Source organism: Streptococcus lishijunsis (assembly GCF_047290665.1).
Classification (GTDB): Bacteria; Bacillota; Bacilli; order Lactobacillales; family Streptococcaceae; genus Streptococcus.
This window is the reverse complement of the sequence record NZ_JBLBUC010000001.1, coordinates 173,015-230,685: the sequence shown is the minus strand read 5'-3', so window position 1 is coordinate 230,685 and position 57,671 is coordinate 173,015. Positions and strand designations below refer to the sequence as shown.

General features: G+C 41.1%; 56 protein-coding genes and 1 pseudogene (2 of these 57 running past the window's edge). 13 read left to right on the top strand and 44 right to left on the bottom strand.

Translation table 11 applies throughout. The annotated features are described in order from the left end of the window. The 7 genes from lgt to ACLN19_RS01170 form a co-directional block, all read right to left on the bottom strand. Positions 1-310: the beginning of a prolipoprotein diacylglyceryl transferase gene (gene lgt / locus ACLN19_RS01200; RefSeq protein WP_413382268.1), read on the bottom strand. The gene continues 485 nt to the left of window position 1, outside the view; only the first 310 of its 795 coding nucleotides appear in the window; the start codon lies at positions 308-310; its stop codon lies beyond the left edge, outside the window. Continuing rightward, positions 307-1,239, bottom strand: coding sequence for an HPr(Ser) kinase/phosphatase (gene hprK / locus ACLN19_RS01195; RefSeq protein ID WP_413382265.1), 933 nt, complete (start codon positions 1,237-1,239; stop codon positions 307-309). Before hprK ends, lgt begins: the two co-directional genes overlap by 4 nt. 177 nt (positions 1,240-1,416) lie before the next feature. Then, a complete protein-coding gene (locus tag ACLN19_RS01190; protein ID WP_413382262.1) occupies positions 1,417-1,686 on the bottom strand; it encodes a PspC domain-containing protein in 270 nt (89 codons plus the stop codon). Between the two features lie 67 nt (positions 1,687-1,753). Next, positions 1,754-2,191 carry a SprT family protein gene (locus ACLN19_RS01185; RefSeq protein ID WP_413382260.1) on the bottom strand — a complete coding sequence of 146 codons (438 nt, stop codon included), beginning with the start codon at positions 2,189-2,191 and terminating at the stop codon, positions 1,754-1,756. Beyond that, positions 2,178-4,316 (bottom strand): Tex family protein, encoded by a 2,139-nt coding sequence (locus ACLN19_RS01180; RefSeq protein ID WP_413382257.1) that lies wholly within the window; start codon positions 4,314-4,316, stop codon positions 2,178-2,180. Before ACLN19_RS01180 ends, ACLN19_RS01185 begins: the two co-directional genes overlap by 14 nt. Before the next feature lie 37 nt (positions 4,317-4,353). Then, the gene (locus ACLN19_RS01175; RefSeq protein ID WP_413382254.1) at positions 4,354-5,409 is read right to left on the bottom strand and encodes an LLM class flavin-dependent oxidoreductase; all 1,056 of its coding nucleotides are present in this window, start codon (positions 5,407-5,409) and stop codon (positions 4,354-4,356) included. A gap of 155 nt (positions 5,410-5,564) precedes the next feature. Further along, positions 5,565-6,323 carry a DUF4931 domain-containing protein gene (locus ACLN19_RS01170; RefSeq protein WP_413382251.1) on the bottom strand — a complete coding sequence of 253 codons (759 nt, stop codon included), beginning with the start codon at positions 6,321-6,323 and terminating at the stop codon, positions 5,565-5,567. Positions 6,324-6,453: 130 nt separating this feature from the next. Here ACLN19_RS01170 and ACLN19_RS01165 point away from each other — a divergent pair, with 130 nt between their 5' ends. The 3 genes from ACLN19_RS01165 to ACLN19_RS01155 are packed head-to-tail and all read left to right on the top strand — an operon-like array spanning position 6,454 to position 8,291. After that, entirely contained in the window at positions 6,454-6,570 is a 117-nt protein-coding gene (locus ACLN19_RS01165) for an SPJ_0845 family protein (protein WP_413382248.1), read from the top strand. Between the two features lie 2 nt (positions 6,571-6,572). Beyond that, positions 6,573-7,475 carry a permease gene (locus tag ACLN19_RS01160; RefSeq protein ID WP_413382245.1) on the top strand — a complete coding sequence of 301 codons (903 nt, stop codon included), beginning with the start codon at positions 6,573-6,575 and terminating at the stop codon, positions 7,473-7,475. After that, a complete protein-coding gene (locus ACLN19_RS01155; RefSeq protein ID WP_413382242.1) occupies positions 7,476-8,291 on the top strand; it encodes a TIGR03943 family putative permease subunit in 816 nt (271 codons plus the stop codon). 54 nt (positions 8,292-8,345) lie between these two features. Here the strand turns inward: ACLN19_RS01155 and ACLN19_RS01150 are convergent, their stop codons facing one another. The 9 genes and pseudogenes from ACLN19_RS01150 to yycF form a co-directional block, all read right to left on the bottom strand. Further along, positions 8,346-9,260 (bottom strand): hypothetical protein, encoded by a 915-nt coding sequence (locus ACLN19_RS01150; protein ID WP_413382239.1) that lies wholly within the window; start codon positions 9,258-9,260, stop codon positions 8,346-8,348. Positions 9,261-9,288: 28 nt separating this feature from the next. Then, positions 9,289-10,206, bottom strand: a pseudogene (ftsY, locus tag ACLN19_RS01145) (signal recognition particle-docking protein FtsY); the annotation flags it as partial. Between the two features lie 557 nt (positions 10,207-10,763). Then, positions 10,764-11,594: a Cof-type HAD-IIB family hydrolase gene (locus tag ACLN19_RS01140; protein ID WP_413382236.1), complete on the bottom strand. Its 831-nt coding sequence runs from the start codon at positions 11,592-11,594 to the stop codon at positions 10,764-10,766. After that, on the bottom strand, positions 11,587-12,387 hold the full coding sequence (locus ACLN19_RS01135; RefSeq protein ID WP_413382233.1) for a Cof-type HAD-IIB family hydrolase: 801 nt from the start codon (positions 12,385-12,387) through the stop codon (positions 11,587-11,589). Before ACLN19_RS01135 ends, ACLN19_RS01140 begins: the two co-directional genes overlap by 8 nt. 138 nt (positions 12,388-12,525) lie before the next feature. Next, the gene (gene smc / locus ACLN19_RS01130) at positions 12,526-16,068 is read right to left on the bottom strand and encodes a chromosome segregation protein SMC (protein ID WP_413382230.1); all 3,543 of its coding nucleotides are present in this window, start codon (positions 16,066-16,068) and stop codon (positions 12,526-12,528) included. Further along, positions 16,069-16,761 (bottom strand): ribonuclease III, encoded by a 693-nt coding sequence (rnc, locus tag ACLN19_RS01125; protein WP_413382226.1) that lies wholly within the window; start codon positions 16,759-16,761, stop codon positions 16,069-16,071. It abuts the gene before it with no gap. A 141-nt stretch (positions 16,762-16,902) separates the two neighbouring features. Next, entirely contained in the window at positions 16,903-17,715 is an 813-nt protein-coding gene (locus ACLN19_RS01120) for an MBL fold metallo-hydrolase (RefSeq protein ID WP_413382223.1), read from the bottom strand. A 1-nt stretch (position 17,716) separates the two neighbouring features. Next, the gene (vicK, locus tag ACLN19_RS01115) at positions 17,717-19,063 is read right to left on the bottom strand and encodes a cell wall metabolism sensor histidine kinase VicK (protein WP_413382220.1); all 1,347 of its coding nucleotides are present in this window, start codon (positions 19,061-19,063) and stop codon (positions 17,717-17,719) included. Beyond that, a complete protein-coding gene (gene yycF, locus ACLN19_RS01110) occupies positions 19,056-19,766 on the bottom strand; it encodes a response regulator YycF (RefSeq protein ID WP_413382217.1) in 711 nt (236 codons plus the stop codon). Before yycF ends, vicK begins: the two co-directional genes overlap by 8 nt. A 303-nt stretch (positions 19,767-20,069) precedes the next feature. Between yycF and ACLN19_RS01105 the strand changes: the two genes are divergently transcribed. Genes ACLN19_RS01105 through ACLN19_RS01090 form a run of 4 tightly spaced genes read left to right on the top strand, consistent with a single transcriptional unit; the run spans position 20,070 to position 23,021 of the window. Further along, positions 20,070-20,834: an amino acid ABC transporter ATP-binding protein gene (locus ACLN19_RS01105; protein ID WP_413382214.1), complete on the top strand. Its 765-nt coding sequence runs from the start codon at positions 20,070-20,072 to the stop codon at positions 20,832-20,834. A gap of 13 nt (positions 20,835-20,847) precedes the next feature. Then, entirely contained in the window at positions 20,848-21,651 is an 804-nt protein-coding gene (locus ACLN19_RS01100; protein ID WP_413382211.1) for a transporter substrate-binding domain-containing protein, read from the top strand. Between the two features lie 11 nt (positions 21,652-21,662). After that, entirely contained in the window at positions 21,663-22,361 is a 699-nt protein-coding gene (locus ACLN19_RS01095) for an amino acid ABC transporter permease (protein ID WP_413382208.1), read from the top strand. Positions 22,362-22,370: 9 nt separating this feature from the next. Beyond that, positions 22,371-23,021 carry an amino acid ABC transporter permease gene (locus ACLN19_RS01090; protein WP_413382204.1) on the top strand — a complete coding sequence of 217 codons (651 nt, stop codon included), beginning with the start codon at positions 22,371-22,373 and terminating at the stop codon, positions 23,019-23,021. 27 nt (positions 23,022-23,048) lie between these two features. On the opposite strand, the gene ACLN19_RS01085 is transcribed toward ACLN19_RS01090, so the two are convergent. The 7 genes from ACLN19_RS01085 to ACLN19_RS01055 form a co-directional block, all read right to left on the bottom strand. Beyond that, positions 23,049-24,053, bottom strand: coding sequence for a DUF3114 domain-containing protein (locus ACLN19_RS01085; protein ID WP_413382201.1), 1,005 nt, complete (start codon positions 24,051-24,053; stop codon positions 23,049-23,051). 69 nt (positions 24,054-24,122) lie between these two features. Next, positions 24,123-24,992: a hypothetical protein gene (locus tag ACLN19_RS01080; RefSeq protein ID WP_413382198.1), complete on the bottom strand. Its 870-nt coding sequence runs from the start codon at positions 24,990-24,992 to the stop codon at positions 24,123-24,125. A 103-nt stretch (positions 24,993-25,095) separates the two neighbouring features. Further along, a complete protein-coding gene (locus ACLN19_RS01075) occupies positions 25,096-26,610 on the bottom strand; it encodes a sensor histidine kinase (protein WP_413382195.1) in 1,515 nt (504 codons plus the stop codon). Further along, entirely contained in the window at positions 26,555-27,235 is a 681-nt protein-coding gene (locus ACLN19_RS01070; protein ID WP_413382192.1) for a response regulator transcription factor, read from the bottom strand. The genes ACLN19_RS01075 and ACLN19_RS01070 overlap by 56 nt, the downstream gene beginning before the upstream one ends. 179 nt (positions 27,236-27,414) lie before the next feature. Beyond that, entirely contained in the window at positions 27,415-28,341 is a 927-nt protein-coding gene (locus ACLN19_RS01065) for an SLAC1 family transporter (RefSeq protein WP_413382189.1), read from the bottom strand. Between the two features lie 113 nt (positions 28,342-28,454). Continuing rightward, complete coding sequence (thrS, locus tag ACLN19_RS01060; RefSeq protein ID WP_413382187.1) at positions 28,455-30,401, bottom strand: threonine--tRNA ligase; 1,947 nt, start codon at positions 30,399-30,401, stop codon at positions 28,455-28,457. A 10-nt stretch (positions 30,402-30,411) separates the two neighbouring features. After that, entirely contained in the window at positions 30,412-30,735 is a 324-nt protein-coding gene (locus tag ACLN19_RS01055) for a nucleoside triphosphate pyrophosphohydrolase family protein (RefSeq protein ID WP_413382184.1), read from the bottom strand. Between the two features lie 475 nt (positions 30,736-31,210). On the opposite strand from ACLN19_RS01055, the gene ACLN19_RS01050 reads away from it, so the two are divergent. Together ACLN19_RS01050 and ACLN19_RS01045 are read left to right on the top strand one after the other, a co-directional pair. After that, a complete protein-coding gene (locus tag ACLN19_RS01050; RefSeq protein WP_413382180.1) occupies positions 31,211-31,762 on the top strand; it encodes a DUF1307 domain-containing protein in 552 nt (183 codons plus the stop codon). A 42-nt stretch (positions 31,763-31,804) separates the two neighbouring features. Then, entirely contained in the window at positions 31,805-32,815 is a 1,011-nt protein-coding gene (locus ACLN19_RS01045) for a hypothetical protein (protein WP_413382176.1), read from the top strand. Between the two features lie 34 nt (positions 32,816-32,849). On the opposite strand, the gene ACLN19_RS01040 is transcribed toward ACLN19_RS01045, so the two are convergent. From ACLN19_RS01040 to ccpA, 3 genes are all read right to left on the bottom strand, one after another. Continuing rightward, positions 32,850-34,172: a glycosyltransferase family 4 protein gene (locus ACLN19_RS01040; RefSeq protein ID WP_413382173.1), complete on the bottom strand. Its 1,323-nt coding sequence runs from the start codon at positions 34,170-34,172 to the stop codon at positions 32,850-32,852. A 1-nt stretch (position 34,173) separates the two neighbouring features. Then, positions 34,174-35,223: a glycosyltransferase family 4 protein gene (locus tag ACLN19_RS01035; protein ID WP_413382170.1), complete on the bottom strand. Its 1,050-nt coding sequence runs from the start codon at positions 35,221-35,223 to the stop codon at positions 34,174-34,176. An 80-nt stretch (positions 35,224-35,303) separates the two neighbouring features. Next, on the bottom strand, positions 35,304-36,305 hold the full coding sequence (ccpA, locus tag ACLN19_RS01030) for a catabolite control protein A (RefSeq protein ID WP_413382167.1): 1,002 nt from the start codon (positions 36,303-36,305) through the stop codon (positions 35,304-35,306). 372 nt (positions 36,306-36,677) lie between these two features. On the opposite strand from ccpA, the gene ACLN19_RS01025 reads away from it, so the two are divergent. From ACLN19_RS01025 to gloA, 3 genes are read left to right on the top strand one after another with little or no spacing between them, the layout of a single operon-like run. Beyond that, positions 36,678-37,763 carry a M24 family metallopeptidase gene (locus ACLN19_RS01025; RefSeq protein WP_413382163.1) on the top strand — a complete coding sequence of 362 codons (1,086 nt, stop codon included), beginning with the start codon at positions 36,678-36,680 and terminating at the stop codon, positions 37,761-37,763. Positions 37,764-37,790: 27 nt separating this feature from the next. Next, positions 37,791-38,477, top strand: a complete 687-nt coding sequence (locus tag ACLN19_RS01020; protein ID WP_413382160.1) for an NAD(P)H-dependent oxidoreductase — start codon at positions 37,791-37,793, stop codon at positions 38,475-38,477. A gap of 12 nt (positions 38,478-38,489) precedes the next feature. Further along, positions 38,490-38,873 (top strand): lactoylglutathione lyase, encoded by a 384-nt coding sequence (gene gloA / locus ACLN19_RS01015; RefSeq protein ID WP_413382157.1) that lies wholly within the window; start codon positions 38,490-38,492, stop codon positions 38,871-38,873. Between the two features lie 31 nt (positions 38,874-38,904). Here the strand turns inward: gloA and ACLN19_RS01010 are convergent, their stop codons facing one another. Next, entirely contained in the window at positions 38,905-40,614 is a 1,710-nt protein-coding gene (locus ACLN19_RS01010) for a hypothetical protein (RefSeq protein ID WP_413382154.1), read from the bottom strand. Between the two features lie 129 nt (positions 40,615-40,743). Here ACLN19_RS01010 and ACLN19_RS01005 point away from each other — a divergent pair, with 129 nt between their 5' ends. Then, entirely contained in the window at positions 40,744-41,670 is a 927-nt protein-coding gene (locus tag ACLN19_RS01005; RefSeq protein WP_413382151.1) for a glycosyltransferase family 2 protein, read from the top strand. Between the two features lie 28 nt (positions 41,671-41,698). On the opposite strand, the gene smpB is transcribed toward ACLN19_RS01005, so the two are convergent. The 17 genes from smpB to ACLN19_RS00920 all read right to left on the bottom strand — a co-directional run. Then, complete coding sequence (gene smpB / locus ACLN19_RS01000; protein ID WP_413382148.1) at positions 41,699-42,166, bottom strand: SsrA-binding protein SmpB; 468 nt, start codon at positions 42,164-42,166, stop codon at positions 41,699-41,701. A 30-nt stretch (positions 42,167-42,196) separates the two neighbouring features. After that, positions 42,197-44,476, bottom strand: a complete 2,280-nt coding sequence (gene rnr / locus ACLN19_RS00995; RefSeq protein ID WP_413382145.1) for a ribonuclease R — start codon at positions 44,474-44,476, stop codon at positions 42,197-42,199. Positions 44,477-44,546: 70 nt separating this feature from the next. Beyond that, a complete protein-coding gene (gene secG, locus ACLN19_RS00990) occupies positions 44,547-44,783 on the bottom strand; it encodes a preprotein translocase subunit SecG (RefSeq protein WP_413382143.1) in 237 nt (78 codons plus the stop codon). 46 nt (positions 44,784-44,829) lie between these two features. Continuing rightward, on the bottom strand, positions 44,830-44,976 hold the full coding sequence (gene rpmG / locus ACLN19_RS00985) for a 50S ribosomal protein L33 (protein WP_413382140.1): 147 nt from the start codon (positions 44,974-44,976) through the stop codon (positions 44,830-44,832). Beyond that, the gene (locus tag ACLN19_RS00980) at positions 44,973-46,181 is read right to left on the bottom strand and encodes an MFS transporter (RefSeq protein WP_413382137.1); all 1,209 of its coding nucleotides are present in this window, start codon (positions 46,179-46,181) and stop codon (positions 44,973-44,975) included. Before ACLN19_RS00980 ends, rpmG begins: the two co-directional genes overlap by 4 nt. Before the next feature lie 6 nt (positions 46,182-46,187). Beyond that, a complete protein-coding gene (gene coaE, locus ACLN19_RS00975) occupies positions 46,188-46,802 on the bottom strand; it encodes a dephospho-CoA kinase (RefSeq protein WP_413382134.1) in 615 nt (204 codons plus the stop codon). Beyond that, positions 46,799-47,620, bottom strand: a complete 822-nt coding sequence (mutM, locus tag ACLN19_RS00970) for a DNA-formamidopyrimidine glycosylase (RefSeq protein ID WP_413382131.1) — start codon at positions 47,618-47,620, stop codon at positions 46,799-46,801. The genes coaE and mutM overlap by 4 nt, the downstream gene beginning before the upstream one ends. 167 nt (positions 47,621-47,787) lie before the next feature. Beyond that, a complete protein-coding gene (locus tag ACLN19_RS00965; RefSeq protein ID WP_413382128.1) occupies positions 47,788-49,218 on the bottom strand; it encodes a CHAP domain-containing protein in 1,431 nt (476 codons plus the stop codon). Beyond that, the gene (srtB, locus tag ACLN19_RS00960; protein WP_413382125.1) at positions 49,211-50,053 is read right to left on the bottom strand and encodes a class B sortase; all 843 of its coding nucleotides are present in this window, start codon (positions 50,051-50,053) and stop codon (positions 49,211-49,213) included. The genes ACLN19_RS00965 and srtB (ACLN19_RS00960) overlap by 8 nt, the downstream gene beginning before the upstream one ends. A 124-nt stretch (positions 50,054-50,177) precedes the next feature. Beyond that, complete coding sequence (gene srtB / locus ACLN19_RS00955; RefSeq protein ID WP_413382122.1) at positions 50,178-51,131, bottom strand: class B sortase; 954 nt, start codon at positions 51,129-51,131, stop codon at positions 50,178-50,180. Between the two features lie 31 nt (positions 51,132-51,162). Then, entirely contained in the window at positions 51,163-52,398 is a 1,236-nt protein-coding gene (locus tag ACLN19_RS00950; RefSeq protein WP_413382119.1) for a DUF7601 domain-containing protein, read from the bottom strand. Between the two features lie 50 nt (positions 52,399-52,448). After that, on the bottom strand, positions 52,449-52,976 hold the full coding sequence (gene lepB / locus ACLN19_RS00945) for a signal peptidase I (protein WP_413382116.1): 528 nt from the start codon (positions 52,974-52,976) through the stop codon (positions 52,449-52,451). Next, on the bottom strand, positions 52,976-55,270 hold the full coding sequence (locus tag ACLN19_RS00940; RefSeq protein ID WP_413382113.1) for a vWA domain-containing protein: 2,295 nt from the start codon (positions 55,268-55,270) through the stop codon (positions 52,976-52,978). The genes lepB and ACLN19_RS00940 overlap by 1 nt, the downstream gene beginning before the upstream one ends. A gap of 179 nt (positions 55,271-55,449) precedes the next feature. Continuing rightward, positions 55,450-56,346 (bottom strand): GTPase Era, encoded by an 897-nt coding sequence (gene era / locus ACLN19_RS00935; RefSeq protein ID WP_413382110.1) that lies wholly within the window; start codon positions 56,344-56,346, stop codon positions 55,450-55,452. A gap of 46 nt (positions 56,347-56,392) precedes the next feature. Further along, on the bottom strand, positions 56,393-56,794 hold the full coding sequence (locus ACLN19_RS00930; protein ID WP_413382107.1) for a diacylglycerol kinase family protein: 402 nt from the start codon (positions 56,792-56,794) through the stop codon (positions 56,393-56,395). Then, positions 56,775-57,272, bottom strand: coding sequence for an rRNA maturation RNase YbeY (ybeY, locus tag ACLN19_RS00925; RefSeq protein WP_413382104.1), 498 nt, complete (start codon positions 57,270-57,272; stop codon positions 56,775-56,777). The genes ACLN19_RS00930 and ybeY overlap by 20 nt, the downstream gene beginning before the upstream one ends. Before the next feature lie 97 nt (positions 57,273-57,369). Then, positions 57,370-57,671 carry the 3' end of a PhoH family protein gene (locus ACLN19_RS00920; protein ID WP_413382280.1) on the bottom strand. 748 nt of this gene lie beyond the right edge of the window, so only the last 302 of its 1,050 coding nucleotides appear in the window; its start codon lies off the right edge, out of view; it ends in the stop codon at positions 57,370-57,372.

Sequence of the window (57,671 nt, the reverse complement as noted above, 5' to 3'; positions counted from 1 at the left end):
AAATCATTAAAACCAAGGCACCGCTCAAAAGACCGCCATAGATAGCAATACCACCATTCCAAACAGCTATAATCTCGCTTAAATGCTTACTATAATAAGACCACTCAAAAGCCACATAGTAAAGCCTAGCACCCACAATAGCTAGGGGAAAGGCGATTAAGATAAAATCTAAGATGTCATCTTGACTAATACCGTGCTTTTTCCCTTCACGTATGCTCAAGTAAACCGCTAAAATAGCTCCTGTTACGATACAAACAGCATACCAATGAATAGCAAAGGGACCTAACTGGATAGCAATGGGATTTATCATTTGGCTTCCTCATTGCGACCAATCAGCTCTGTCAAGCGATTTTCAAAGGTTTTTGTCGCATCAAATCCCATTTGTTTGGCACGGTAATTCATCGCTGCCGCTTCAATGACCACAGATACATTTCTACCTGTCTTGACAGGGATACGTATCCGTGGAATCTTAACGCCAGATAATTCAATATCCTCATTGCCATTACCTAGACGGTCAAACTCTTTACCTCGCTCAAAATTTTCAAGATAAATAGACAACTGCACCTGAGACGAATCTTTAACTGCGCTAGCACCATAGAGGCTCATGACGTCGATAATACCAACCCCACGAATCTCTAGGAGATGTCGCAAAATCTCAGCTGGCTCTCCCCACAAGGTCTCCTCGTCCTTGGCAAAGACATCTACACGATCATCAGCCACTAGACGATGCCCTCTTTTGACCAACTCAAGACCCGTCTCACTCTTTCCAATACCAGAGTCCCCTTGGATAAGGACACCCATACCATAGATATCCATCAATACACCGTGAACACTGATACGCTCAGCTAGACAAGAATCAAGATACCAAGAAATCTCACCTGATAAACGGCTAGTAGGTACATGGCTCTGCAAAATAGCCACATGATGCTCACGCGCTGCACGCAACATCTCATCTGGAATAGCTAAGCTCCTTGCCACAATAAGAGCTGGCGTTTCTGGACGAAACATCTCTTTTAAGACTTGATAGCGATTATGAGCAGTCATCTTATTCATATAAGACCACTCTTTCATCCCTAAAAGCTGCAAACGCTCAGGTGAATAATAATCAAAATACCCAGTCATCTCAAGCCCTGGACGTGAAATATCAGCTGTCGTAATCTCAGTAGCTAAGCAGTCATCATCACCATAGATGACCTCTAACTTCAACTTATCGACCAGCATCTGGACTGTTACCGACATGTCTATCTCCTTATAGCAAACCCACACATATTGTGGTAAATGGTTATCGTTATCATTATACCACAATATGTGACAAATAGGATACTAAGAATGTTGACATTTGCTCTATATCTCATCAAACTTAAAAAAATGAGACTGTTTATCAGCCTCATCAACAGTCCTTTTTATTGAGAACGATTACCAAAACCAACCATCATCATCATTGACTACCTCGGCATCCTTACGCTTTCTAGGACCTTGTCCGTACTGCTCATACTCAATGTCCTCTTTGTAAGGTAGAAAAATAGCCAATAAAATATACAAAATCAAACCATATCGGGACACGAAAATCAAGAGAGCTGCAATAACACGTGCCAAGCCTAAATCCCAGCCAAACTTATCAGCCAAACCAGCAATAACACCTGCTAAACATTTGTTTTGACGTTGTTTATAAAATCGTGATTTCATAAGAAGCACCCTCTCTTTTTAGTCTATGAAACTAGTATAGCACAGCAAGCTCACAAAAAAATCAGCCTTACGACTGATTTTTAAAAACGAGCGGTCCATGGCACACACCACACACTCTGGTTTTGGTATTCACACGACGCTTTCTTCGATACATCATATGACAGCTCTGACATTGATAAGTATAAAGACGAGTCTTTGTATCGAGCTTTGGCGCATAGCGTAACCCATCCACTTGCTTAAGTAAGTCTTTAAAATCTTTATCGCCATGCTTGTAGCCTTTATGCGCATAATAAAGATGGTAATGGCAAAGCTCATGCTTGACAATCTTGCGAAACACAGCTAAGCCATAAGCTGCATAAAGTTTGGGATTAAAATCCAGATGACCGTCTGCTGGGAAAAAACGTCCCCCTGTACTTCTCAGGCGGTTATTCCACTGAGCCTGATGGCAAAAAGGACGTCCAAAATCCTCCAAGGAGACTTTTTTGACATAATTAGTGAGATTCATGAGGGTTTAATAAGGATAGGTTTATTTTTTGACGTTCACGATCAATCTTTGATACCCAGACCGTGACAATATCACCGACAGAGACGACTTGACTGGGATGACTAATAAAACTCTTACTCATCTGAGAGATATGGATAAGGCCATCATCATGCAAGCCAATATCCACAAAAGCACCAAAATCAACCACATTACGAACCGTCCCTTCGAGCTGCTGGTGCAACTCAAGGTCTGAAATATCCAAGACATCCTGACGTAGCTTAGGCGCTGCAAAATCATCTCGCAAATCACGACCAGGCTTCACTAAATCTGCCATAATATCTTTTAGCGTCTCTACTCCAATACCGTATTGAATAGCTAGGTCGTCTATGGCATTTGACAAGGCTAGTAGCTGATCTTTTGCCTTATCATCAAGACTTGTAATGCCATTGTCTGCTAACAATCGCTCTACAAATGGATAACGCTCAGGATGCACCCCTGTATTGTCCAAGATATTGCTTGATTCAGGAATACGTAAAAAGCCTGCTGCCTGCTCAAATGCTTTTGTCCCTAAGCGAGGGATCTTGTGGAGCTCATCTCGAGATAAGATATTACCATTTTCCTCACGATAAGCCACAATATTAGTAGCAATGGTCTTGCTCAAGCCAGATACATGCTCTAAAAGAGCGCTACTGGCAGTGTTGAGATTGACACCGACCTGATTGACCACTGTTTCAACGACAAAATCAAGATTCTCAGCCAATTTTTTCTGATTGACATCATGTTGATACTGCCCGACACCAATGGATTTGGGGTCAATTTTAACTAGCTCAGCTAAAGGGTCTTGAAGACGTCTAGCAATAGAGATTGCTGAGCGCTTTTCAACTGTCAAATCTGGAAATTCCTCGCGAGCTAGCTCACTTGCTGAGTACACAGAAGCACCACTTTCATTGACAATGACATAAGAAACTTGTGGAAAATCTTTTAACACCTCAGCCACAAAAGCCTCACTCTCACGACTAGCTGTACCATTTCCGATAGCGATAATGTCAATATCATATCGCGCCAATAACTGAGCTAAATCTTTTTTGGCCTGTTCAATCTGAAGTTTATCAGCTGGCGCCACAGGGTAGATGACCTGTGTTTCCACTAATTTTCCAGTTGGCTCAACAACGGCTAATTTAGCACCTGTACGAAAGGCTGGATCAAATCCTAGGACCATCTTATCCTTTAAGGGGGAGGTCAACAAGAGATGACGGAGGTTGTCTGTAAAGACTGAGATAGCCCCTTCTTCTGCTGTTTCGGTTAATTCTGTGCGTATGCGACGCTCCATAGCTGGAATAACCTTCTTTTTCAAGGCATCGATAATAGCCTTATCAATATAAGTATTTCGCTCCTTAAATCGTGCGCCAACAAAGCGAATCATAATGTCAATATCATAAGAAAAGGCGACTTTTAAAATACCTAGCTTCTCCCCACGATTTAGCGCCAGCACACGGTAGCCTTGAAGCTTTTCTACCTTTTCTTGAAAATCATAGTAAATACTAAATACCTTTTGCTCATCTAAACTATCGTCCTTGACTTGCGACGTCAACAAACCATACTGCTTGAGCTGACGATAGACAAAAGAGCGGATATTAGGGTCGTCTGCCATAGCCTCAATGAGAATATCAACAGCTCCAGAAAGAGCCTTAGCCACTGTATCAAAGTCTGCGCCACAAAAAGTAGCTGCCTTATCTTCTAGGTCTTTGTCATTTTGTAGGATGAGACGTGCTAAGCCCAAAAGCCCTGCTTCTTTGGCAATGGTTGCTTTAGTACGCCGTTTTTCCTTGTAGGGTAAATACAGGTCTTCTAATGTCGCTAGCGTGTTCGCTTCAAAAATCGCTGTCTTTAGCTCCTTTGTCAGCTTTCCTTGCTCTTCAATCTTGGCTAGTATCGTCTCTCGACGCTCACTTAAAGCTGTCAGCAGCTTGTCTTTATCAATGATTGTCTTAATCACTACCTCATCGAGATTACCAGTTGCTTCTTTTCGATACCTGGCAATGAAAGGAATGGTATTTCCTTCTTTGGTGAGGTTAAGAACTGCGCTTACTTGCTTGTCATTAAGCCCTAATTCTTGGGCAATTGCTGTTATAGTTGCATTTTCCATAAGACCTATTATAGCATGTTTTGGCTAAAATTTGAGCTTATTTGTTGGCTTTAGCTGCAAAATGAGCTCTAACTTTTGGAGCGACTTGCTCACCATAAAGACGAATAGCTTTTAAGACCTCTTGATGAGGCATAGAACCCACTGGTAGATGCAACATAAACCGATTAAGCTCTAGCGACTCGATAAGGGAGATGATTTTTTGAGCAACGTGATCGGGATCGCCCACTATCATAGCACCGTCTTTACCGACAGCAGCCAAATAATCAGCCTTTGTCATCTCTGACCAATGATCTCTGTCTTTTGCGATACGGTCAACTGTCTGCTTGGTCGGATGATAATAATGCTCAATAGCCGCTTGATTATCCTCTTCAATCCAGCCCCACGAATGTGCCGCTACCTGAAGTCTTTTAGGGTCATGTCCTGCTTGTTGACCAATTTTTTTATAAATGGCAACCAATTTAGCAAAAGCCTTTGGATTGCCTCCAATAGTAGCGTACACAATAGGTAAACCAAGCTCAGCTATACGAACAGTTGACTCTAAGCTACCACCTGTCGCTACCCAAACAGGTAAGCTCTCTTGATAAGCCCTTGGATAGACTGGCCGATTGGTGACTGTCTGCGTATGATGTCCTTGCCAATTCAGATTGACCCCTTTATTGATTTCTAAAAGCATGGCTAATTTTTCCTCAAAAAGAGCATCATAGTCTGCCAAATCATAACCAAAAAGGGGAAAACTCTCAATAAAAGACCCTCGACCAGCCATAATCTCAGCTCGCCCTTGTGATAAAGCATCGATGGTCGCATATTGTTGATAAACACGCACAGGATCGCTTGAGGATAGGATAGTAACCGCAGAACTTAAGCGAATATGCTTGGTCTTACTAGCGGCTGCTGCCAAGATAATCTCTGGCGCTGAGACGGCAAAGTCATCTCGATGATGTTCACCAATACCATAAATATCCAAGCCAACTTCATCAGCCAGATGGATTTCATCCACTAACTCACGGATACGCACATCATGAGCTATTAGCTTCCCTGATCCTTCTAGCAGCGTCGTTTCTCCAAATGTTGTAATACCTAGTTCAATAGCCATAAGCTCTACCTCCTAAATGATGTAAGATTATATTATCACTATGTAGTGATAAATGCAACCACTTAGCTCATACTAAAAAAAGACAACCCCGTCATTAGAGAATTGTCTTTTTCTAAAACTGAAATAGCAAAAACACATCATAAAGTCTTCTAAAGTCAATCAGGAACTTGCTCTAGCCAATCTTTCATATCCTTTTGAAGCTCATCTCTTGAGATAGGACTAGCTACCTGCGTCAAGCCATAGCCGATAAAATAAGGACTAGTCACAAAACGTGGCACCACTTTACAGACTAACTTATCTTCTTGAGTGATGAAAAAGAGATTGTAAGAGTTACAACGCCCTGAAAATAACCGTGTCAAAACATACCTAATCACATCTTGAAGTAGGTTAGAGAAAGTCCTATTGAGCGATTTAGCACAGATATTAAACTCCGTAATCCCCATAAAAGGATGTGAGGAGACATTAACATCTACCCCATCTTGACGATAAATAAGCGCTCCTATAAGATGTTCTTTGCGGATATTTTGATGGGCATCCCTATCTGTAAACGCTACTAATTGCATATGCGAATGCTCTAGGCTACCGCCTGATAAAGCCCCAAAATTTTTAAAAGCAATCACTGACTGAACACCATCTTTGGCCCTTAGTTTTTCCCAGCAAGATAAAAAATACGATAAGACCTCAAAAGCCTTTTGGCGTGAGTAATTGGCAAAATGTGCCTTATGATCCTTTGTCTCGATGACTAAAGTCTGATAAGCCTGCTTGATCGTTTGGTATTTATTATCAATCCAGAGCATGTCATCTTTTTCATCTAAGATACGTGCCAATTGCTTACGATCGCAAAAAGGACACGCGTCAGCATTACTAGGCTTTTGTCTTGCCACATCAGTATCAAAAATCAAAGGGTCAGCCATAAACACTCCTTTTACGTTTTGTTTTATTATAAGCAAAATAACACAACATTTCAAGACAAGGCTAAAGCCTGTTATTTTAAGGCAAGTATAGTATAATAAAAAGACTAATGCATAGAAAGTAGGTACCCTTATGGCTATTACTCATAAACGTCAAGATTCGCTAGAGAAGCTTTTTGCTGGTTTTGCAACCCTTACTGATCCTAAAGAAGAGGCTAAAGAAAACCAAAAAGAAAAGGCTAAAGACTAGCTATGACAATCTTTCATCAACTCCCTGATAATGTCTTACAATGGCTGGCGATTTTTTTGTCCATTATCATCGAAGCTCTTCCTTTTGTCCTTTTAGGAGCCATTTTTTCAGGTATTATTGAGGTCTTTGTCACACCTGACAAGGTTAATCGTTTTTTACCAAAACAAAAACTATTACGTGTTGTTTTTGGCAGTCTGATTGGTTTTGTCTTTCCGTCTTGTGAATGTGGTATTGTGCCTATTATCAACCGTTTTTTAGATAAAAAGGTACCTTCTTATACCGCTATTCCTTTTTTGACGACGGCTCCTATCATCAATCCTATCGTCTTATTGGCCACTTATTCCGCCTTTGGCAATTCCTGGTCTGTTGTGATCTTACGCTTAGTAGGGGCTTTTTTAGTCGCTCTTGTCCTTGGGCTACTCTTGGCTTATGTCCTAGATGATGACATCCTAAAGGAAAATAGAGCTACTCCTCACATCCACGACTATCACTCAGAGCCGTGGTTTAAAAAGATTTTTCTCGTGCTAACACATGCTATTGATGAATTCTTTGACACAGGGCGCTACTTGGTCTTTGGGACCTTGGTGGCTTCTGCCATGCAAATCTTTGTTCCAACACGTGTCCTTACAACTATCGGACATAGCCCTTTGACAGCTATTTTAGTCATGATGAGCTTAGCTTTTCTCTTATCGCTGTGTAGTGAAGCGGATGCTTTTATCGGTGCTTCCTTACTATCGACTTTTGGCTTAGCTCCTGTTATGGCCTTTTTACTGATTGGACCTATGGTAGATATTAAAAACCTTATGATGATGGCTAAAAGTTTTAAAAAACGCTTTATCATGCAGTTTGTGCTGATTTCTTGCCTTTTAGTCACCATTTACTGCTTAATTGTGGGGGTGCTTTAGATGATTCGATTTTTAATTCTAGCAGGTTATTTCGAGCTTTCCATGTATCTCCAATCCACAGGAAAGCTCAATCAATATATCAATACCCACTACGCCTACCTTGCTTATATCACCATGATTTTATCCTTTATCCTTGCTGTTGTGCAGTTATTTATCTGGATAAAGAATCTGCCGCTACACAGCCATATGACAAGCAGACTCGCTAAGATAACGAGTCCTATCATTCTCTTATTGCCTATCGTGGTGGGCTTATGTGTGCCTACGGTAACACTTGACTCGACTACCGTATCTGCCAAGGGCTACCATTTCCCACTAGCAGCTGGCTCAAGTCGCTCAGGAGTCAGTGAAGAAGGCATCAGTGTTCAGTATCTAAAGCCAGATACTAGCTCCTTTTTCACCTCAAATGCTTACGAAAAAGAGATGAGTAAAGAACTAGCCAAATACGCTGGACATGACGCTATCACGATCACTACTGAAAACTACATGGAAGTGATGGAGTTGATTTACCTCTATCCTGATGATTTTTCAGGTCGAGACATTACTTATACAGGCTTTGTTTACAATGAACCTGGGCATGAGCATTATCAGTTTCTCTTTCGCTTTGGTATCATTCACTGCATCGCAGACTCTGGTGTCTATGGCTTGTTGACGACTGGGCTAGAGAAAGACTATGATGACAATACCTGGCTAACAGTGACAGGTCAGATTCAGCTAGAGTACAATCAAATGCTCAAGCAAACCCTACCGACCCTTCACATCACACACAGCCAAGAAACCAAACAACCCAATAACCCTTATGTTTATCGTATCTTTTAAGCTCAAAAATCACCGCTTGTGCGGTGATTTTTTATCATTATGTTATAATCTAAGTCATTTTTCTTCAAAATGTATTACTAAAGCTTTTTCTTTTAAAACACGCTCACCTAGTAGTAAGACTTCTAATTCATGTTTAATATCGTTATTATCTTGTATATAGGCTAAAAAATAAAGAGCTTCAAAAAAAGTGCCAGGAATATGCCAATTGACATCTAAAAATTCAATAAAACCTAATCTAGCCATTGCCATTTGCATGCTACGGTTGGAGACAAAATAGGTATGTGTATAGTAATCCTCAAAATAATCCATCAAATTGACTTTTAATAAGGCATCTCCTTTTGTTGAGAGGCTGTAGAGTGGATAGGTCTCTAAAGTCTCTTTAGAGAGTGTCTTTAAGCCTAGCTTTGTCAAGTAATAGTTGATACTATCTCTAAGTAATATTTCTTCTTGCTCAACAGTGATAGAACCATTTTCACCTAGATTACCTCCTGTTAATATCTCTAAGGATTCTGAAGAGAAGGGACCATTGGTTTGAGGGAGCTTACTTAACAGAGAGTGATGAGGAGTTGCTACATCCTCATCACTAGCTTCTCCTTTACTTGGCTCTTCTTCTTTTGATTCAGCTCTCAAAAGGGCTTTATTGGAAGAGCATTCAATATCTTGAGGAAAGATTTCATATTCGTTTAAAAAGCTTTCTGCTTCCTCAAAATTATCGCTAATGCGGTTGACAAAGGCTCTGATAAAGCTTTTTTTATCATAATTATTAACTTTTTCTAGCTTAAAAGGAGCACTCTCATGGTTATTCGCCACTATAAACTGCATGTAATAGCTGATATCTGTCATCCTATCATAATGCTTGATGACATTTTGGCAATCACCTATGGCACGACTCAAGATATTATTTGGAAAATTGACAGGTACCAGAATATTGCCTAAATCACGGTTATGTAATATTCTAAAGGATGTCATCCTACATCTCCTCCTTACATCTTTTTATTTACATGATATCTTCTAGCAAACCACGCATAAAATCTTCTGAGTTAAAGGCACCGATGTCATCTATCTTCTCACCAAAACCAATGTATTTGACAGGAATATCCAATTCTTGACGAATGGCTAAAACAACACCACCCTTAGCTGTACCGTCGATTTTAGTTAGGATAAGGCCTGTCAGTGGTGTAATCTTTGAAAATTCCTTGGCTTGACTAAGCGCATTTTGCCCTGTCGATGCATCCAGTGCTAATAGGGTCTCATGTGGCGCATCTGGAATCACGCGCTTAATAATACGCCCTATCTTCTCTAGCTCTGCCATCAAATTATCTTTATTTTGCAAGCGTCCTGCCGTATCAATCAACAAGATATCAATGCCTTCTGCCACAGCTTGATTAACCCCATCAAAAACGACACTAGCGGGATCTGCTTTTTCAGGACCTGTCACTACTGGAACATCAACACGGCGCCCCCACTCGACAAGCTGGGCCACAGCACCTGCACGAAAGGTATCAGCTGCCACCAACATGACCTTTTTGCCTTCTTGCTTGTACTGGTGAGCAAGCTTTCCGATAGAAGTTGTCTTACCCACACCATTGACACCAACAAAAAGCATCACTGTCAAACCCTCTTGAAATTGGACTGTCTCATTATAGACATCGTCTTTTTCATAGATATCGACTAACTTCTCGATGATGAGATGGCGTAAATCTTCAGCACGTTTGGCATTTTCCAGCTTAGCTTCATAGCGAAGATCCTCTGTCAACTGAGTTGCAACGCTCACACCCACATCTGATAAGATAAGCACTTCTTCTAATTCTTCAAAGAAATCCTCATCCACACGACGAAAATTCGCTAAAAAGGCATTCAGACGCGCCCCAAAGCCTGTGCGTGTTTTTTTCAGTGTGCGGTTGTATTTCTCCTGCGTGGTTTCAACAGCATCCTCTAGCTCACTAGCCATCTCTAGACCATCTGATTCTGAGCTAGAAGCCTCGCTAGCTAGTGAGGCTTCAATAGCGGCACGTTTAGCATAATAATCCACCATAAAATCACGTTCTTTTTGAGACGGACCTTCTTTGTCAACATCAAGCTCTGAACTCAGGGAATTGGCTAACTCAGAAGTCTCACTTACAGTAGATACAGACTCCTCAGACGATTGACTGGAGTTAATATCCTCTTGCTCTTTTAGAGAAGAAATCTCCTCATGCTCTGAGCTAGGTAGGATTTCAAGTTCCTCGGAAGTGACAAGTGAGCTCCCTTCACGCTCATCTGCTTCACTCTCGTCAGAAAAAACCTTGTCGTCTTGCTGTTCTGGCTCAGTCTCATCAGAGATTAGGCTGTCTTTTTGTTTTTCTTCCTCGGTCGTGCTAGAGGCCTCACTTGAGATCAGCTCTACATCATCTGTTGCTACTTCTTTTTCGTTACTATCTAGCTCTAGATCATCTGTTGTTTGTCGTCCAAATAATCGGTCGAATAAGCCCATTAGTCTTCCTCACTTAATACATATTTTTCAATAGCTTCGGCTACACCAGAAGCTTCATTTGTCTTTGTTGTCACTTGATCTGCGATTTGTTTGACTTTGTCTGTGGCATTTGCCATGGCAACACCCAGACCAGCCCACTCAATCATACTGATATCATTTTCCTCATCTCCAATAGCCATCACCTGATTAGAGTCATAAGCTAAATGCTGACATAGCTGCGCCAAGCCACTTGCTTTGTGGACACCTTTTGGCATGATTTCAAAAATAATATCACGTGACTTAAACGCTTCATATTGTTCAAAAATCTCTGCTTCTAGCTTTGTCAACTGTTGGTCTAAAAAAGCTGCCTCCGTGACTGTGACTACCTTATTATAAGTCACATCGCGTGGAATATCCTCAAATCGCTCTAAAGCGACAAAAGTCAGCATGGGATTGGCTGTAGGATAAAGCGAGTGGTTGCCTTTTGAAGGAAGGCTATAGACAATACCATCACTCAAAACATCAAAAGGAAGCCCCAACGGCTCTAAATGAGCGTAAATAGTCTCTAAATCCTGATAACTAAGAGCTGATTTATCTAAAATATCACCAGTCGTCTTTTGCACCAAACCGCCATTAAATGTAATACAATAATCCTCATCAGACACTAGATTTAGCTCTTCTAATAAATTACCAATCGCTTTTAGCGGCCGACCTGTCGTAATAACAACTTTAACACCTTTTTGACGTGCTTTGGCTAAGGCATTTTGATTAGCAGTAGTGACTTTTTTGTGACTGTTAAATAAGGTCCCGTCTAAGTCAATGGCAATTAGTTTAATATCATGGTTATGCATTTAAAAACTCCTCTATATAGCTGATGACAGCATTGTCATTACAATGGCCAATAACGTCTTGACTAATAGCTTTAATCTCATCTTTAGCATTTGAAGTCGCAAGAGGCAAGCCTACAAAACGTAACATCTCATAGTCATTAAGATTATCTCCAAAAGCCATGACCTCTTCTTTTGAAATCCCTAGCTTTTGACACAAATGCTCAAGCCCTGTTTGCTTAGTCACTGTTTTTAAGATAATGTCAACAGACTGAAAGCCTGTCGTCACAGCAGTCGCATAAGCCAAACGATCACTTACCCACTGCTGCGCCTCAGATAAATTGTCAGCTTCAAAATTAGCGGTCAATTTATAAATCGAATCATTTACCTCTTCAAACGATGACACCAACATCAGATTATCATAATAGTGTGAGATAAAATCAATATAAGCTTTATCAGCGTCTTGTGAGACATAAGCACCTTTTTGTCCCGATAACAAATAGCTCTTTCCTGTCATATAAGGACTAGATTCTAATAAAGCAACTATTTCCAGATATTGCTCCTTAGCTAGTGTTTGTTCATAGCTTAAGCTATCATCGACTAGGACAGCAGCGCCATTTTCAGCGACAAAGGCCATGTCAGAAACGACGTCTGAAAACAGTCTCTCTAAGGCTAGTAGCGAGCGCCCTGACGCTCCCACAAAGACAATTCCTCTTTGCTTTAGCCGCTTCAATAATCTCCTAAAGCGCTCCTTGTCATACTGCCCTTTATCATCTAAAAAGGTACCATCCATATCCGTTGCAATTAGTTTTATCATACACTCTACCTTATTCTACGGCACCAACTGCCTTATTCCTTTTCATTGTCGTTGTTGATAACTACATCATGTTTATTATAACACAGACTAGACAAAAAAGCAGTGTCCGTTAGTGGACAACTGCCTTCTCTTTGCATGCTACTGTCTAGTCAGCTCTGTAGCTTCTTTTAATTTGACTGACACAATAGTGGACACTCCCGACTCTTGCATAGTCACACCATAGATACTATCAGCAGCTTCCATAGTCCCTTTTCGGTGTGTCACCACGATAAACTGGCTTGACTTGTCAAAACGATTGAGATAATCACCAAAACGCTTAACATTAGCTTCATCTAAGGCTGCCTCAACTTCATCAAGAATGACAAAAGGTACTGTCTTGACACGGATAATCGCAAATAAAAGCGCTAGCGCTGACAAGGCTTTCTCACCACCAGACATCAAGTTTAGGGATTGAATTTTTTTGCCTGGAGGTTGTACGGAAATCTCAATACCAGCCTCTAGCAAATCATCAGACGTCAACACCAAATCAGCACTACCACCACCAAACATGCTCTTAAAAGTCTCTTTGAAACTCTCACGAATCGCTTCAAAAGTCTCTTTAAAGCGCTGTTTGACCTCCTCATCCATATCAGAAATAGTCCCTAAAAGAAGGTCTTTAGCAGCTAATAAATCAGCTTTTTGCCCATTAAGAAAACCTAGGCGCTGATTGAGCTCTGCAAACTGACTAATCGCATCGACATTGACAGGACCTAAGCCCTTGATACCACGCTCTAGCTGCGCCAACTGCTCCCTAGCAAGCTCAGGATTATCTAAGACAGCTGCTTTTTGTTTGGCTTCGTCTAAGCTGAGTTGATAATCTTCACTGATACGACGCGCAAAATGACGCAAACGTTGGCTGATTTGGTCAAAGCTAGCCTGACAAGTAGCTTTTTGAGCAATCAATGTCTCATTTGTCTGCTGTTCATTGATCATAGCCTCTTCTAGCTCTTCTAGTTGAGCTTCATAATCCTCTAACTCAAAACCTAGCTGTATTTGCTGACGCTCTAAAGAGTCTTTTGTCTCCTTAGCATCGGCTAGCTGTTGGTTCAAGACAGGTAACTTATCTTTTAAGGACTGTGTTTTTTCCTGAGATAAGCGTGTCTTGAGGTGAGCTATTTCACTTTGTCTCTGCTCTAGTTGTTGGTCTAGGCGTTTCAGATTTTCACGCTCAAACTTCAACTCGCTGGCATCATCACGCTCACTTAACTGCAAGTCAGAGACTTGTCTTGTCAACTCAGTTTGTTTTTTAAGCACGCTATCTTTATCTGATTTGATACTATCAATCTGCTGACTAAGAGTCTCTTTTTGCTTTTCTATGGCTTGCAAGTCTTGCTCTAGGCTTTTAGTCTCATCAAGGAGCTGATCTAGCTCTTTATCAACAAGATGATGACGACGCGCGTCATAAGTCGCTCTCATATCTTCCAATCGACTAAGGGCTTGCTGGTGTGCTAACTGTGCAGCCTGCTCTTTTAAACGCGCTTTTTCGCCTTGTGATTTTAGCGCTAATAAGTCAGCTTCTTTCAAATCAAGCTCTTGTTTTAACCGCTCGACAGCTTTTTCACTCGTTAGCTGCTCTTTAGTCAATGCTTCTATCTCCAAAGCAAGCTGGTCTAACTCTGGTTTGATAAAAATGGTATTATTTTGACGGCTAGCACCACCAGAAAAAGAACCTCCAGGACGAATCTCTGTCCCGTCTAGTGTCACCATACGTACCTTGTAAGCTAAGCGCTTAGCCGCTTGATTAGCATGCTCAACGGTATCAAAAATAGCTGTCACACCTAAAAGATTGGCCATAATAACGTTTAGCTTATCGTCAACCTCAACCAATTGGCTAGCTAGACCTTGAAAACCTGCACACTCTGCTAAAAGGCTCATTTGTTGCTGGGATAAAAAGCGCTCTTTAATCGTTGTCAAAGGCAAAAAAGTCGCACGACCATGACGTCCTTTTTTCAAAAAAGCAATAGCAGACTTAGCAGCGGCTTCATCTGCTACGATGATATGTTGACTACTAGCTCCCAAAGCAATCTCTAGAGCTGTTTGATACTCACTTGAAAAAGAGAGATGCTCACTGACCGCACCGATAATGCCTTCTAAGCGATCTTGAGCTTGTAAGACCGCTTTGACACCTGCATAAAAATGACTATGATTGGCCATAATGGCCTCAAGGCTACCATACCTCGCTTTTTTACTAGTTAGCTTATCCATGATATCAAAAAGAGCTTGCTGGCTTTCTTGATAGTTCGCTCTTAGCTCCTGAAAGCTATCTTCTTGAGTGCGGTAAGTGCTCACTAAATCAGATACTGCTTTTTGAGACTGCTGATAGCCGTCAGCCAAAGCGCCACTATCACGCTCAAGTTCTGCTAAGTCAAGCGAGAGTTGCTTGACTTCATTTTGGTGCGTTTTCGTGATTTCTTCTTGCTGATTTTGCTGCGCTTTTAGAGAAGTCAAGCGGTTAGACAAGTCTGCCTCTTTTTGCATCAAGCCCACAAACTGCTCACGAAGCTCTTCTATAAGACGATCAGGGTCACTGCTATAGTGTTCAAGCTCTTTTTTCAGCAGACGAATGCGCTGCTGTTTTTCCTTAAGCTGACTCTCTAAGCGTATCAGATGTTTGCTTTTTTGCTCTTTATCACGTGTTTCGTCTGCTAGCATATCCTCATGCTTATCAAGCTGCTCTTGTAACTGCTCTTTTTGCTGACTTGACTGGCTTACTTCTAAGTGAGCCAAGTCTATTTGGCCTTGTAAATCACTGACCAAGCCCGTCACACTAACGAGCTGTGCCTGCTGCTCGCCACTAGTCTGTCTAAGAGCTTGACGTTTTGCTTTAAGCTTTTGATTTTTACTTTCTAAAGCTTGACGATTGACATAATACCTCTCTAGCTTTTGATTGAGCTCGCTTAGCTCTTCTTCTTTCTCAGCTAAAGCTGTCTTATCAGAGACAATGTCTGCGACTAAAAGAGACAAATCTAGCACTTGACGCTCACCATCCATCTCCAAAAAGCGCTCAGCTATTTCAGCTTGCTTTTGGAGAGGTTTTTGCTGGGCCTCTAGCTCGTAGATGATATCTTCTAAGCGATCTAGATTGTCTTTTGTTTGTCCTAACTTTGACTGCGTTTCCTTTTTACGTGTTTTATACTTCAAAACACCAGCTGCTTCTTCAAAAATAGCGCGACGATCTTGCGCTTTACTATTGAAAATCTCTTCAACACGACCTTGTGAGATGATAGAGAATGAATCTCTCCCAAGACCTGTATCCATAAATAAATCATGGACATCACGCAGGCGTACTTTTTGCGTATCAATGAGATAGTCGCTATCTCCATTTCGGAAAATACGACGCTCAACACGAACACTCTCGCCTTTATTATCTATAAAAGCATCACTATTATCAAAAGTCACTGCAACATAGGCATAATTAAGCGGTTTTCGGTTTTGCGTTCCAGCAAAAATCACATCTGGCATTTTAGCACCGCGTAAACTCTTTGCACTTGACTCCCCTAAAGCCCAACGTAAACTCTCTGTGATATTACTCTTACCTGAACCATTGGGCCCTACAACAGCAGTCACGCCCTTATCAAAGCTAATCACAGTCTTATCTGCAAAGGACTTAAAACCTTGCATTTCTATCTCTTTTAGAAACATCTACGCCTCACTCAATATATCAAGAGCTTTTTTAGCTGCCGCTTGCTCTGCTAGTTTTTTAGACTTACCGCTACCGCAGCTCACTGGCTCTTCATTGACAAAAACACTCACATCAAACACCTTGGCATGGGCAGGCCCTGACTCCTTTGTGACCCGATAGCTAATCGCCACATCACCATTGATTTGTAGGTATTCTTGTAGCGCTGTCTTATAATCTTTTACCTTTTGATAATTCCCTTTTTCAACTTGTGGGATAACCACTTGATTTAAAAAAGATTCTACAGCCTCCACACCCTTATCTAACAATAAAGCACCTAAAAAGGCTTCAAACAAATCTCCTAAAATCGTCGCTCGCTCACGTCCACCAGACTTCTCCTCGCCCTTTCCAAGACGAATATAAGCCTCAAAGCCACAATCTCTGGAAAAACCAGCTAGGCTTTCTTCTCTAACAATCATTGAGCGCAATTTTGACAGATCACCCTCTGGTTTTTTAGGGTATTTTTCAAATAAATAGCGTGAAATCAACAACTGGAGAACAGCGTCTCCTAAAAATTCCAAACGTTCATTATGTGAAATCTTTAGGAGACGGTGCTCATTGGCATAAGAAGTGTGTGTAAAAGCCGTCTCTAATAAAGACTTATCCTCAAAGACAATGCCGTAATCAGTTGACAATTTTTTCTCTAATGTTTCCATATGCGTCATTTCTCCTTCTATTGTCGGTCAAAGACCTATCTATTATACCAAAAATTTATCAAAATGAAAAAAGAGTTATCAGCTAAGACCAGCGTCTATCTGGTCTATCTGAAAAACTCCTAAGTAGCCTTTTTGCTACTTTTATATATTGGTCAGCGGACAAGCTTCATCAGGAGAGGTATCAAGGACTTTTAAGTCGCTCCCCACCCCAATATCAGCTGCCATGAGTTGATGCTCCATGGTCATATGTGCTAATTCCTTGATATTATTTTCCTTACTAAGATGCCCTAGGTAAATCTTTTTAGTGCGATTCCCTAAGGTTCTAATCATAGTCTCAGCGCCATCTTCATTTGAGAGATGTCCTTTATCAGACAAGATACGCTGCTTAAGGTGCCACGGATAAGCACCTGAGCGTAAAATATCAATGTCATGATTAGACTCTATCAGATAAGCATCTGCATTTTCAATCAATCCTGCCATCCGATCACTCACATAGCCTGTATCTGTCAGCATGACAAAGCTCTTATTATCTTTCATGATGCGGTAAAACTGAGGATCCTGTGCATCATGACTCACCCCATAGCTCTCGATATCCAAATCCCCAAAGGTCAACATCTCATCACGTGAAAAGATATGTTTGTGCTCGGTAGCTATCTTACCCAACATCTCTTTGTCATCTATGATTTCCCATGTTTTTTCATTGGCATAGATGTCCAAATGATACTTACGAGCAAGAACACCGACACCTTTGATATGATCAGAATGCTCATGCGTAATCAAAATAGCATCTAAATCCTCTGGTTTACGATTGATTTCAGCTAAAAGACTGGTAATTTTTTTACCAGTCAATCCTGCATCAATCAAAAGTCTTTGCTTTTTGGTTTCAACATAAAAGGCATTACCGCTAGAGCCTGAGGCTAGTATGCTGTAGCGAAAGCCACTGTCTTTTGTCATATTAACCTTCTCCTTCTTCCCATTCATCATAGACGACCGCTTCTTTATCATAAGGCAAGACAATAGTAAAGGTCGAGCCCTTACCATAATCACTTTTGGCCCAGATAAAGCCTTTGTGTAATTTGACAATTTCCTTAGCAATGGAAAGTCCCAGGCCTGTGCCACCTTGGGCACGGCTTCTGGCCTTATCAACACGGTAAAAACGGTCAAAAATCAAAGGCAAGTCTTTCTTTGGAATACCCAAACCTTTGTCTGAGATAGACAAAATAAGCTGATTTTCCGTTGTTTGCAAACTCACCGTAATACTGCCACCATCTGGCGAATATTTGATAGCATTATTTAAGATGTTGTCTAAGACCTGTGTCATCTTATCCGTATCAATTTCCATCCAAATGGGACTTAGCGGATAATCTCTGATGATTTCAATATGTTTTTGATTGGTTTGTTTGGCATTGATTTGATCAAAGCGATTCAAAATAGCCGTGATAAAAGCAATAAAATTAGTCATTTCGACTTCTAGCTGCGTGACGTGATTATCGATACGAGATAATGATAATAAGTCTGAAATCATACGCATCATCCGATTAGTCTCATCAAGAGAGACACGGATAAACTGCGGAGCTACTTCTTCCTTTAGAGCGCCTTCATCTAGTGCTTCAAGGTACGATTTGACCGAGGTCAAAGGCGTGCGCAACTCATGACTAACATTGGATACAAAAAGCCTACGCTCACGCTCTTCCTTTTCCTGCTCAGTCGCATCATGACTCACTGCCACAAGCCCCGTCACAAAACCACTGTCATGGCGATTACGTGCAAATCGTATACGTAAGGTCACAAACTCTCCTGTTTCATCTCGACGATAAAGCGTCAAATCAGGTGTCTTTTCAACTAAATCACGATAAGAATAGTCTAAGTCCTCTCCCAAGATAGCAATCAAAGGCTTGCCTAGAGCGTCTTCTTCGGTTAAATTAAATTGCTTTTGCGCCATTTCATTTATCATCGTGATACGACCAGAGCGATTGGTCGCAAGGACGCCATCGGTCATATAGGTAATGACATTTGAAAGGCGATTTTTTTCCTGTGCCAAGCTATCATGAGTCGCGCGATAAGCACGATTTAAAGCGTTGAGGCTACGCCCTAGCTCTACAATCTCAGGCTCCCCTTTTAGCTCCACATCAGCAGACTGCTGACCATCCATGAGGCTTCTGACTTTATCATTTAGGATACGTAGATTTTTGACAAGACGAATATCGCGATAAGTCAGAAACAGAAAATAAATTCCTACAAAAGCCAACAAAACCAAGAGAATAAACTCAAAGGTTCTAATGTTTCGTAATGTATTAACCATAATCTTTCATATAATAACCGACGCCTCGACGTGTCAAGATATACTCAGGTCGGCTAGGGGTGTCTTCGATTTTTTCACGCAGACGACGCACCGTCACATCAACCGTCCTCACATCGCCAAAGTAATCATAACCCCAGACAGTCTCTAAGAGATGCTCACGTGTCATGACCTGCCCTGCATGCGTCGCTAAATGATAGAGCAGCTCAAACTCACGGTGGGTCAACTCAATATCCTCACCATGCTTTCTAGCAATAAACGCATCTGGGACGATTTGAAGATTTGAGATGGTGATAATATTTGAGCCTGCTTCTTCATTTTCCTCAGCTACTGCCGACTCGATATTTTCAGTCCGTCTTAGATGAGCCTTGACACGAGCTAAAAGCTCACGGTTAGAAAACGGCTTGGTCACATAATCATCTGCTCCAATCTCAAGTCCAATAACCTTATCAATCTCGCTATCTTTAGCTGATAGCATGATGATAGGGACATGGCTTGTCTTTCTAATCTCACGCGCCACCTCAAGCCCGTCTTTTTCAGGCAACATCAAATCAAGAATCACCAAGTCAGGCGACTCGCTCTCAAATAAAACAAGGGCTTGATTGCCATCAAAAGCCGCTACCACATCATAGCCTTCCTTGCTTAAATTAAACTTGATAATATCAGAAATGGGTTTTTCATCATCAACAACGAGAATTTTTTTCATATCAATCCTCCTCTTTTCTTTATATTGCTCTCTCTATCAATCGAATCATTCAAAGCTAACATTGCCATTATATCAAATTTTATAAAATAAATACACCAAAGACTATGCTAGCCATCTTCTTTAGATCGCTATCGCTTATAAAAAGACTTTATTATGTTATCTGAAGGACATCGTTTAGCCTATATTTCACTAATTTTCTGAAAAAATTGACAAGATAAGTCCCTTTATGCTACAATATGATCGTAATGTTATAAAACCTAACAAAATTTTCAGTATTATGTTCAAAAGGAGGAGAAGTTTGTTATGGCTCTTATTGAATACAAAAATGTCGATAAATATTATGGTGATTATCATGCGCTACGCGATATCAATCTTGACATCGAAGAAGGTCAAGTAGTCGTATTACTAGGTCCTTCTGGCTCTGGTAAATCAACCTTGATTCGGACAATGAACGCTTTAGAATCTATTGATACAGGGAGTCTGATTGTCCATGGACACGAATTAGCCAATGCCAGTAACAAAGAATTGGCTGAACTCCGTAAAGAAGTTGGCATGGTTTTCCAACATTTCAACCTCTATCCTCACAAAACAGTGTTAGAAAATGTGACACTAGCTCCTATTAAAGTCCTTGACATGCCTAAAAAGGAAGCCGAAGCTATCGCTGAAAAATTTTTAACTTATGTTAACATGTGGGATCGTAAAGATTCTTACCCAGCTATGTTGTCTGGTGGTCAAAAGCAACGTGTCGCAATTGCACGTGGATTGGCTATGCGACCTAAGGTGCTTTTATTTGACGAGCCAACATCTGCTCTAGACCCAGAAACTATCGGTGACGTTCTTACAGTTATGCAAAATCTAGCTCGTGAGGGGATGAATATGATTGTGGTCACGCATGAGATGGGATTTGCGCGTGAAGTGGCTGATCGTATCATTTTCATGGCTGAGGGGCAAATCCTAGTCGATACGACAGATGTTCATGGCTTTTTTGATCACCCAACTGAAGCGCGTGCCCAACAATTTTTAAGCAACATCATCAATCACACAAGTGAGCGTGTAACCACAACCTAAAAAGGAGACTAATATGGTAAAAAAAACAATTGGTGTTTTGTTTTTAGCCCTTATCACTTCTATTCTCTTATCTCCCATGACACATGCCTTGGAGAGTACTTCTGCACAAGTCAAAAAAATCCAAGATAAAGGTGTCCTCACCGTAGGTGTCAAGCAAGATGTTCCCAACTTTGGCTATTATAGTGCTGAGTCTAAAAACTACGAAGGCATGGAGATTGATATTGCCAATAAAATCGCTAAAAGTATGGGGGTTAAGATAGAGTACGTCCCAGTCACTGCTCAGACGCGTGAGGCGGTTATGGATAATGGGCAAGTTGATATGGTCATTGCTACCTACACTATCACTGACGAACGCCAAAAATCCTACAACTTTTCAGAACCCTACTACACTGATGAAGTCGGATTTCTTGTCACTAAATCAAGTGGTATCAATACCATCAAAGACCTTAATAAACAAACAATAGGAGTAGCCCAAGGCTCAACAACAAAAGCTTTGATTGAAGAATATGGCAAAGCCCATCATCTCAACTTTAACTTTGTCCAGCTAGGGTCTTACCCAGAGCTAGCTATCTCGCTATATGCTCACCGCATTCAAGCTTTTTCGGTGGATAAGTCTATCTTATCCGGTTATCGCAGTCAAAAGACCAAGATACTCTCACAAGGCTTTAATACCCAAGAATACGGTATCGCCACCAAAAAATCCAATACCGAATTAACAGCTTATATCAACCAACTCCTAAAGCAGTGGAAGTCAGACGGTAGCCTAGAAAAAATCTACAAACGCTACGACTTAACCCCTGCCAAGTCAAACTCATAAAAGGAGGGCTTATGACTATCTTAACGACCAGTCCTTTTGCCTTATCACGTTGGGCTGATTTTTTTGCTCATTTTGGCGAATTTGCAAAAGGTTTTCTCTACACTCTTGGGATGTCTATTGGAGCGCTTATCTTAGCACTCTGTTTAGGCATCGTCTTTGGTGCCTTATCGTCTACCAAAAATAAATGGCTACGCCTTATCGCGCGTATCTATGTCGAAGTCTTTCAAAACACACCACTCTTAGTACAATTTGTCGTGGTGTATTATGGACTTGCTATCATTACAAACGGTGGTATCATGATCAATGCTTTTTTGACCTCAATTATCTGTGTCGGTATCTATCATGGCGCTTATATCTCTGAGGTTATTCGCTCAGGCATTGAGTCTATCCCTCGTGGACAGACTGAAGCGGCGCTATCTCAAGGTTTTACCTACAAGCAAACGATGAGTTTGATTATCCTACCGCAAGCCTTTCGTGTCATTCTACCACCTATGGCCAACCAAGTCGTCAACTTAATCAAAAATACCTCAACGGTTGCCATTATCTCAGGTGTTGATATCATGTTTGTCGCTAAAACATGGGCTTATGATACGACTAGCTATGTTCCAGCCTTTGTAGGAGCCGCTATTCTCTACTTTATCTTGTGCTTTCCACTTGCCACTTGGGCACGCCGTATGGAAAATGCCAATAAAGAATCATACTCACTTTAGGAGGAGCTTATGTCAGCAATACTCACTAAAACCAATCTCCTCTTTATCCTTGAGGGATTAGGACTGACCTTATATATTTCGTTTTTTGCGATTATCTTGTCTATGATTTTTGGGATTATCTTGGCTGTTATGCGCAATAGCCACAACCCCTTACTCAAATGGACAGCTAGTATCTATATCGAATTTGTCCGTAATGTTCCCAACCTCTTGTGGATTTTCATCATTTTTCTTGTCTTTCAAATGAAGTCAACCCCTGCAGGAATCACATCATTTACGGTCTTTACCTCCGCTGCTTTAGCGGAAATCATTCGTGGGGGGCTAAATGCTATCGACCCTGGTCAGACCGAGGCAGGCTTGTCTCAAGGTTTTAGACAATGGCAAATTTTTGTCTATATCATCTTTCCACAAGCTTTTCGAAAAATGCTTCCAGCCATTATCTCACAATTTGTCACCGTCATCAAAGACACCTCACTTCTTTATTCAGTCATTGCTATCCAGGAGCTTTTTGGCAAGAGTCAAATCCTGATGGGGCGCTATTTTGAAGTGGACCAAGTCTTTACCCTCTATGGTATCGTCGCTGGACTTTATTTTATCATTAACTTCGCTATCTCAAGCTTCTCGCGTCGCTTAGCAAAACGCTGGGAAGAAGCTGCTGAATAATAAAAACACCTTAGGGTGTTTTTTATTTTAGACGTTTTTTAACAGACGCTTAAAAGCTGTCTTGGCTTGTTTTAGCTTATAATACAGGCTCTTACCCTCTGTCGAAAAAGCACCTGTGTGGCTAAATTGACTATTGGGGTACTTCTTATGATAGTCTTTTGACAAAGGAAAATAGGTCGTATTAGGAGCACGGTAGGCTCTAGCGATACGATTTCGAAACATAGGGTCGTGCGGTCGAATCGTCGTCACATCTAAATCCCAATGACGTGCACCAACATTACCATAATTAAAACTCGCTCCATTGACAATACCTGCTTCTCTGAGCACACGAGCATCAACTTCATTTAAAAAATACCCACAACTAGAGAGAATAAACTCTGTATGAAAATCTATCAAAATCTTAATATTATAGCTCTCCTTGCCTTCAGGAAAAGACCAGCTACCCTTGTTGAACCTTTTTTTATTATGCAGACGTGACGAGTGCCTAAAAGCGTACCGCTTTCGTGGTAGGGTCTTTAGATACCTGGCTAGCGCCAAAGCATCAGACATCCCCTCTTTTTGATAATGACAACGAACAAATTCGGCTTGCTGGCTTGATAAAACATAACGCAACTGATGAATTCGTCTCTCTAGGCGCCCTTCAAGAGCCAGACTTCTTTTGGGAAAAGCCTTATCCACCAAATCAGCCAAGTCTAAAAAAAGACGATCATGCGGGGCTAGAGAAGGATCAAAACGAGCCACGAGCTCTCTATTTTCTTCTAAACGCCCTGATAGCTCGTCTGGCATCTCCAAGACATCCAAGAAAAACTGCAAGCGCTCTTTAGCTGTCCAAGTCTTAGTCTTGGACCAAAAATACCTAAAGGTCTTAGAGCCAATCTGATGTTCCCTAGGGTCAAGTCCTAAAAGCAATAAATCTTGGCAGGTCGTGAGGTCAAAGCCAAACCGACACCAAAACAAGGCGGCTTTGTAGTGCTGATAGTAGTGATAGAAATCCTCTTGTGAGCGAATCTTGAGATGATAAGTCTGTCGCATGTAATCTCCTTTTCTTTATTATAACAAAGAAAAAGCAAAAAGCTCACATCAAAAGATGTGAGCTTTTCTTTAGAACCAATCATTGTCATCATCTGAATCATGGTCATCATCATCAAAGTCTCGGTGTTTGTCATGACCACCACCAAAGACTTCTGAGAGCATCGTACTTGTGACCTTGTTGTCTTTTAGAGTCGTTTGAATCGCATTTTGTGCTGTTCTTAGCTCTTCTTCTAGAGACGCTGATTTTTCGACATAGGTCGCATAGGCCTTAGAATACTGTTCTTTTAGGGATTTTAAGCTATCCAAGTCAGCTAACAAGTCTGACTTCTCGCTATCAGATAGACTTGAGCGATTGATGGCTTGCTTGATATCGACAAAGTCATCTGTATCAAGCTCACCTAGGCTATCTACATGTTCGTCAATCTTAGCCCACAGATTCTTATGTTTTGACATAAGGCTTGAAAATTCAGATTCTAAGTTATAAAAGTTGTCTGTATAGAGTTTTTCCCACTCTGTATTAAGTGAGGCAACTTTATTGATATTGTCCTTGGTCTTCTCAAGAGCTGCTAAGAAGGTCTTCTTGTCTTCTGACGACAGGCTAGAGTTATTGACAGCCTTAGTCCATTCATCATAGGTCATAGTCGTCTCATAATGATAAGATGTGCTATTTTGCTCATCACGATCATCAAAGTATCCATCACCTTGACCACTCATGTTAGCCCCCATTTGCTCTTGTGGCATATTGCCCATAAAGGAGTCACTATCACCAGTTGCTTCTCTAAATTCTGTCGCAAACTCCGTCGTACGACTGCCAATCATCACACCTGCGCCACCAACGGCTAAGAAAGCTGCACTGAAAAGAAGGGTCTTTTTCCAATTTTTGGTCATACTTTTTTGAAGTTTTTGAGCACGCGTTTTCACATTATCTTTAAATGCCATTGTTCTTACCTCTGTTTTTCCTAATTGATACTCTTATTATAGCTTGAAGGCTACTGCAATTCTCGGTCATATCGTGGAAAAAGTGTGGCAGACTTGTGGCAAATTACCTTTTTTGAGGCAGATAAATGCTAAAGGTCGTCTGCTCTTTTGAAGATGTCACCTCTATCTGTCCTTGGTGACGCTCAATGATGTCCTTGGTTATGGATAACCCGATACCAAAATGGCCATCTTTACCCTTATAAAAACGCTCAAACAAATGCTCTAAGTCATCCTCAGCAATAGCAGGGCCGTCATTACTGATACCAATTAAAACAGCCTGCTGCTTTTGACAAGTGGTGATGCTAATATATGTTTTAGCATAGCGCACCGCATTAGAGAGGATATTTAACATTGCTCTCTCAAACAGACTCTCATCCACCAGTATCTCAACGCCCTCATCCTGAAAATCATGCCTAAAAGAAATACCTTTAGCATCCGCTTTTTGCTTGAGACGCCAGCTGACATCATAAAGCAAGTCATCCAGAACAAGGGACTCTAAATGAAGTTTTGTCTGCGTTGTTTCCATCTTAGAGAGGGTCAAGATGTCATCCACCAACTCGCCCATTTTTTGGCTTTCTTGATAAATGACATCAGCTGCTGCTTGGCTATCTTTGATAACGCCCTCACGCAAGCCCTCAGCATAACCTTGGATAGACATGAGGGGTGTTCTCAACTCATGAGAGGCATTTTGAAAGAAGATCTGCTGACTACGCCGATTCGCATCAATCATCTGACTCATACGATCTACCGTAGCCAAGACCTCATTGAACTCGTGATAAGGAAGCATTTTGACCTCTCTCATCTCACCATTGCCGACACGTGTTATATCAGCACTCAGGCTACTAAAGGCATTATCAAGCTTCTTAGATGTCACATAAACCAAAAGGCTAGCCAAAAGTCCTGTCACCCCCATCAAAACCAAAAGGACAATACTCACCCAGACACTCATGTAGCGAGCAGGCGTAATATCGACAAAAACAAATACATAATAGGGCTTAGCCAACTCACCTTGACTAGCCGAAATATAATAATCACTAAGCTTTCCGACATAAGTCGCCATCTCAAGCACATAGGTCTTATCATCGAGCGTTACCGTCCTTGCGACTTTTTGAGGGGCAACAAACTCCCTTTCATCTCTATCGTCAACGTCATCAAAATCCTCTTCAAAAGGAAACGCCTTATCATGCTGATAAAGATAGCCTGCAATCTCTTCAGAGACAGCATCATCTTCAACATCATCCATAGACGTCGAAATGTACTGCGTCTTAAAGTCACTATCGACAATCATATAGGTTGTCGCAAAAATAGTCATACGTGATTGGCTAGGGACACTTTTTCCTAAAAAGAGCGCATCTAACATTTGATATTGATTATCAATAGCACTATCTGCTTGTTCATTGATAAAATAAGACAGTGCTATATTAAAGACCACGACTATGGCTATAAACGCTAGTAAGATAATGGCTAAGGGTTGGACAAAAAGCGTTGTCCGAAGTGTCAGATGGTGTTTTTTATCCTTTTTCCTAAGCCTTGTAATGAAGTTTGAAACCATAGCCCCAAACTGTCTCAATAAGGACATGACTCTCTACTCCTCTCAATTTTTTACGCAAACGCTTAATCGTATCATCCGTCACTCTAGTCTCCACATCGCTCTCATAGCCCCAGACGGTGTTGAGTAATTCATCTCGTGACACAGCTTCTTCTGGCTTTATTAGTAAGCACTTTAAGAGCTCAAATTCTGTATTGGTCAGCTTGATAGCTCTATTATCATACGAGGCAGAGCGGTCTTTACTAGAGAGCACTAAACCATGATAAGATAGGTCTTGTGCGCTGTCTTTAGGCGTAGATGAGCGTGAGAGGATAGCCTTTATCCTAAGCGTAAGCTTGAGTGGCGAAAACGGCTTGTTAAAATAATCATCAGCACCCGAAGAGAACCCTTCGACAAAGTCACTATCACTGTCTCTAGCAGTCAATAAAATAATAGGCACATCAGAACGCTTACGAATATGTCTAGCTGTTTCAAAGCCACTGCTACCTGGCATCATAACGTCTAATATCACCACATCACAGGGACGCTCTAAAAAAGCCAACAAGAGCTGGTCACCTGTCTCAAAAATACTCACCTCAATCCCTTCATCCCTCAAAAAAGAGGCTAGCAACTCCCTAATATTTTTCTCATCATCTGCAATATACACTAAAGCCATAAAGCCCTCCTCTACTAGATAACATCTTCTAATAGTATAGCGAAAAGACGTCAAAATGTCGCTACCTATAAACGTCAAAACTGTGGCAAAAGTAAGGCAAAACCACAACTATCAAAAAAACCTAGAAAAACTTTCTAGGTCCTTGTTTAAAACGAATGACTTTCTCAAGTCTTATCTAACTATTTTTGACTTGCCAACTCTCCTAGCACGACATACCAGATATAAAGAACGGCAAGGCTTGTGACTAGCATCTCTACGGCATTTAGCCATGACACAAAAGGATACTGCCCAATCTTCGTACGCTCAAGAGCTAAACTAAGAGCTGTGTTAGTACTGACTAAAGGAAAGGAAAACACTGTATAATAAAGCGATCGCAGGCGTCTTGACAAGTGAATCAAAAGACCTAGCACATAAGCGTAGATAAGTTGGGAGAGGATTAAGAAGGGATAGAGCATATATGGATTTGGCGCTTCTGGAAGGGATAAATAACCTGTCAGTAAAATAGCCGTCGGCGCAGCAATCGCAGCAAGCAAGGGTTTTTTAGCTTCTTCTATACCATGCTTTCTTAATCGCCAAAAGACAAGACCTATCATGATAGGATACAAGCTACTCGCCAAAAGTAATACCCAGCGTCCAAGAAGATAATCTTCCCATTGACTACCTGAGATGGCAATCATAGACACACCAATATAGACGATAAACCAAGTCGGATAGACCGCTTGTAAATCCCACCGTTCAAAGACAAAGCGCTTGGTAAAAAAGGGTAAGTAAAGTAAGAATGCTAAGGCAACCAAATACCATAAGCCAAGCCCCAATGCCTTTGGCAAAGGCAAGTCTGCTATAAACAGCAACAAGCCCATGAAAAAAGGGGCAAAAGAGGAGGCTTGCACAGGATTTTCCAGCTGCTTCAAAGTCGCCTGTGGCGTTAGGAGCAATTTGACGATGAAAAAGAACAAGGCCAATCCACCTATGACCAATAAGCCAAGGTGTAAGACAGGCGAAACCCTATCTAGTAGGCGTCCTAAAGCCAGTGTTGCCAGCACCAAACCAGAAAAGCCAAGTGGCAGTCTTTCCAAATACACTTTTTGCCCTCTGACATCTCTCATCCCAATCTCTCCTCACATCACCTTGTTAGCTCTATTATAGCATAAATCACCTCAACCTCTAACATACTACCTACTCTCTAAAACACTAAAAAGAGGTGCCAAGCACCTCTTTTTTAATCTTCTTGTGGACGTGATTTTCTTGCAATATCAGCTAGGATAGTCTCAACAAAGTCAGCTACTGACTCTGTGTGAGTCTCCTTGCTACCATAACGACGGACATTAACAGTACCGTCTGCCATTTCCTTATCACCTACGATGAGCTGGTAAGGTACTTTTTGAGTCTGACTTTGACGAATCTTGTACTGCATTTTTTCGTTACGCTCATCCACTTGAACACGAATGCCCTTATCACGAAGAGTATTGGCTACTTGCCAAGCATAGTCTGTGTGTACTTCGTTTGAAATAGGGATGATAGTCACCTGTTGTGGTGCCAGCCATGTTGGGAAGGCACCTTTATAAGTCTCAATAAGAATGGCTGTAAAGCGCTCCATAGTCGAGATGACCCCACGGTGAATCATCACAGGACGGTGCTCTTCACCATCTGCTCCTGTGTATTTAAGGTCAAAACGCTCAGGCAAGAGAAAGTCTAGCTGAATAGTTGAGAGAGTCTCCTCATTACCAAGGGCTGTCTTGACTTGAATATCTAGCTTAGGCCCGTAAAAGGCAGCCTCACCCTCAGCTTCAAAATACTCAAGCTCCATCTCATCCATAGCCCCTTTGAGCATACTTTGAGCATGTTCCCACATCTCATCATTATCATAATATTTGTGAGTGTCTTTAGGATCACGATAAGATAAGCGGAAACGATAATCTGTCAGGTTGAAGTCTTCATAGACATCAATAATCAACTTGAGAGCACGCTTAAATTCTTCTTGAATCTGCTCTGGTGTGACAAAGATATGACCATCATTTAAGGTCATCTCACGTACACGTTGAAGTCCTGAAAGAGCTCCTGATTTTTCATAGCGGTGCATCATACCAAGCTCTGCAATACGCACTGGCAATTCACGATAAGAGCGAACGTGATTTTTATAGACTTGGATATGATGAGGACAGTTCATCGGACGAAGGACAAATTCCTCTCCGTCTCCCATATCCATAGTTGGAAACATATCTTCTTGATAATGCTCCCAGTGTCCCGACGTCTTATAAAGTTCAACAGAAGCAAGCGGTGGTGTATAGACATGCTCATAGCCTGATGCAAGCTCTTTATCAGTGATATAGCGCTCAAGTGTGCGACGAATGGTTGCACCATTTGGCAACCAAAACGGCAAGCCTTGTCCGACTTCTTGGCTAATCATAAACAAGTCAAGCTCTTTACCTAATTTACGATGATCACGCTCTTTAGCTTCTTCTCGCATTTTGAGATAGTGTTTAAGATCTTTTTTATCAAACCAAGCTGTCCCATAGACACGCTGCATCATCGCGTTGTCGCTATCGCCTCTCCAGTAAGCACCAGCGACATTAAGCAAGTGAAAGACTTGGATACGACCTGTTGATGGCACGTGTGGACCACGGCAAAGATCGACATACTCACCCTGACGGTAAATCGTCAAGCCTCCCTCATCTTCTGAATGCTCTTCGATAAGTTCTAACTTGTAAGGATCGTTTTTAAAAATCTCACGCGCTTCTTCTTTAGTGACTTCCTCACGGATGCTTGGGAAATTTTCTTTGACAATGACTTTCATCTCCTCTTCAATACGAGGAAGATCTTCATTTGAGATTTGCCCTGCTGCATTATCAGTATCATAGTAAAAACCATCTTGAATGGCAGGTCCCACACCTAAATGGATATCTGGGAAAAGTCTGCGCGCAGCTTGTGCAAAAAGGTGAGCAGCAGAGTGACGTAAAATAGCAAGAGCATCCTCATGCTCAGGCGTCACAATCTCAAGGCTACCATCTGTCTCAATGGGACGTGTCGTATCAATCAACTGACCATTTAACTTTCCTGCAAGAGCTTTTTTAGCTAGTGACTTGCTGATAGTCTCAGCAATCTCAACAGTTGTCACACCAGACTCAAAAGCACGAGTAGCACCGTCTGGAAAAGTAATGTTAATCATATGTATCTCCTTAATCTTCTTTTGGCACGCTTAGATGAGCTTCTCTATCAGCTAAAAAGGCTTCCATTTCCCCTTCTAAATCAATGGAGAGGCGCTCTGACAACTCGACTAACCACCAGATATTCTCAACCAGCTTTTGCTCCAAAGAATAGGGTGTCTCATCATAATAACGTCCTAGCTTTGTCATAGCTAGGCGATTAAGATTGCCGATGTCATTAGATAAGGCTAGTAAGTCCTCTTCGATAGTCCAAGCTTTTTGATGGTGCTTTAGCTCTAGCTCTCTATAAGCTTCTCTGATGGCTAAGCTACGCTTTTTTAACTCTTTTAAGTCCATGTCTCACCTCTGTTTTTGAAAACAATAAAAAAACGACACTCCTAAAAGGACGTCGCAACGTGGTTCCACCTTCATTTATCCTGCCATTAACAATCGCAAGACCTCTACTAGCTATAAGGTTGCTATCCTCTTATGTTTTCACAAGATCTAGGAAGGAGTATCAAGTAAAACTACCTTGCGCTCTTTTCACCAACCAGCGCTCGCTCATAAAGATAGACCATCACCTAACGTGTCTTCACCCAACATTATACCATAGATAGCTTCATTTTTCCAAGCATTTATTATTATTTTTTAAGGCAAGATCTTTCCTTAAAATGTCATCGTTTTTCATTGACATTATCTCCTAAAAAGTCTAGACTATAAATGTATGTTATCGCTTACTGAAAGCTTGAGCAGTAAGCATTTTGTTGACTTGATGGAGCTTTATTTATTAGCTCAATTGACTATCTTATGGTACACTAGAGAGGAGAGTGTTATGGCTAAATCCCGTAAACACACCAAAAAACTGATTACAACACTTGTCGCCCTGACAGCTGCAGCTGTCATTATTAGCCCACGCGTTATGGCTAATGCGACGCAAAAAAAACAATTCCAACTCTTTAATGAAGAAGATGGAACGGATATTCGCGTGACTTTTTACACCAAAAAAGACAGTGATAAAGTCATCAAGCAAACCACTGAAAACCGTATTGGCTATGCTGCCCTTAAAGAAAGCACTGGGACAGATGATTTAGAGGTTATCAAGGAACAACTTAGCCAAGTCCAAAAATCTTATCAGGACATCAAAGGAGTGACTGAAACCCTTACTTATAGGGATCATTATGTCCTTGAAAAAGTCGTCATCGACTATACTAAAGCTGATCCTAACAAAGTGGTTTCGCTTGCTGGTGCACAAAGTCAAGCCTCAAATCCTAACGCTAAAGTGGCCTATATCAGCTATAAGTCGAGCTCTAATGCTCTCAAAGAGCAAGGCTTTACAGAGGTGAAAAACGGAAAATTCCAGACACTCAAAAATGTTACGAAATAGTCAAGCCTAGCTACCTCTAGCGCTTGATGAGGAAAAGGACACATGAAAAAACTAAAATTACTAATCCTTTTGCCCTTGCTTCTTGTATTAGTTGCCTGTGGTAAAAGCGCTAAAGAGACCTTCATCTCTCGCTTGGATGAAAACAGCTCTCAGACTAATCAATCCTACACGCTGACAACGACTATCACTAAGATAACAGGTGATAACAGTGACCTACAAAACTGGGTCAATAAATCCTTTACAGCTAAAAGCAATGTCTCGTCTAAAGGCAAAAAAGCTGATTTTGCCCTAAATCTCTCAGAGCTAGATAGCACTCTTCCAGACTACAAAATGACCATCATCGGTAATGACACTTACGTCAACCTAGATGCCCTTGTCCATCTGCAAAATGCTATCGAAGCTAACCCTATCACTTTTGAGACTCAAGATTTTTCAGGCAAATATGTCAATGTCTCTGATATCTCAGACCACGATTATAATTGGAGTGAGGATTTTTCATCCGATCATTCTTGGCTAGACTCTCTCGATGACAATGATTTTAGCCTATCTGGTGACGATAGTATCCTTACCCTGACCACAACAACAGTGGCTAAGTTGCTAAATCAACTGCAAGAAGAGTTGGATTTAGAGGAAGGTCAAAAACTAGGTGATTACCTCTCTTCTCATCTCTCTGACAAATCTAGTCTGCGCATCACCGAAACAAAAGATGGTAAGCTCTCTGCGACAGCTTCTCTAGTCTTTAAAGATAGCTCGACTCTTGGTATCTCTACACTAGAAGCTAAGCTTACTCTGAATCAATCAGACTATGTCGAGCCACAAGCACCTGAAGCGAGCTCAGTCTTATCAGAGACCCAACTCAATAGTTCGCTTGAGCAAAACTACAAGATGAGTGATGAGGAATTTGAAAACCTCTACAATTCTATCCAAGAAACAGCCTCAGACTTTACAAAAGAGCAGCTCGACAGTCTCTTTGCAGAAGAAAAGACACATATGACAGATAAGCAATTACAACGCTTTAATGATATGATTGCACAAGCCACTTCAAATCAATAACAGACTAAAAAGACTTGGGTTACCAAGTCTTTTTTTAATCTAGAAAATCTTTTAGAGAACTGATCAAGCGCTTAGGCGCACGAACTACTTTTTTAGAAGTTGTGCCTGTCAACTTAATGACTTGCTTAGGCAACCTAACAGCTGTGCGTGTAAAGCCAGTTCCTTCTTTTTTAACCGTCAACGATAATTTTTTGTGCTTGCGATTTTCCTGAGAAATCAACACATCCAAATAAAAACTATAGACAGAGCGCGCAAAATGCTGGGCAGAAATAGCATAGAGCTTCTTTTGATACCTAGCATCTGTAATGGCTGGTGTATCAGCGATCGCGTCTAACACAGCATCAGCAAGATCTTCTTCATGCTCATAGAGTGTCCCAAACATTTTATGATCAATGACATCATCTAAATAAGGATTAGATTGCGCAATGATAGGTCTGCGACTCGCTAGACTCTCAATGTAAGTCAGCCCCTGTGTTTCGCTAGTGGACGCTGAGATAAAGAAATCACACGCTTTATAATAATAGGCTACTTTATCATGGGCAATCATTCCTGTAAAGACAATATGCTCATCTAAGTCAAGAGAATGCGATAAGTCCTTCAAGGTCTCAAGATAAGGACCATCACCTACGATGACAAGCTTAACCTTGTCATTTTTAGAGAGAATGCTAGGCAGACTCTTGACAATAGCCTGAATATTTTTTTCAGACGAGACACGAGATAGACTCATCAGCATAGTCTCATCTTCTGCAATCCCCAGCTCACTACGAAGACGATGTCTATCAGCTTGGCTAATGTCCTCACGAATATAGTTTTCCACAGCAATTCCTGTGGGAATGATACGCTTAGGGATACGGACATGATAGCCCTCTAAGAGATTTAAGACAATACGTGATGGACAAATCACACCATCTAAATCACTCATAAAGCCTCTAATGATGTATTTGACCATCCCTGGCTTTATCAAGCGACCTTTAGCAATATAGCCGACATAATCTTCGTATTGCGTATGATAAGTATGCACAACAGGGATATGAAGAGCACTTGCAATCCATTTGCCCAAAAGCCCCATACTAAATTCCGTCTGTGTATGGATGATATCTAGCTGATAGTCTTTGGCAATCTTATAAGAAGACATCAAGCCACGATAAACGACACGCCTATCGGTAAACGACACAAACGGAATACTTGGCAGACGAATAATAGTGGGGTCCTCATAACGCTTAACCTCAGGGTCAGTGCTAGTAAAAATATAGACATCATGTCCTTGTTTTTCCAACTCTTCCTTTAGCGTCCGAATACTTGTTGCAACACCTGAGACTTGGGGAAAATAAGTATCTGTAAATAAACCAATACGCATGCTAACTCTCCTGTGTGTGTAATTTAGCTTGTTGCTGATAAAAGTCTAACCAAATCTCAAGCAAACGCTCCTCAGAGTAAGTCTTTGAAATCAAAGCTGACTGTTCTTTTAAGTGCTCTAATTGCTGAGTGTTTTGCTTTAATTCTAGGAGACCTGCACCCATGGCTGCCTTATCCTTAGCTGGGAAATACATACCCTCTAAAATAATACGATAAAGCTCCAAATCACGGAGCATAACAGGAGCACCGCAAGCGGCTGCCTCTAAGATGGTCATAGGAAACAGTTCATTGAAACTTGGCAATAAAAAGACATCACACGCCCCATAGAGCTGTCTCATCTCATCGGCATCAACAATACCTGTGAAAGTCAGATTGTTAGGAGGGTGTTTCATCAGTTTTTTATATTTGTCATAACCATCTGTCATGCCACCAAATGAAAAACCACCAGCCCAGACAAATTCAATATCAGGATGTTCCTTAGCTAAAGCGACAAAATCATCTATGCCTTTTCGTTTTTGAATTTGCCCTGCACCAAGTACCACAAAGTCCTTATCTTGCCAGCCGTACTTATGACGGAGTTGACCTATCTCTTCTTGAGAAGGCCTAAACCATTTTTCTTTATTGACAAAATTTGGAATGTAGGAAATCTTATCGCGCCTGATACCAAATGCCACCAAATCATCAATAAAACTAGGATTCACCACTACGAGATGGTCCATACGGTTATAAAAACTAGTCACATATTTAGCCACTAAAGGGCTCAAAAAAGCAGGAATTTTTAAACTACCTTTTAGCGTATCTGGCAAAAAATGCACATAACCAATACGACGTCCCACGCGCGCTTTGGCAAAAGTCGATAGGTAAAAAGGAAAATCAATCGTATGATAATGCGTAATATCTGCAACGACACGCTGATTTTCTGTCAATAACAACTGGTCACTAGCGTCACGCTTTAATAAACGCATCAGCTCCCGATAAGCACCTGACACACCCTGTCCTGGTACTTTTTCGCTAGAGCTCAGCATATTGACTCTAAGTTTTGTATTTGTCATAATACTTATCATTATAGCGTATTTTTTCTTTTTTTTCAGCAAGAAAAAGACCAAAAGTAACTAACTTCTGGTCTTTTTTCTTAACGAGTTGAGCCACGCTTAACCAAACCGTGATTAAGGAAAATCTCTTTTTCCTCTAAATCTTCCTTGTGCATGATTTTGGTCAGCATGCGCATACTCACAGCCCCTAAATCATAGACAGGCTGACTAATTGAGCTGAGGTTGGGTCGTGCAAACTGCGTGACTGGTGAGTCATTGCTGGTGATGATTTCAAAGTCTTCTGGCACTGACTTCCCAGCTGCAAACAAACCATTTTGAAGTCCTGCTGCTAGCTCATCATCAGCCACATAAGCGGCTGTCGCTCCAGAATTTAGGACACGCTGAGCTAGGTTGTAGCCGTCTTGATAATGGTATTTTGCCTCAAAAACCAAACCTTCTTTAAAAGTAAGTTTGTTACGTTTAAGACCTTCCTTGTAACCATCAAGACGTACCTTACCATTGATATCATCAATCATTGGTCCAGATACAAAAGCGATCTGATCATTTGTCTTAGCGAGTAAGTCAATCACATCGCCGACTGCTTTTTTATAGTCAATGTTGACACTTGGAAGCTCCCCTGTCAAATCAACCGTACCTGCTAAGACAATAGGAGTACGTGAGCGTGAAAATTCCACACGTAACTTCTCTGTCAAATGGTAACCCATAAAGATAATGCCATCTACCTGTTTGGCTAGTAGGGAATTAACCACATTGATTTCTTTTTCGTCATCCTCATCGCTTGAGGCTAGGACGATATTGTACTTGTACATGGCAGCAATATCATCAATACCACGGGCTAAATTGGAAAAATAAGCATTAGCAATATTAGGAATAACAACGCCAACTGTGGTTGTTTTTTTGCTTGCTAAGCCGCGTGCAACAGCATTCGGACGGTAATCTAAACGCTCAATGACTTCTAAAACCTTCTGCCTTGTATTTTCCTTGACATTTTTGTTGCCATTAACAACACGGCTAACAGTCGCCATAGACACGCCAGCTTCTCTTGCGACGTCATAAATCGTAATCGTATCATCAGTATTCATAAGCAATTCTTATCCTTTCTTCTCATGTATGTGAAAATCTATTTATTATTTACAATAGACTTAGCTATTCTCCATTTGAAAACTCCGCTTTCACTAAAATTCTAACATGAATTATAAACGCTTTCAAGTGTTTGGCTTAATTTTTTTGGAAAATTTGTCACTTTTCTTGATGAAGCTGTCAAATCGCTTGTAGCAAGGGATTGACACTTTCTACCTAAAAGACACTCAGCTACCTTTTATATCTTTTTTAGACAAATATCTAAAAGCTGTCAATATGACTTGGCAAAATCATTTTTTTTAACGTTTCTCCCCTCTAAAGACTTGATTTTTCCTATTTTTTTTGAAAAAATAGTAGACAGAAAGAAGGTATTTATGTCTAAAATCGCTCAATTAAGATCTTATCTAGCCTCAAAAGAAGCTAGTCTTGCTGTCCTCTCTGATCCTGTGACAATCAATTACCTCACTGGCTTTTCGTGTGATCCGCATGAGCGCCAACTCTTCTTGTTTGTCTATCTTGATTATGAGCCAGTCATTTTCGTCCCTAGTCTGGAGCTTGAAAAAGCCAGTCGTCAGCTACCTTTTTCTGTCATTGGTTATTTTGATGCTCAAAATCCTTGGGAGGTCCTAACCAAACAACTCCCTTTTCTAGGTGCTAAGCGTATTTTCGCTGAATTTGATCATCTTAACGTCAGCAAATTCAAAGGTTTAGAATCTGTATTTGCGGGTCGCTTTGAGAATCTAACACCCTTTATTCAGCAGATGCGCTTGATCAAGTCAGCAGATGAGATTAAAACCATGACTATCGCTGGTGATTATGCCGACAAAGCTGTCAATATCGGCTTTGAGGCGATTTCACTCGCTAAGACAGAGACTGATATTTTAGCTGAAATCGAGTTTGGTATGAAAGCGCAAGGCATTCAAAAAATGAGCTTTGATACTATGGTCCTTACAGGCAACAACGCTGCTGACCCTCATGGTGAACCCTCTAAAAATAGGATTGAAAACAATGCACTCTTGCTCTTTGACTTAGGTGTCATGTATAAAGGCTACGCTTCAGATATGACACGTACCGTTGCCGTAGGTCAGCCTGACCAATTTAAAAAAGACATCTATGAGCTTTGCCTAGAGGCTCAGCTCACTGCCCAAGACTTTGTCAAACCTGGTGTTCGAGCTTGTGAGATTGATAAGGCAGCTAGAGATGTCATCCAAAAAGCGGGCTACGCAGAGTACTTCAATCATCGCCTTGGTCACGGTATTGGTATGGATGTCCATGAATATCCCTCTATCATGGAAGGTAACGACCTCATCATCGAAGAAGGTATGTGCTTCTCCATTGAGCCTGGCATCTATATTCCTGGTAAGGTTGGCGTGCGTATCGAAGATTGTGGCTATGTCGATAAAGACGGCTTCAAACCATTTACACAGACACCAAAGGAATTACGTTATTTTGAAGGCTAACAAGCTTCTAATAACCAAGGAGATACTATGACTAAATCATTATCCAAAGACCTCCTCAAAGAGATTTATCAAGACCGCGTCTCCATTCGCCGCTATAATGACAAAGCTATTCCTAAAAGCGATATGGACTTTATTTTAGACGCTGCTTGGCAAAGCCCTTCTTCCATAGGACTTGAACCTTGGCGCTTTATTGTACTTGATCGCCCTAGTATCAAAAAGCTTGCCAAAGAGCTAAAAGACGTTTCTTGGGGAGCTGTCCCTCAACTAGAGAGCGCCAGTCACTTTGTCCTCTTACTTGCTCAAAAAGAGGTAGCTTATGATAGCGAAAACGTCAAAGATAGCCTTGAGCGCCGTGGCTTAGATGAGAGTCAAATAGCAGAGCGCCTCAAGCGCTACAAGACCTTTCAGACTACCGATATGGGTATCTCGGCTGATAAAAGATACCTCTGGGATTGGGCCAGTAAACAAACCTATATCGCTCTTGCCAATATGATAAGCACTGCACGACTAATCGGGATTGATTCCTGTCCTATTGAAGGTTTCAACTATGCAAAAGTCAACACGATTTTAGCCAACCATCAGCTTATCAACCCTGACAAAGAAGCCATCTCATGTATGGTATCTTTTGGCTACCGCAAACATAACCCCAAACACCCACGCCATAAAAAAGAGAGAAACACCGTTATTAGCTGGGTGAATAGCAATCAACTCTAAAAAGGAGATATTATGCCATTTTTACATACTTGTATCCGTGTGAAAGACTTAGAAGCATCACTTGATTTTTACCAAAAAGCACTAGGTTTTAAGGAAGTACGTCGCAATGACTTTCCTGAGCACCAATTTACCTTGGTTTACTTAGCACTAGAAGACGACCCCAATTATGAATTAGAACTAACCTATAACTATAACCATGAAGCTTATGATTTAGGCAATGGCTATGGGCATATCGCTGTTGGGGTAGAAGATTTAGAAGACAGTCACCGCAAGCATCAAGCAGCAGGCTACCCTATCACTGACTTATCAGGACTTCCTGGCCGTCCTAAGATGTACTACTTTATTACAGACCCAGATGGCTATAAGATTGAGGTCATCAGTCTAAAACGTTTTTAAAAAAATCCTTCACTTTTGTGAAGGATTTTTCTTACGCTTTTTTTAATTTCTGATAGAGGCAATAAAACAAACATAGTAACCACATAAAGCCATTAGCGACTAACAAATATGGCAACCAGCTCACACGATAGGTCACTTCCAACGTGTTTTCGCCAGCTTTCTGCATCACACTGACTGTCCCTATACCCGTCTGGCTATAATCACTAGACGTCAGCTCCTTGCCATTTAAAACCAACCTTGTGTCTCTATATTTGACAATAGGTAAATCCACCTTGCCTGCTTTATCTGCTGTCCATGTCACACGTAAACTGTCTCCTACTTGCTCTTCTTGAAAAGCTGTACGATTGGCTAGGACATGTTTTTCATAGAGATTATATTTGTTTTCTGTATTGCCCTTTTGCATAGGGAGATAATCAGGTGTAGATTTGACGACTACATTCAATAAATCAGATAAATCTTGACTATGAAAACTCTCACGCACCTGAGCATTAGTGCCTAAGACAAACTGGTGTTTTCCATTTTTAACAGGACGACTAATATTGATTTTCGCCATAGATTGCTTATAGGTTTGACCATAAGCAAAACTAGTAGCTAAGAGCAACAAACATAATAAAAAGCGTGCGTGCTTACGCTCAAAATAACGCTCAATGATTAAAGCCATCAATAATAACAGTAAAATCGTCGTTGGAATGAACAATCGAAATGGAAACTGAATCAAATTGACCAAACCTAGCTGAAGCTTATTGACCTCATACCAAGGAAAGATGCTACTTGAGAGCACTAAGAACATAAAAAAGGTAGCCGTAGTCACTCTTAAAAGCCCATCATAATGTCGCCAATGCCTAAAGCTAAAAGATAAGGCATACAACAGTATAAACAGTAATGGTAGTGGGGTAATCAGCCACTCAATACTACGCTGATTAACTGTCATAATATAGAGTTTAGCGTTGATGAAGGGCTGAACTAAGGTATTGTGACCAGCCACTTGTATCATAGCAGCCCAGATATTGGCGCTAAGCAGCAGACATAAGACGACTGCCAAAAGCCCTTTTAGAATAACCTGCACTTTTTCTTGACTTTTGATAAACCCATAAAGATAAAACGGTAAGTACATGAGAATCAGCATAAAAGCGCTAAGCATATGGACTTGTGTCATTAGGGCTACTGCTATAGCTAAACGTAGTACCTTGACTTGACCTGTCTTTAAAAAATCAATGGCTGGAATCAAGCACCAAGGCATAAGAGCTGCTCCCCAACTACTAAATCCTTGACGGTAGCTCCAATATTGAATAGAGAAGGTCGTCATAAACAAAAGAGCTACTAATAAAGACGTACGTCGCCTGATCGCCACCCGTCTCAAGAGTGCATACATCGAAAAACCAGCTAAACTCGCCACTAAAAAACGTGATACGAGCTGATAACCATACCAAGTCTTACTTAACAGCAAAATAAAGCCTTGCACATAAGCAAAGTAAGGTCCATATAGCGCATTGACAATACGAGCTGAGCCACTAAAGCCATAAAGTGATATAAAATAGCTAAAATTTCCCGTTTTTAGCTGCTCAGCGGTTTCATAAAAACGATTGTAATGAAAGAGAAAATCACTTCCTGCAATCACAGAGCCTGTTTTTAGCTGCGGCAATAGCAAAGCTAGCGAAAACAAGCAAATAGCCAGACCTATAAGCCCAGCTTTTTGCCAGTTTGCCAACTGCTGATAGCGCTTAGACATGTTATCAAACATAATCATCTCCAGTAGTGTTATTATATCCTATTTATTATAACACATTTGAGAATGATTGCTGACATTTATTCTTTTGAGTCTTCCTTTTTTATGGTAAAATGGAGTAAAATGCCTTGAAAGGAAAAAGTGATGACCTTACTATCTATTGTTGTCCCTTGTTATAACGAAGAAGAAACGATACATCCCTTCTTAGATGCAACTAAAGCTGTTGAAGCGCAATTGGCTGACCAATTATCATTTGAGTATATCTTTGTCAATGATGGCTCTAAAGACAAAACCCTAGAGGTACTTCGCCAAGTAGCTGATACTTACGAAAACGTCCACTATCTCTCTTTTTCACGTAATTTCGGAAAAGAAGCTGGGCTATTAGCAGGCCTAGAGGCCGCTACTGGTGATTTGGTGACCGTGATGGACGCTGATCTGCAAGATCCTCCTGAGCTTTTGCCTGAGATGTATGCTAAAATCTTAGAAGGATATGATGTCGTTGGGACGCGTCGCTCCGATCGTAAAGGTGAGCCACCTATTCGCTCCTTTTTCTCCAAACTCTTTTACAAGCTCATCAATCGTGTCTCAGATACCGAGATGGTCGATGGTGCGCGTGATTTTCGACTGATGACACGTCAAGTCACAGATAGTATTCTCTCTTTAGAAGAAGTCAATCGTTTTTCAAAAGGTATCTTTTCTTGGGTTGGCTTTAACGTCTGCTACATTGAATTTGAGAATCGTGAGCGTGTAGCTGGTGAGACTAGCTGGAGCTTCTTTAGCCTTTTGAAATATTCCATGGATGGTTTTGTCAATTTCTCTGAAATGCCTCTAAGTATCGCAACATGGATTGGAACGCTTAGCTTTGTGGTCTCTTTTATTGCTATTTTATTTATCGTGATACGAAAACTTCTTTTCAATGATCCTGTCTCAGGTTGGGCAAGTACTGTCTCTATCATCCTCTTTATCGGTGGTATCCAACTCTTGTGTCTTGGTATCATCGGAAAATATCTCGCTAAGGTCTTTACCGAAACGAAAAAACGCCCTAGCTATATTATCAAAGAAAAACGCTAAAAAGCTTGAGATAATCTCAAGCTTTTTCTTAACGACTATTAAAGGCTTTCATCTGACGGGCTATATCACGATTTTGGTCACGGCGCTTAATTGACTCACGCTTATCATAGTCATGTTTCCCTTTAGCAAGCCCCAATAAGACTTTTGCAAATCCATTTTTAAGATAAACCTTGAGAGGCACTAAGGTCATCCCTGTTCCTTTAAGTTCTTTTTCCAGATGAGCAATCTCACGTTTTTTAAGCAAAAGCTTTCGCATACGCTCAGGATCTTGATTCCAGATATTGCCTTGCTCATAAGGAGTGATATGGACGTTAACAAGCCAAGCTTCTGCATTTTTTATTTGTGCATAGCCGTCTTTTAAAGTGATACGACTAGCTCGGACACTCTTGATTTCCGTTCCTGTCAATACTATCCCTGCCTCAATGGTCTCTACAATTGTGTAATCATGTCTTGCCTTTTTATTTTGGGCAAGAACATTATCTTTTTCCTTTGCCATGATTCACCTTGCCCAGCTTTGCTGGTCCTTCTACTTATTTCCTTTAGCTTTCTTCTTTTTTATCCCTTTGTAAAAAGCTTTCTTAGGCTTTTTGTGGCCCTCAGAAGTCGGTTTGCGACGCTTTTCTTGACGCGATTTCTTTCGGTTTTTTGATGGTTTAGCTACTTTTTCAATCACATCAAAATCACTAGCCACATAAGCAAAATCAATATCACCTGTCTCCTTGTCTGCTCGTGTCAGCGTCACCCGAATAGGCTGACCAACACGAAAGACCTTGCCAGACTTCTCACCTTGTAGCGACATGGTACGCTCATTGTACTGATAAAACTCAGGTAAGGTAGTGATATGGATAAGCCCCTCGATAGTATTTGGCAACTCCACAAAAAGACCAAATTTGACGACACTTGAGATGATCGCATCAAAGCTCTCTCCGATATGCTCTTCCATATACTCAGCCTTTTTCATCGCCTCAACCATACGCTCAGCATCAATTGCACGACGCTCTAAGCTAGAGCTTTCCTTGGCAATCTCTGGGATAATAGCACTAAAATGCTCGCTAAGGGCTTTATTGTGATGATACTCTCTGATCATGCGGTGTACCAGTAAATCAGGATATCTCCTAATAGGGCTAGTAAAATGCGTATAGTAATCAGCTGCTAGCCCATAATGCCCATGATTATGCTCTGAATACCTAGCTTGTTGCATCGAACGTAACAACATCATTGATAAAACGTCGCTACCTGGCTTACCTTCGACTTTTGTCATAAAGTCTTGCAGGGCTGACTGGCTAATCTTAGTCGCTGTCCCTCTGATACCAATCCCAAAAAGGCTCGCATAATCCATAAACTTTTGCAGTTTTTCAGCCTTAGGTTCTTCGTGGATACGGTAAATAAAGGGAAGGTGAGCCTTAGCAAAATGCTCAGCAACCGTTTCATTAGCTGCTAACATAAATGATTCAATCATCCGCTCCGCTATACCACGCTCACGCAATTGAATATCCACAGGTACGCCTCGTTTATCGACGATAATCTTAGCTTCCTGTGTATCAAAATTAAGAGCTCCTCTATGAGTGCGCATGTTCTCTAAGATCTTATGTAGAGCCACCATATAATGAATACTATCTACAATAGGCTCATACTCTGCCATTAACTCTTTATGACCTGCGATAATCGCATTGACATCACTATAAGTCATCCTAAAGGTCGTCTTAATCACTGATTGGCAAATCTGATAATCCACCACACGACCTTTTCTGTCTATCTCCATCAAGCAAGACTGTGTTAAGCGGTCCACCTGCGGGTTAAGAGAGCATATCCCATTTGACAAGCGCTCTGGAAGCATAGGAACAACTCTGTCAGTCACATACACTGAAGTCCCACGCTTCAGAGCCTCACGATTTAGTTTGGAGCCTTCTGTGACATAGTATGAGACATCAGCAATATGAACGCCCAACTCAAAATGCCCATTAGAAAGTAGCTTAATATGAACCGCATCATCCAAATCCTTAGCATCTGCTCCATCAATCGTAAACGTTGTCTCTTGACGTAGATCAACTCGCCCAATCAAATCCTTCTCACTAGGTCTTTCAGGAATCTGATTGGCTTCTTCTAGGACATCTTCTGGAAAGGCAGAGACAATATCCATTGATTCTAAGACTTCAAGAACATCAATACCCACATCATCCTTATGTCCGATAATATCACGGACACTACCGACAAAATAATCATAGTGTTTACTTGGATACTTATCAATATCAACCTTGATGATCTCTGTTCCATCAAGGACAACAGGCTCTTTTTTAATGTAGATTTTCTGAGTGATTTTTTGATTTTTCGATAAGATATAACCAGCATATTGTGGACGCTCATCGTCTAGGACAAATTTGCCGACAACGGTCTTTAGACTCCGCTCCACAATACCTACAACTTTAGCTTCGGCCGCTGTTCCTTTTAGGCGATTGGCTGGTTTTTTAATGATAACCTCAACGACGTCACCATCAACAGCATAGCCCACATCACTTCTGCCGATAAACATATCCTCTTCATCATCATCAACGGTTAAAAAACCAAAACCCGCCTTATTAGCACGAAAAATACCTTGAATAGTGACCTGCTCTTTTTTAGCTTTTTGAGGACGCAAAGATAGCTGTCCTTCCTTATCAAAACGAATCTGTCCCTTGCTCTCTAGATAAGACACCTCCTTAATCAATTTTGGAAAGGCTTTGCTTCCTGTCATCTCTAGGCTAGTAGCAAGGTCATTGACGCTACTTTTACCTTTTTCATTTAAATAATCAATAATCCTTTGTTTCATCTCGTCTCATTTCTATATCTCTTGTGGCGTATGGATAAAAAAGGAGCTAGACAAGGGTCAAGCTCACTTTTTACTTACTTGATAATAGGACAAGCGCCAGTGCAATCGCCAGCCAGAAGAAAACCAAAATGGCTGTCAAACGTTGCATAAAGGCTTCAAATCCTCGTGCCTTGCTACGCTCAAAAAGGGCTTCTGAACCACTGCTATCAAAGACATTGCTACTTGGATTTTTTTGGGGTTGCATAAATACAGCAATAATGATAATGGCTGATAAAACCAAGAGCAAGGTCAATAGTAAATTATACATGTTTTGTCCTCCACACTAATCACAACCAATTGTACCACAAAAGCCCCTAAGATTCAATATGTAGGGTGACTTTTCTCTCCTTAGGGCAGTACTTGGGTACTTGGATTTTTTCAGGATGATTGTGTTTATTTTTACTGGTTAAATAGTTGGTGCTACCACAAGAGGTGCACTTTAAATGTATCTTAACTCTCATGTGATCTCCCTAACGGTTAGATAATGTCTAAAATTGAGCAAACTCCATATCAAATTACAACACACAATGGCCGCAGTTACAAAGAAAACAGAGCGATAACCAAAGCCATTTGCCACACTTGAGCCTACCATAGGTCCCAACACTTGCCCTAGATAGCTAAACGTTTGATTATAGCTAAAAATACGCGAAATGCCCTCCTTCGGGCTCATCTTACTTAAGAGTGAATTGACACTTGGCATCAAAGCACCTGTCCCAAAGCCATAATAAAAGCGTAGTATAGCTAGCTGAAGTGGCGTCCTTGCTAAACCACAACATAGATACATTATAAAACTGTAAGCTAGCGCTAGCAAAAGTAGCCTATGATTGCCAATACGATCTCCTAATTTTCCCAAGCTAGAGCTGCTAAGCATGCTAGAAAAAACCATAGCAGACACGATAAGCCCTGAGGTAAAGATAAGATGATCTCTTTGCCCTAGATGCCTTACATAAAGGGGGAAAATCGGCGAGATGGATTGTGCTGATAGGTAGATAATCATACTGGTCACAAAAAGCCCAACTAGGATATGACGATTGCTCACTTCTCTAAAAACATCTCGTGTCGGCATGACATCTTTTGCTTCTGTGACGTTGACATCTTCTTTGATGGCAACTAAGGTCAATAAACTACACAGTAACAATAGAGCCCCCACCACTAAAAAGACATTCCTAATTCCTAGCCATTGAGCTAACAAACCACCTAGAAGAGGTCCAATGAGACTACCAGCTGTCACACCTGTTGCTAAGGTGCCTAAAGCGTAGCCTGAATGTTCTTTTGGTGCCTGCGAAGCGATTAAGGCAGTCGCATTAGGGACATAACCAGCAAATAAACCGTTTAAAATCCTCAGTAGCAAAAGCCAGTAAACATTTGGCACAAAGGCTAAACCTCCCATAGTCACGGTCATAGCAAAGCTAGCGCGCACCATCATGGGCTTTCGACCATAACGATCTGCCAAACGCCCCCATATAGGAGAGACAAGGGCTGAGGCTAGGGCAGATAAAGCGACCGCAAGTCCTGCATAGAGCGCTACCTTATCTGACGGGGCATCAAGCTCCTCGACATAAAGAGCCATAAAAGGCATGACCAAGGAAAAGCTGGCCCCTGTAAAAAAACTACCCAACCAAGCAATCACTAAATTAAACCGCCAATTGATATCTTGTCTTGCCATAGCCAATCACCTCGTGCTTTCTATCCATTTATCTAACCGAAGTAACTCTGCTTTGACAAGCGCTTCTAACTCACTTTTAGTCCCGTTATTGTCAATCATGTGGCTGGCATAAGGGCGCTTTTCAGACAGTATCATCTGACTTTTAAGACGTTGTTTGGCATCTGATAAGCTATAGTGATTACGCTTCATCAGGCGCTCTAGCTGCTTGTCTTCATCAAGACTAACCAGCCAAATCTCATCAAACCAGCTTACATAGCCTTTTTCAATCAGCAAGGGAATATCCATAAACACAACATCGCTAATCCTTGCCATAGCCTTATCACGTTCGTTTGCTAAAGCACTCTTAATCACATCATCTTGTACTTGGTTTGATAGCCTTCTTTTAGCCTCATCTGAAAAAATCAATTGAGCAAGCTTAGGGCGATCTAGCTCACCATTTTCTGCTAAAATCCCGCGACCAAACTGCTCTAGTAAGGCATTATACAGTCTGCCACCTTTTTGCTGCAAGTCATGCACCAGCTTATCTGCATCAATCACTGTATAACCTGCTTGCTTGATCAAGCTTGTAACCGTAGATTTTCCAGATGCTATCCCTCCTGTGATACCAATCAATCGTGTCATCGCTTTTGACAGGACGGGCAAAAATGCGTCCCTCTCCCTCCTACTTTGATTTTTTCGATAGGACTAGCACAACGAGGACAAGGCTCACCTGTTTTGCCATAGACCTGCAAATAATTCTGCATTGTCCCATCTTTTCCTAAAGCATTTTTATAAGTCCTAATGGTAGAGCCTCCCTTATCCACAGCAAGCTGTAAAATACGGATAATCTCTTCATGAAGATGATGCGCTTCTTCTCTAGAGAGGCTGTTGGCTGCTCGCTGGGGATGGAGCTGGCTTGCCCATAGCACCTCATCCACATAGATATTGCCTAGACCAACAACCAAGGTCTGATCTAACAGCAAGGACTTGAGCGGTTTTCGATAACGGCTCAAAGCGTCTCTAAATGCCTCTTCATCAAAATCGTGATTAGTCGGTTCTGGACCTAGCTTTTTCTTGGTAAAATAAGCATCTAGCTCTGCTTTTTTCAGATATTCAAAGGTCCCAAACTTCCGAACATCTTGATACACTAAGGTCGAGCCATCATCCAAATGAAAAAAGAGATGAAAATGCTTATTTTGAGGCACATCATCCTTAAATAAATGGTATTTGCCCTCCATACGAAGATGCGATACCACCACACCTTCGTCAAGCTCAAAGAGAAGGTATTTTCCCCGTCGTAAAATAGCTCGAAACGCTTGACCTATCAAGCTTTCACAAAACAATTGACTATCATACTTAACCATCTTTGGTACTTTGATTATAACATCTGTGATACGGCGCCCTACAATAAGATGCTCAAGCCCTCGTCGGACAGTTTCAACTTCTGGTAATTCTGGCATAACTCTCCTTTGAATCGTATGACCTTATCAAGAAACAAGAGAGCGCATCTGCACTCTCGCCTCTAGACATTCTATGATTTCATTTTACCATAAAATCATCTCTTTCACACGGCTAAGACCATGAAAACACGAAAAATCATGGTAAGAGCTCTTACCATGATAAAGAACTATGTCAGGCTATGTCCAATAACATAGCTTAATGTTTTAGCTTCTTGAGCACTAAAAATGCGATAAGATACCCTACCAAGCCCCATGACATTTGACTCTGAGATAAGGATAGAGCCATCAGGATTCACCGCCTCAACAATGGCAACATGACCATACTGAGCATCTGCACCTGCTTGACCTGGTAAAAAAGAAACGACATAACCTACTGCTGGCTCACGTGTCGTCTCATAGCCTGACTTATACTGCCAATCAGCACCATTTCCCATATAAGCATCAAAGCTATAGCCTAACTCACGCGCACGATGGTAAGCATACCAAGTACATTGACCATAAGGATAAGACGAGACCGTATAGCAAGACGCATCAATAGCTTTAGATAAGTGATACCCTTCTGGTAAGTCGCTTAGTGAGATACCAGCATTTATCAGATCAGTCGGCTGTATCTCAGGTGTCCCTCCATGACTGTCAATCCAGTCATCTAAAGATTCCATAATCTCTGAGCGACGCTTACCTGTTCCAGACGTATCAGAAAAATAAATACCCCCTTCACTAGCGACATCCAATTGCCCTAAGGCTAATAACCTTGCCTTGTCGTCTTGACGCTTAAAGCTGGTATTCTTTTCGTTGATAATCGTGGTCTCCACCAAGGCACAGATAGCCTCCTCATCAGTTAACATCGCTTCTTGACTACTTGATTTCTCAAAAATACCATAGCCAAACATATTGGCACCTTCTACGGCTGCTCCTTGCGTTCCCAAGGCACTCTCTGCGATCGCAATAGCGACAATCGCTCTCACATCCATACCACTTGCCTCCTCAAAGGCTAATAGCTTCTCGCCATTGATACGTGCCTTGTCATAAGCAATTCCTGTCGTCTCCAAAAAACCATCTAGCTGCTCAGCCGTGATACCGTAGCGGTGTGTCAAAAGATTGTGCGTATAAGCATCTCCTGTTGACCATTTATTGACATACAGTTGAGAAGAAACCGAGCTCGGTAAAAAAGCCTGCTCCAAGCTGTCCTCGTCACTATCAGTAACCTTTTCTTCTAAGATAGGGGAGTTGACAGTAGGGTAGGACAAGCTAGGGCGTAAAAGACTACCTTCTTGGCTAGCAGCTTCCTCTTTTGTCTCACTAGACTCTTGGTTAGCCTCATCAACAGAAGGTTGTGACTCACCAATAGAAGGCTCTGTGACATCTGAGTCTAGTGAAGGCTCTTTGGAGCTTTCATCGAGACTGTCACCACCAATAGCAGGGCTCTCCTCTCTACTGCCATCATCCATGGGCATGTCCACTTCTACATTATCATCTTTAGAAATGCTCACCACACTATCTTCACTCGTCAGCTCGTTGGCAGAGACTACTCCTGTCAACGAAGGCAAAACCAAGCTAGACAGCATCAACACTGTCATCCATTGTCGTTTATTATACATCTATTCTCCTTAATTGTCGTCGTAAATAAAGCACCAAACCTATCAAAACAATGAGCATCAAGCCTAAAACAAGACTTATCACCCACAAAAGCCACAATGGTACTTGCTCAAGCTTTTGTATCCATCTATCAATGCTTTTGATATGCCTTAGTCTTTGGTAAAAATTACTCAAAGCTGAGCTGGAGTCCTTGGTCTTTGAGGGATTACGGGCTTTCTCAAAGGTATCTTTTTGAGGTGTATCTGTTATCTTAGCCAGTAAAATATGACGCCCATTAGTAACTTCTGTATAGCAAGTACTCATCAAAACGATGTGATCCTCTGCTGATAAGCTGATAGGACGTTTTTGGACAGCTTTAGAGAGAAGGTAGCTATAATAACTACTGCGCTTACTTTTATCAACATTTATCTGATAAATAGCTTCATCATAAGCATCAACCTCTAAAATCGCAAAAATCTCCAATCCTTTTTCAACACCGTTGTAATAAAGGCTACCGTAAGCATGCTCCTTGAAAAAAGTCTCATCACAAAAAGACTTAATCTGCCCAAACACCTCACCTGTCGGGACATGATGCCCGTAGATAATAGTATTGAAATCCTCAAAATTAGCTTGACTACGGTAATCTAAAAAAACAGCACCAGTGCTACTAGCCCTACCTGTAGCATCCATCGATAGGTATTTTTGATTGTCTGTTGTCTGCACCAAAGGATAGTCAATCTGAGTCCCATAGATACTCAACCACCCCACAAGCTCAGAATTGATACGTTTTAGCTCCGAAAAGCCTGAGCGATCACTAACACTTAGCAGATCAGCCTTCTGTAGAGCACTAGCTGACACATCAGACCTACCAAGCAAGAAACATAAGCTTATCACACTTATGATTTTCCAAAGAGCACTCACCTCAAACCTCCTTTATCAGATACTAAACCACTAAAACAACTAAGAGAAGCCCTTAGTTGTTTTACGGTTTTTGCTGCCTTTTAGCTCTTTTGAGATAGCGACCAAGTACAAACAGCAAAAGGATAATCATCATCAACAAGCCTACAATAATGAGATACCAGATAACCAAAGGAATACTTCGTAATAGCTGTCCTAGCGTTGACTTCCCAAATAAGTAATAAGGGAAAACGTCGTCATCACTCTTAGCAAAAGGATTGGAGACGACAGTATCGCTCACCTTGGCCAGTAAAAGCGTCCTGCCATTAGCTTTTTCTAAAAAGCAAGTACTCATCAAAATAAGTTGGTCATTGGCTGATAGAGTAACATCACGCTTATGGAGACTTTTAGAGAGTAGATGATGGTAATAAGTTAGACGATTGTCTGCTCCGTAAATCCCTGGCTGATAAACCGTCGTATCATAAGCGTCAACATCTATAGCTGCAATGATATCAAGACCTTTTTCAGCACCATTATAATAAATGCTACCATAACGATGTGCCTCAAAAAAAGCCTGCTCCCTAAACTTATCCAGATCCCCAAACATGACCCCATCCTCAACATGATGCCCATGAATAATCGTATTAAAATCATCAAAGTAAGGACTACTACGATAATCGAGAAAAAGTGCTCCTGTTACGCTAAACTCTCCCTTAGCATCTTTGTTGAGATAAGTGTCATTATCACTTGCCTGTAATAAAGGATAGTCAATTTGGGTGCCATAAAGATTAAGCCAACCTAAGACATCTTTATTCAGTTGCCTTAGGCGCTCAAACGCTGAAAAGGAATCCAGATTGTCCTCTTGTTGAATACTGGTAGGCTTATAAGTTTGGTAATAAGAAGACGATGCCCTACGCCCGACTTCTCTAGAATCCCAAAGGGCATAACAACCAAAGGCAAAGACCAGAGCAGCTAGGCACAACATCAACTGACTAAATAAGCTATCTAGCAGAGCTACTAAGCGCCTGTTCCAGCTCATCTTTTGGTTTCTCATGGCCATAAGCTATTGATTAACGATTACGCTTCTTTTTAGCAAAGACGATAAAGGCTGTCGCACCTAGTACAATCATCACAGCAAATGGTAAGTTTTTAACCAAAAAGCCAGTTGCCGTCACGTTATTATCCTCATAAGCATTGGTCACGGCCACAGAATTATCGTGTTGTCCAATCAAGAAGCCACCTTTATTATTGGTCAACTCTAGCGTTTGTGATAAGGTTCCTTTATATTCATTAGCACTATTTGTCTCGCTATTTTCAACCACAAGTGCTGATGGGAGATAATTGATAGTACCATCTTCGACCAAGGTATAGCGAAGCCCTGATGGAAGGCTAGCAAAGTCTAAGAATTCACCTGCTTTAAGAGTAAAATCCAAAGTCACTGTTTTAGTATCCTTATCAAGTGTTAACTGATACACTTTATCAGCAACATCGATGGTATTGCCAGCTGCATCTTTGGTCTTGACTTGAGCGGTGTAGGTACCAGCTATCGCTTCACGGACACTTTCATTACTTGGTGTTGTAAAAGTCAGTGAAAATGAGAAATCTTTTGACTTATCCGCAAACTCACCTGTCACAACTTTTGAAATATCAAAAGAAGACAGTTCGTTGTTAGCTCCTGGGTTTTTACCAGCTTCTTTGATGTAAGTATTGCTAAAGGAGAGCGAATCCACTTTTTCTGTCTCACCTTCTTTAGTGAAATAGACTGAAGAGATATACTTACCGTCTCCATCATCTTTGACGATGACGTGCATCTCATAAGTCGTCTCATCCCAAATCATCTTATCGGTATAAGTCCCTGTGCTACTATCTGATGGATCATTCGGAGTAAATCCTGAATTTAGCTGACTATCAGTAGTCTTATCAGTCACCTCTTTAACCTTATAGACATACTCACCTGTCCTTGTAAAATCAACATCTTTAAAGATGTCCTCTGTTATCTTGCTGACAGCACCAGTCTGATAATCAGTCTCTGTATCTGCTCCTGTAAAAGAAACGCTAACAGGCGATAAATCTGGATAATCCGTTAGAGGGACGCTAGCAGTTCCCACCCCTGTAAAGTAAAAACTAAACGTAGCACTAGGAAGGGTCACCCCTTCAGCAGCGTTGAGTGTTTTGGTAATCTCAACGGCATCATGCTTAACCTCAGCCAAAACAGCTGGACTGGCAGTTGCCATAGCTAAGACAGCTGCAGCTGTCATCAGACCAGCACTGGTACGTTTGATTAACTGTGATGTTGACATATTCATAACTAAACTACTCCTTATCATATTATGTTGTTTTCAGAATTCAATACATGTTAAAAGCCACGTCGTCTCAAAAACATCACCACCTTTCCATCTGTATCCTCCAAAGCTATCGTCCCAAAGATGCGACTATCTGTCGCTTGGTTACGATTGTCACCTAAAACAAAGATATGATTTTTAGGAACCGTCAAGGGAAAGGTGATGCCTTTCTCATACGGCAGTGTCTCTCCGATAAGCTCATCTTCTTGCTGCAATGCACCATTGATAACTAAGCCCTTATCAGTAATATCTACCTTATCTCCGCCTGTTGCTACCACGCGCCCAATGACAAGCCTATCCTGATAAGTATAAGCTGCTAATTCACCGACTTGATACTGCTTATCCAAGCGATAATAAAGCACTAAATCACCATTTTTGATAGCTGGTGTCATGCTATTGTCACCATAGCGTACCAATCCAAATAAAAAGTAATAAATAAGTGCTAGCAAAAGACCGACAAGAGCCATTTTGCCAAAGAGATGAGCTAGATCTGACCAAACCGTAGCTTTTTTAGTCCTAAGCCTAGTCTTGTTATCTCTCATCATCGTCTCATGCCTATCTTTCTAATGATAATACAAACAAGAACAAGAAGTCCTACCACACTTGATACCGCTATCAATAATCCAGAAGATTTGGAGTGATGCTTAGTACCTGTGCTGACGATATCTGGCATAGTGTTAGTAATCTGAACAGCTTGATTGCTATCTAAGGTCCCTGTGGCATTATCATAGCTGACTTGATAACCATAGCTACTCTCACTATCTTCTACAACCGCATACTGAGTCCCAAACGCTAAGTGTTTAATCGTCACTGTCTCATTATGCTTGAGGGAGATTTGAGCGCTACCATCTTTCAACGACACTTTTTCACACTTATCATCTCGAAAGAGCTCAATATCTCCTGTAAGAGCTTGTCCATCTTTGTCCTTTAGCGACAAGGTCATGGTAAATGGCTTAGACTTATCACCATTCTCTCCGACAACTGTTTTCGTCAGACTTAACTGTGGCAATAACCGATTGGTAATAGTGACTGTTTTTTGTTGAGATACTAGGACACCATCGGCTTGATCATAACTCACCTCATAGCCAGCTGCTGACTCATCTGCTTCTTTGACATGATAGCTTGTCTCTAAGGGTAAATGTTCTATTTTTTGGGTCTCACCTGCTTTTAGGCTAAGACTAGCTTTGCCATCCACAAAAGAAATGCCCCCATACTCCCCATTTAGCCCCTGTCCTTGGTGACTAGCCTCAATCAAAATCGTAAACGCCTTATCACTACTTTCTCCTTCTAGGTGTTTTGTGATTAGTAGGCTAGGCAGTTGGCGATAAGTCACTCGGTAAGACGGTTGTGCGCTACTTCCGAGATTTTCGACCGTTTTGGTGAAACCCTCAATATCTGAAATCACTAACTCATACTCATGTCCCTTAGCCAGATGATTAAAGCTAGATTGCCAGTTTTCTTTAGTCACGCTGACATCACGATAGATAGCCTCTGTCCCATCTTTTGTCAATGCCGCATCAACACTATCTGGAATCTGGCTCTCGTCATAAGTCTCCCAAATAATCTCAATAGGAGCACTTAAACGTGTCGGCTCTACCACAGGCTCATCAGGATAGGTCTGCTCATAGCTAGTATTATCATACGTATAGGTCACCTTAGCACTGTCATTTGAAGGTAGATTAGTCAGCTCAGGATGATCAGCAAAGTAGTCCTGTCCATACTGACTAATCGTCACATTAAAGCGTAATTCGTACATGGATTGGCTGTCCATTTGATAATTATCCGCAAACGTCGCATGAACTTCTACCTTACCTTGGCTATTACTTTGGGTGCTAATGCTTACCTGGCTACTATCTAAAACAGTTTCTACGCCATCTTTTATCCTAACCACATGGCTATTTTCAGCTCCATCTGGCATTAACATCACATAATCGCTTAAGACATCGGTAATGGTCACATCCTTATAGTTGAGCTCAAGGATGTTATTCGTAATACTACCTAGTGCCTCTAAAAGTTGGGCTTGATTGATCGGACGGTAAATCGCTTGAGCTTCTAAATTGGATAGGTAACTATGAATGGTTTCTAAGTTTGATGAGCCATTTGAAAAGTTAATCGAATAAAAGCCATTTAAAGACGAACTTAAGTGATTGATTTCCTGTTTAATCCCTGCTTGGATGTTAGCTTTATCATCATCATCGTAATGAGCGTTACCCTGATCATCACAGTACATATTTGCTGCACCGTCTGTGAGAAGAATGACAACTAACTTGGCATCTTCTCGCTTTTTGGCAGCCAGTTGATTAGCTCTATACAGACCAGCTTGAAGGTTGGTTTGCCGACCTGACCAGGTTTGTAGTGTGTTAACACCACTCTTAGCTTGTGTGACATCACTTGTCCAATCAGTAACAACACTAGCACTACTATAAGCCGTATCATTCTTTTGCCCTGCAAAGCTGACTAGAGAAAAGCGATTGTCACCATTACCTAAAAGGCTATCAATCAAACCATCCTCTGTCTGCAAGGTTTCCTTTAAAACATCTAAACGACTCAGCTTAGTACCTAGCAAGGCATTTCGCATACTTCCTGAGGTATCCGCTATAAAGATGACATCTAATGGATGACTGGTCGTTATCGTCGTACTACTTGGAATCAAACTCAGGCGTAATTGATAATCATCATCACCCTCTAGCTTATGAATCGTTTTTTTGATAGTCGGTGCAGCGTTGCTATTATCAGCCCTAGCACTGACACTAAACATGCCTAAGGCCCCTGCTAAAAAAAGCATCGTCATCGCACAGACGTATAACATGCGTTTGACCTTTTGCGTTGAGAACATCTTTCCTCCTTCTCTTATCTAAGCAAGCGTTTTCTCACAAATCATTATCTAATATTCTATACTAAATCCTCCTTTTTGTCTAATAATTATATAATTTATTTTTCATAATCTAGTCATTTATTTCTCATTTTAATCTAGCACATTTTGAAAGCATACAAAAAAAGGCTTTACAGCCTTTTTTAATAATCTTTTTGACGATAGCCAAAATCAGCTAAATCTAATTTTTTATCACGCCAGTTCTTTTTGACTTTCACCCAAGTCTCTAAAAAGACTTTATCTCCAAGCATCAACTCGATATCACGGCGAGCAAGACTTCCAATTTTCTTAAGCATAGCTCCTTTTTTACCGATGACGATACCCTTTTGACTATCTCTCTCCACCATAATAGTCGCTCGGATATGGACTTTATCTGTCTCTTCGTCACGCTTCATTTCATCGACCACGACTGCTACAGAATGCGGAATTTCCTCACGTGTCAATAAAAGTACCTTCTCACGAATCATCTCTGAAACCAAAAAGCGCTCTGGATGGTCAGTGATTTGCTCAGCTGGAAAATATTGAAAACCTTCTTCTAATCCATCACTTAAGATAGCTAATAAGGTCTCGATGTTATTGCCTTGGAGAGCAGAGATAGGCACGACTTCTTTGAAGTCCATCTGTGCTCTGAAATCATCGATTTTCTCTAATAGTTGATCTGGATGAACCTTATCAATCTTATTGATAACCAAAATAACAGGCACTTTAGCAGCCTTTAGGCGCTCAATAATCATATCATCGCCCTTACCACGTGCCTCGTCAGCTGGCACCATAAAGAGAACCGTATCAACCTCTCGAAGCGTACTGTAAGCTGACTCCACCATAAAATCCCCTAAAGCCGTTTTGGGCTTATGGATACCTGGCGTATCAATAAAAACAATTTGTTCACTATCTGTCGTGTAAATTCCCATGATTTTATTGCGAGTTGTCTGTGCTTTATCAGACATAATCGCAATTTTTTGCCCCATGACGTGATTTAAAAACGTTGATTTTCCTACATTTGGACGACCTAAAATCGCCACAAAACCTGATTTAAACATATATTTTAAGGGGATAACAAATCCCTTATCCTTTCCACTTTAAAATCTAATTAAAGATAAGCTGCCAAATTTTGGGTACAAAAATCAGCAAGCCTGTCACAAGAGCAAATCCTGAGATGACTAAAACCGCTCCTGCAGCCATATCTTTTGCATTTTTTGCCAATAGCGAAAAATGATAGCCACTTGCCAAGTCAACTACATTTTCAATGGCCGAATTGATAATCTCAAACGTAATCACCAAAAAAATACTCAAGAACAAAAAGAGCCACTCTATCAGCGATACTTGAAAAATCAATCCTGCAATCATCACTAAAACCGCTGATAAGAGGTGCTTACGCATATTGCGCTCCTCTTTAAAAGCTGTCACAATACCAGTAATGGCAAATTCCATACTGGTAATCAAATCGCGGTTTTTCCATTTTCGTTGGTTATTGTCGTGTAAGTCCATAGGCACTCAAAATCTCTTCTTGTAGTGTAAACATCTCTTTTTCTTCCTCAGGAGTATAGTGGTCGTAGCCGTTGATGTGCAAAAAACCATGCACTGCTAAAAAGCCCATCTCCCGCTCAAATGAATGCCCATATTCTTTGGCTTGCTCGTGTGCTTTATCCACAGAGATAAAAAGCTCACCAATATAAGTGTCAAACTCAGCCAACATCTCCTTTAGGTCCTCATCAGCTTCTAGATCTTCCTTGGCCACTACGATAGAGGCTTCTGGTTTATATTCTAGGCTAATCACATCTGTCGGACGATCGGTATCACGATAAGCTAAGTTTAATTCATGACTTCTTTTGTTATCAACAAAAGTGACTGCCATCTCCTTATCTTCTTTACCTGTCTTTTGAGCAGCAAAAGCTAATAAATCAAGGGTTTGCTTTTTGATGTCTTCTGAAACGCTTTTTGTTTCATCAATCATTTCTACATACATAATCAATCTCACATTCCAAGTCTGATGTTAGCTCTATTATACCATTTTATGAGCATTTTTTATACTAAAAGAGGGATAGATACCCTCTTTTCATACGTTATAAGTCTTTTTTAGGATCAAGATGAGTGTGTTCAATCACTTGATACTCAGCAAAATCTTGATTCTTCTTATCTGTCTTCACATCAGGCTCATCCTTACTTTTAGAGTCATAAGCCTTGATGATATCAGCTACGACAGGATGACGCACAACATCCTTAGCCGATAAATACACAAAATCAATTTCCTTAATCCCTTGTAACTTACGACTAGCGTCTATTAAGCCCGAGGTGACATTTTTAGGAAGGTCAATCTGACTGCTATCCCCGTTGACAATCATTTTAGAATTAAAACCTAGACGTG

Coding starts and splice junctions, on each gene's coding strand:
- hprK (WP_413382265.1), bottom strand. CDS start 1,239: ATGTCGGTAACAGTCCAGATGCTGGTCGATAAGTTGAAGTTAGAGGTC.
- ACLN19_RS01190 (WP_413382262.1), bottom strand. CDS start 1,686: ATGAAATCACGATTTTATAAACAACGTCAAAACAAATGTTTAGCAGGT.
- ACLN19_RS01185 (WP_413382260.1), bottom strand. CDS start 2,191: ATGAATCTCACTAATTATGTCAAAAAAGTCTCCTTGGAGGATTTTGGA.
- ACLN19_RS01180 (WP_413382257.1), bottom strand. CDS start 4,316: ATGGAAAATGCAACTATAACAGCAATTGCCCAAGAATTAGGGCTTAAT.
- ACLN19_RS01175 (WP_413382254.1), bottom strand. CDS start 5,409: ATGGCTATTGAACTAGGTATTACAACATTTGGAGAAACGACGCTGCTA.
- ACLN19_RS01170 (WP_413382251.1), bottom strand. CDS start 6,323: ATGGCTGACCCTTTGATTTTTGATACTGATGTGGCAAGACAAAAGCCT.
- ACLN19_RS01165 (WP_413382248.1), top strand. CDS start 6,454: ATGGCTATTACTCATAAACGTCAAGATTCGCTAGAGAAGCTTTTTGCT.
- ACLN19_RS01160 (WP_413382245.1), top strand. CDS start 6,573: ATGACAATCTTTCATCAACTCCCTGATAATGTCTTACAATGGCTGGCG.
- ACLN19_RS01155 (WP_413382242.1), top strand. CDS start 7,476: ATGATTCGATTTTTAATTCTAGCAGGTTATTTCGAGCTTTCCATGTAT.
- ACLN19_RS01150 (WP_413382239.1), bottom strand. CDS start 9,260: ATGACATCCTTTAGAATATTACATAACCGTGATTTAGGCAATATTCTG.
- ACLN19_RS01140 (WP_413382236.1), bottom strand. CDS start 11,594: ATGCATAACCATGATATTAAACTAATTGCCATTGACTTAGACGGGACC.
- ACLN19_RS01135 (WP_413382233.1), bottom strand. CDS start 12,387: ATGATAAAACTAATTGCAACGGATATGGATGGTACCTTTTTAGATGAT.
- smc (WP_413382230.1), bottom strand. CDS start 16,068: ATGTTTCTAAAAGAGATAGAAATGCAAGGTTTTAAGTCCTTTGCAGAT.
- rnc (WP_413382226.1), bottom strand. CDS start 16,761: ATGGAAACATTAGAGAAAAAATTGTCAACTGATTACGGCATTGTCTTT.
- ACLN19_RS01120 (WP_413382223.1), bottom strand. CDS start 17,715: ATGACAAAAGACAGTGGCTTTCGCTACAGCATACTAGCCTCAGGCTCT.
- vicK (WP_413382220.1), bottom strand. CDS start 19,063: ATGGTTAATACATTACGAAACATTAGAACCTTTGAGTTTATTCTCTTG.
- yycF (WP_413382217.1), bottom strand. CDS start 19,766: ATGAAAAAAATTCTCGTTGTTGATGATGAAAAACCCATTTCTGATATT.
- ACLN19_RS01105 (WP_413382214.1), top strand. CDS start 20,070: ATGGCTCTTATTGAATACAAAAATGTCGATAAATATTATGGTGATTAT.
- ACLN19_RS01100 (WP_413382211.1), top strand. CDS start 20,848: ATGGTAAAAAAAACAATTGGTGTTTTGTTTTTAGCCCTTATCACTTCT.
- ACLN19_RS01095 (WP_413382208.1), top strand. CDS start 21,663: ATGACTATCTTAACGACCAGTCCTTTTGCCTTATCACGTTGGGCTGAT.
- ACLN19_RS01090 (WP_413382204.1), top strand. CDS start 22,371: ATGTCAGCAATACTCACTAAAACCAATCTCCTCTTTATCCTTGAGGGA.
- ACLN19_RS01085 (WP_413382201.1), bottom strand. CDS start 24,053: ATGCGACAGACTTATCATCTCAAGATTCGCTCACAAGAGGATTTCTAT.
- ACLN19_RS01080 (WP_413382198.1), bottom strand. CDS start 24,992: ATGGCATTTAAAGATAATGTGAAAACGCGTGCTCAAAAACTTCAAAAA.
- ACLN19_RS01075 (WP_413382195.1), bottom strand. CDS start 26,610: ATGTCCTTATTGAGACAGTTTGGGGCTATGGTTTCAAACTTCATTACA.
- ACLN19_RS01070 (WP_413382192.1), bottom strand. CDS start 27,235: ATGGCTTTAGTGTATATTGCAGATGATGAGAAAAATATTAGGGAGTTG.
- ACLN19_RS01065 (WP_413382189.1), bottom strand. CDS start 28,341: ATGAGAGATGTCAGAGGGCAAAAAGTGTATTTGGAAAGACTGCCACTT.
- thrS (WP_413382187.1), bottom strand. CDS start 30,401: ATGATTAACATTACTTTTCCAGACGGTGCTACTCGTGCTTTTGAGTCT.
- ACLN19_RS01055 (WP_413382184.1), bottom strand. CDS start 30,735: ATGGACTTAAAAGAGTTAAAAAAGCGTAGCTTAGCCATCAGAGAAGCT.
- ACLN19_RS01050 (WP_413382180.1), top strand. CDS start 31,211: ATGGCTAAATCCCGTAAACACACCAAAAAACTGATTACAACACTTGTC.
- ACLN19_RS01045 (WP_413382176.1), top strand. CDS start 31,805: ATGAAAAAACTAAAATTACTAATCCTTTTGCCCTTGCTTCTTGTATTA.
- ACLN19_RS01040 (WP_413382173.1), bottom strand. CDS start 34,172: ATGCGTATTGGTTTATTTACAGATACTTATTTTCCCCAAGTCTCAGGT.
- ACLN19_RS01035 (WP_413382170.1), bottom strand. CDS start 35,223: ATGACAAATACAAAACTTAGAGTCAATATGCTGAGCTCTAGCGAAAAA.
- ccpA (WP_413382167.1), bottom strand. CDS start 36,305: ATGAATACTGATGATACGATTACGATTTATGACGTCGCAAGAGAAGCT.
- ACLN19_RS01025 (WP_413382163.1), top strand. CDS start 36,678: ATGTCTAAAATCGCTCAATTAAGATCTTATCTAGCCTCAAAAGAAGCT.
- ACLN19_RS01020 (WP_413382160.1), top strand. CDS start 37,791: ATGACTAAATCATTATCCAAAGACCTCCTCAAAGAGATTTATCAAGAC.
- gloA (WP_413382157.1), top strand. CDS start 38,490: ATGCCATTTTTACATACTTGTATCCGTGTGAAAGACTTAGAAGCATCA.
- ACLN19_RS01010 (WP_413382154.1), bottom strand. CDS start 40,614: ATGTTTGATAACATGTCTAAGCGCTATCAGCAGTTGGCAAACTGGCAA.
- ACLN19_RS01005 (WP_413382151.1), top strand. CDS start 40,744: ATGACCTTACTATCTATTGTTGTCCCTTGTTATAACGAAGAAGAAACG.
- smpB (WP_413382148.1), bottom strand. CDS start 42,166: ATGGCAAAGGAAAAAGATAATGTTCTTGCCCAAAATAAAAAGGCAAGA.
- rnr (WP_413382145.1), bottom strand. CDS start 44,476: ATGAAACAAAGGATTATTGATTATTTAAATGAAAAAGGTAAAAGTAGC.
- secG (WP_413382143.1), bottom strand. CDS start 44,783: ATGTATAATTTACTATTGACCTTGCTCTTGGTTTTATCAGCCATTATC.
- rpmG (WP_413382140.1), bottom strand. CDS start 44,976: ATGAGAGTTAAGATACATTTAAAGTGCACCTCTTGTGGTAGCACCAAC.
- ACLN19_RS00980 (WP_413382137.1), bottom strand. CDS start 46,181: ATGGCAAGACAAGATATCAATTGGCGGTTTAATTTAGTGATTGCTTGG.
- coaE (WP_413382134.1), bottom strand. CDS start 46,802: ATGACACGATTGATTGGTATCACAGGAGGGATAGCATCTGGAAAATCT.
- mutM (WP_413382131.1), bottom strand. CDS start 47,620: ATGCCAGAATTACCAGAAGTTGAAACTGTCCGACGAGGGCTTGAGCAT.
- ACLN19_RS00965 (WP_413382128.1), bottom strand. CDS start 49,218: ATGTATAATAAACGACAATGGATGACAGTGTTGATGCTGTCTAGCTTG.
- srtB (WP_413382122.1), bottom strand. CDS start 51,131: ATGAGCTGGAACAGGCGCTTAGTAGCTCTGCTAGATAGCTTATTTAGT.
- ACLN19_RS00950 (WP_413382119.1), bottom strand. CDS start 52,398: ATGAATATGTCAACATCACAGTTAATCAAACGTACCAGTGCTGGTCTG.
- lepB (WP_413382116.1), bottom strand. CDS start 52,976: ATGAGAGATAACAAGACTAGGCTTAGGACTAAAAAAGCTACGGTTTGG.
- ACLN19_RS00940 (WP_413382113.1), bottom strand. CDS start 55,270: ATGTTCTCAACGCAAAAGGTCAAACGCATGTTATACGTCTGTGCGATG.
- era (WP_413382110.1), bottom strand. CDS start 56,346: ATGTTTAAATCAGGTTTTGTGGCGATTTTAGGTCGTCCAAATGTAGGA.
- ACLN19_RS00930 (WP_413382107.1), bottom strand. CDS start 56,794: ATGGACTTACACGACAATAACCAACGAAAATGGAAAAACCGCGATTTG.
- ybeY (WP_413382104.1), bottom strand. CDS start 57,272: ATGTATGTAGAAATGATTGATGAAACAAAAAGCGTTTCAGAAGACATC.